The 57,671-nt window shown below is 39.2% G+C and carries 50 protein-coding genes (2 of these 50 running past the window's edge); 31 read left to right on the top strand and 19 right to left on the bottom strand.

Annotation, left to right across the window (positions count from 1 at the left end; translation table 11 throughout):
• Together GVK91_RS11960 and GVK91_RS11955 are read left to right on the top strand one after the other, a co-directional pair.
• Nucleotides 1-1,289: the 3' portion of a GH92 family glycosyl hydrolase gene (locus GVK91_RS11960; protein WP_200845603.1), read on the top strand. It extends 997 nt beyond the left edge of the window; the window shows 1,289 of its 2,286 coding nt (coding positions 998-2,286); its start codon lies off the left edge, out of view; it ends in the stop codon at nucleotides 1,287-1,289.
• Between the two features lie 34 nt (nucleotides 1,290-1,323).
• Nucleotides 1,324-3,570, top strand: a complete 2,247-nt coding sequence (locus GVK91_RS11955) for a GH92 family glycosyl hydrolase (protein WP_159728972.1) — start codon at nucleotides 1,324-1,326, stop codon at nucleotides 3,568-3,570.
• A 105-nt stretch (nucleotides 3,571-3,675) separates the two neighbouring features.
• On the opposite strand, the gene GVK91_RS11950 is transcribed toward GVK91_RS11955, so the two are convergent.
• The 3 genes from GVK91_RS11950 to GVK91_RS11940 all read right to left on the bottom strand — a co-directional run bounded on the left by GVK91_RS11950 (nucleotide 3,676) and on the right by GVK91_RS11940 (nucleotide 4,834).
• Nucleotides 3,676-4,233: a GNAT family N-acetyltransferase gene (locus tag GVK91_RS11950; RefSeq protein WP_159728970.1), complete on the bottom strand. Its 558-nt coding sequence runs from the start codon at nucleotides 4,231-4,233 to the stop codon at nucleotides 3,676-3,678.
• Between the two features lie 114 nt (nucleotides 4,234-4,347).
• Nucleotides 4,348-4,578, bottom strand: a complete 231-nt coding sequence (locus tag GVK91_RS11945; protein ID WP_182332872.1) for a hypothetical protein — start codon at nucleotides 4,576-4,578, stop codon at nucleotides 4,348-4,350.
• 7 nt (nucleotides 4,579-4,585) lie between these two features.
• Nucleotides 4,586-4,834 (bottom strand): redox-active disulfide protein 2, encoded by a 249-nt coding sequence (locus GVK91_RS11940; RefSeq protein WP_088160902.1) that lies wholly within the window; start codon nucleotides 4,832-4,834, stop codon nucleotides 4,586-4,588.
• Between the two features lie 385 nt (nucleotides 4,835-5,219).
• Here GVK91_RS11940 and GVK91_RS11935 point away from each other — a divergent pair, with 385 nt between their 5' ends.
• Nucleotides 5,220-5,720 (top strand): hypothetical protein, encoded by a 501-nt coding sequence (locus tag GVK91_RS11935; RefSeq protein WP_159728968.1) that lies wholly within the window; start codon nucleotides 5,220-5,222, stop codon nucleotides 5,718-5,720.
• A 26-nt stretch (nucleotides 5,721-5,746) separates the two neighbouring features.
• The gene (locus tag GVK91_RS11930; protein WP_159728966.1) at nucleotides 5,747-6,622 is read left to right on the top strand and encodes a hypothetical protein; all 876 of its coding nucleotides are present in this window, start codon (nucleotides 5,747-5,749) and stop codon (nucleotides 6,620-6,622) included.
• A gap of 64 nt (nucleotides 6,623-6,686) precedes the next feature.
• Here GVK91_RS11930 and GVK91_RS11925 read toward each other — a convergent pair whose 3' ends face one another.
• Nucleotides 6,687-7,790, bottom strand: coding sequence for a glutaminyl-peptide cyclotransferase (locus tag GVK91_RS11925; protein ID WP_153848348.1), 1,104 nt, complete (start codon nucleotides 7,788-7,790; stop codon nucleotides 6,687-6,689).
• A 200-nt stretch (nucleotides 7,791-7,990) separates the two neighbouring features.
• On the opposite strand from GVK91_RS11925, the gene GVK91_RS11920 reads away from it, so the two are divergent.
• A complete protein-coding gene (locus GVK91_RS11920; RefSeq protein ID WP_159728964.1) occupies nucleotides 7,991-8,761 on the top strand; it encodes a DUF72 domain-containing protein in 771 nt (256 codons plus the stop codon).
• 12 nt (nucleotides 8,762-8,773) lie between these two features.
• On the opposite strand, the gene GVK91_RS11915 is transcribed toward GVK91_RS11920, so the two are convergent.
• The 6 genes from GVK91_RS11915 to GVK91_RS11890 form a co-directional block, all read right to left on the bottom strand.
• On the bottom strand, nucleotides 8,774-9,106 hold the full coding sequence (locus GVK91_RS11915) for a hypothetical protein (protein WP_159728962.1): 333 nt from the start codon (nucleotides 9,104-9,106) through the stop codon (nucleotides 8,774-8,776).
• Between the two features lie 11 nt (nucleotides 9,107-9,117).
• Nucleotides 9,118-9,438: a hypothetical protein gene (locus tag GVK91_RS11910; protein ID WP_153848346.1), complete on the bottom strand. Its 321-nt coding sequence runs from the start codon at nucleotides 9,436-9,438 to the stop codon at nucleotides 9,118-9,120.
• Between the two features lie 32 nt (nucleotides 9,439-9,470).
• Nucleotides 9,471-9,785 carry a hypothetical protein gene (locus GVK91_RS11905; protein WP_159728960.1) on the bottom strand — a complete coding sequence of 105 codons (315 nt, stop codon included), beginning with the start codon at nucleotides 9,783-9,785 and terminating at the stop codon, nucleotides 9,471-9,473.
• Nucleotides 9,786-10,117: 332 nt separating this feature from the next.
• Nucleotides 10,118-11,176: an SMP-30/gluconolactonase/LRE family protein gene (locus tag GVK91_RS11900; RefSeq protein ID WP_235032904.1), complete on the bottom strand. Its 1,059-nt coding sequence runs from the start codon at nucleotides 11,174-11,176 to the stop codon at nucleotides 10,118-10,120.
• A gap of 318 nt (nucleotides 11,177-11,494) precedes the next feature.
• Nucleotides 11,495-12,148 carry an alpha/beta hydrolase gene (locus tag GVK91_RS11895; protein WP_159728956.1) on the bottom strand — a complete coding sequence of 218 codons (654 nt, stop codon included), beginning with the start codon at nucleotides 12,146-12,148 and terminating at the stop codon, nucleotides 11,495-11,497.
• Between the two features lie 150 nt (nucleotides 12,149-12,298).
• Nucleotides 12,299-13,363, bottom strand: a complete 1,065-nt coding sequence (locus GVK91_RS11890; protein ID WP_159728954.1) for an NADH:flavin oxidoreductase — start codon at nucleotides 13,361-13,363, stop codon at nucleotides 12,299-12,301.
• A gap of 112 nt (nucleotides 13,364-13,475) precedes the next feature.
• Between GVK91_RS11890 and GVK91_RS11885 the strand changes: the two genes are divergently transcribed.
• The 7 genes from GVK91_RS11885 (at nucleotide 13,476) to GVK91_RS11855 (ending at nucleotide 23,417) form a co-directional block, all read left to right on the top strand.
• Nucleotides 13,476-13,823, top strand: a complete 348-nt coding sequence (locus GVK91_RS11885; RefSeq protein ID WP_200845602.1) for a helix-turn-helix domain-containing protein — start codon at nucleotides 13,476-13,478, stop codon at nucleotides 13,821-13,823.
• 176 nt (nucleotides 13,824-13,999) lie between these two features.
• Nucleotides 14,000-14,593 (top strand): RNA polymerase sigma factor, encoded by a 594-nt coding sequence (locus GVK91_RS11880; RefSeq protein ID WP_262886201.1) that lies wholly within the window; start codon nucleotides 14,000-14,002, stop codon nucleotides 14,591-14,593.
• A 96-nt stretch (nucleotides 14,594-14,689) separates the two neighbouring features.
• Complete coding sequence (locus GVK91_RS11875) at nucleotides 14,690-15,829, top strand: FecR family protein (RefSeq protein WP_159728950.1); 1,140 nt, start codon at nucleotides 14,690-14,692, stop codon at nucleotides 15,827-15,829.
• Between the two features lie 94 nt (nucleotides 15,830-15,923).
• Entirely contained in the window at nucleotides 15,924-19,532 is a 3,609-nt protein-coding gene (locus tag GVK91_RS11870) for a SusC/RagA family TonB-linked outer membrane protein (RefSeq protein ID WP_153848339.1), read from the top strand.
• 12 nt (nucleotides 19,533-19,544) lie between these two features.
• On the top strand, nucleotides 19,545-20,993 hold the full coding sequence (locus GVK91_RS11865) for a RagB/SusD family nutrient uptake outer membrane protein (RefSeq protein ID WP_159728948.1): 1,449 nt from the start codon (nucleotides 19,545-19,547) through the stop codon (nucleotides 20,991-20,993).
• 76 nt (nucleotides 20,994-21,069) lie between these two features.
• Nucleotides 21,070-22,260, top strand: coding sequence for a DUF255 domain-containing protein (locus tag GVK91_RS11860; RefSeq protein WP_159728946.1), 1,191 nt, complete (start codon nucleotides 21,070-21,072; stop codon nucleotides 22,258-22,260).
• Between the two features lie 8 nt (nucleotides 22,261-22,268).
• Nucleotides 22,269-23,417 carry a peroxiredoxin gene (locus GVK91_RS11855; RefSeq protein WP_159728944.1) on the top strand — a complete coding sequence of 383 codons (1,149 nt, stop codon included), beginning with the start codon at nucleotides 22,269-22,271 and terminating at the stop codon, nucleotides 23,415-23,417.
• Nucleotides 23,418-23,818: 401 nt separating this feature from the next.
• On the opposite strand, the gene GVK91_RS11850 is transcribed toward GVK91_RS11855, so the two are convergent.
• The 5 genes from GVK91_RS11850 to GVK91_RS11830 form a co-directional block, all read right to left on the bottom strand.
• A complete protein-coding gene (locus GVK91_RS11850; protein ID WP_159728942.1) occupies nucleotides 23,819-24,352 on the bottom strand; it encodes an NADPH-dependent FMN reductase in 534 nt (177 codons plus the stop codon).
• Nucleotides 24,353-24,910: 558 nt separating this feature from the next.
• Nucleotides 24,911-25,444: a GNAT family N-acetyltransferase gene (locus GVK91_RS11845; protein WP_159728940.1), complete on the bottom strand. Its 534-nt coding sequence runs from the start codon at nucleotides 25,442-25,444 to the stop codon at nucleotides 24,911-24,913.
• A gap of 69 nt (nucleotides 25,445-25,513) precedes the next feature.
• The gene (locus GVK91_RS11840; RefSeq protein WP_159728938.1) at nucleotides 25,514-26,128 is read right to left on the bottom strand and encodes a hypothetical protein; all 615 of its coding nucleotides are present in this window, start codon (nucleotides 26,126-26,128) and stop codon (nucleotides 25,514-25,516) included.
• A complete protein-coding gene (locus tag GVK91_RS11835; RefSeq protein ID WP_159728936.1) occupies nucleotides 26,103-26,501 on the bottom strand; it encodes a hypothetical protein in 399 nt (132 codons plus the stop codon). Before GVK91_RS11835 ends, GVK91_RS11840 begins: the two co-directional genes overlap by 26 nt.
• 202 nt (nucleotides 26,502-26,703) lie before the next feature.
• Nucleotides 26,704-27,354, bottom strand: a complete 651-nt coding sequence (locus GVK91_RS11830; RefSeq protein ID WP_159728934.1) for a hypothetical protein — start codon at nucleotides 27,352-27,354, stop codon at nucleotides 26,704-26,706.
• Between the two features lie 337 nt (nucleotides 27,355-27,691).
• Here GVK91_RS11830 and GVK91_RS11825 point away from each other — a divergent pair, with 337 nt between their 5' ends.
• From GVK91_RS11825 to GVK91_RS11805, 5 genes are all read left to right on the top strand, one after another.
• Nucleotides 27,692-29,197: a sensor histidine kinase gene (locus GVK91_RS11825; RefSeq protein WP_159728932.1), complete on the top strand. Its 1,506-nt coding sequence runs from the start codon at nucleotides 27,692-27,694 to the stop codon at nucleotides 29,195-29,197.
• Between the two features lie 67 nt (nucleotides 29,198-29,264).
• The gene (locus GVK91_RS11820) at nucleotides 29,265-30,761 is read left to right on the top strand and encodes a TlpA disulfide reductase family protein (protein WP_159728930.1); all 1,497 of its coding nucleotides are present in this window, start codon (nucleotides 29,265-29,267) and stop codon (nucleotides 30,759-30,761) included.
• A gap of 5 nt (nucleotides 30,762-30,766) precedes the next feature.
• A complete protein-coding gene (locus tag GVK91_RS11815) occupies nucleotides 30,767-31,441 on the top strand; it encodes a LytTR family DNA-binding domain-containing protein (protein WP_159728928.1) in 675 nt (224 codons plus the stop codon).
• Nucleotides 31,442-31,710: 269 nt separating this feature from the next.
• On the top strand, nucleotides 31,711-32,409 hold the full coding sequence (locus GVK91_RS11810; protein ID WP_159728926.1) for an RNA ligase family protein: 699 nt from the start codon (nucleotides 31,711-31,713) through the stop codon (nucleotides 32,407-32,409).
• Nucleotides 32,367-33,518, top strand: coding sequence for an AAA family ATPase (locus tag GVK91_RS11805; protein ID WP_235032900.1), 1,152 nt, complete (start codon nucleotides 32,367-32,369; stop codon nucleotides 33,516-33,518). The genes GVK91_RS11810 and GVK91_RS11805 overlap by 43 nt, the downstream gene beginning before the upstream one ends.
• 137 nt (nucleotides 33,519-33,655) lie before the next feature.
• Here GVK91_RS11805 and GVK91_RS11800 read toward each other — a convergent pair whose 3' ends face one another.
• A complete protein-coding gene (locus tag GVK91_RS11800) occupies nucleotides 33,656-34,150 on the bottom strand; it encodes an STM3941 family protein (RefSeq protein ID WP_153848324.1) in 495 nt (164 codons plus the stop codon).
• Between the two features lie 289 nt (nucleotides 34,151-34,439).
• Here GVK91_RS11800 and GVK91_RS11795 point away from each other — a divergent pair, with 289 nt between their 5' ends.
• Nucleotides 34,440-35,012 (top strand): Crp/Fnr family transcriptional regulator, encoded by a 573-nt coding sequence (locus GVK91_RS11795; RefSeq protein ID WP_228280308.1) that lies wholly within the window; start codon nucleotides 34,440-34,442, stop codon nucleotides 35,010-35,012.
• 32 nt (nucleotides 35,013-35,044) lie between these two features.
• Here GVK91_RS11795 and GVK91_RS11790 read toward each other — a convergent pair whose 3' ends face one another.
• Together GVK91_RS11790 and GVK91_RS11785 are read right to left on the bottom strand one after the other, a co-directional pair.
• Nucleotides 35,045-35,530 (bottom strand): hypothetical protein, encoded by a 486-nt coding sequence (locus tag GVK91_RS11790; protein ID WP_159728924.1) that lies wholly within the window; start codon nucleotides 35,528-35,530, stop codon nucleotides 35,045-35,047.
• Nucleotides 35,531-35,873: 343 nt separating this feature from the next.
• Complete coding sequence (locus GVK91_RS11785; RefSeq protein WP_159728922.1) at nucleotides 35,874-36,011, bottom strand: hypothetical protein; 138 nt, start codon at nucleotides 36,009-36,011, stop codon at nucleotides 35,874-35,876.
• Nucleotides 36,012-36,528: 517 nt separating this feature from the next.
• Here GVK91_RS11785 and GVK91_RS11780 point away from each other — a divergent pair.
• The 6 genes from GVK91_RS11780 (at nucleotide 36,529) to GVK91_RS11755 (ending at nucleotide 47,458) form a co-directional block, all read left to right on the top strand.
• Complete coding sequence (locus GVK91_RS11780) at nucleotides 36,529-39,696, top strand: SusC/RagA family TonB-linked outer membrane protein (RefSeq protein WP_159728920.1); 3,168 nt, start codon at nucleotides 36,529-36,531, stop codon at nucleotides 39,694-39,696.
• A 10-nt stretch (nucleotides 39,697-39,706) separates the two neighbouring features.
• On the top strand, nucleotides 39,707-41,584 hold the full coding sequence (locus tag GVK91_RS11775; protein ID WP_159728918.1) for a RagB/SusD family nutrient uptake outer membrane protein: 1,878 nt from the start codon (nucleotides 39,707-39,709) through the stop codon (nucleotides 41,582-41,584).
• A gap of 248 nt (nucleotides 41,585-41,832) precedes the next feature.
• Nucleotides 41,833-43,224 carry a DUF1080 domain-containing protein gene (locus GVK91_RS11770; RefSeq protein WP_159728916.1) on the top strand — a complete coding sequence of 464 codons (1,392 nt, stop codon included), beginning with the start codon at nucleotides 41,833-41,835 and terminating at the stop codon, nucleotides 43,222-43,224.
• Nucleotides 43,225-43,235: 11 nt separating this feature from the next.
• Nucleotides 43,236-44,651, top strand: a complete 1,416-nt coding sequence (locus GVK91_RS11765; RefSeq protein WP_159728914.1) for a Gfo/Idh/MocA family protein — start codon at nucleotides 43,236-43,238, stop codon at nucleotides 44,649-44,651.
• Nucleotides 44,652-44,902: 251 nt separating this feature from the next.
• Entirely contained in the window at nucleotides 44,903-46,585 is a 1,683-nt protein-coding gene (locus GVK91_RS11760) for a glycoside hydrolase family 32 protein (RefSeq protein WP_159728912.1), read from the top strand.
• 375 nt (nucleotides 46,586-46,960) lie between these two features.
• A complete protein-coding gene (locus GVK91_RS11755; protein WP_159728910.1) occupies nucleotides 46,961-47,458 on the top strand; it encodes a DinB family protein in 498 nt (165 codons plus the stop codon).
• Nucleotides 47,459-47,490: 32 nt separating this feature from the next.
• Here the strand turns inward: GVK91_RS11755 and GVK91_RS11750 are convergent, their stop codons facing one another.
• Nucleotides 47,491-47,850 (bottom strand): helix-turn-helix domain-containing protein, encoded by a 360-nt coding sequence (locus GVK91_RS11750; protein WP_120334954.1) that lies wholly within the window; start codon nucleotides 47,848-47,850, stop codon nucleotides 47,491-47,493.
• Between the two features lie 154 nt (nucleotides 47,851-48,004).
• Between GVK91_RS11750 and GVK91_RS11745 the strand changes: the two genes are divergently transcribed.
• The 7 genes from GVK91_RS11745 to GVK91_RS11715 all read left to right on the top strand — a co-directional run.
• A complete protein-coding gene (locus tag GVK91_RS11745; RefSeq protein WP_159728908.1) occupies nucleotides 48,005-48,535 on the top strand; it encodes an NAD(P)H-dependent oxidoreductase in 531 nt (176 codons plus the stop codon).
• A 282-nt stretch (nucleotides 48,536-48,817) separates the two neighbouring features.
• Nucleotides 48,818-49,498: a response regulator transcription factor gene (locus tag GVK91_RS11740; RefSeq protein WP_159728906.1), complete on the top strand. Its 681-nt coding sequence runs from the start codon at nucleotides 48,818-48,820 to the stop codon at nucleotides 49,496-49,498.
• A gap of 2 nt (nucleotides 49,499-49,500) precedes the next feature.
• Nucleotides 49,501-50,847 (top strand): HAMP domain-containing sensor histidine kinase, encoded by a 1,347-nt coding sequence (locus GVK91_RS11735; RefSeq protein WP_159728904.1) that lies wholly within the window; start codon nucleotides 49,501-49,503, stop codon nucleotides 50,845-50,847.
• A gap of 90 nt (nucleotides 50,848-50,937) precedes the next feature.
• Entirely contained in the window at nucleotides 50,938-52,212 is a 1,275-nt protein-coding gene (locus GVK91_RS11730) for a TolC family protein (protein ID WP_159728902.1), read from the top strand.
• Nucleotides 52,209-53,315: an efflux RND transporter periplasmic adaptor subunit gene (locus tag GVK91_RS11725; RefSeq protein WP_159728900.1), complete on the top strand. Its 1,107-nt coding sequence runs from the start codon at nucleotides 52,209-52,211 to the stop codon at nucleotides 53,313-53,315. Before GVK91_RS11730 ends, GVK91_RS11725 begins: the two co-directional genes overlap by 4 nt.
• 1 nt (nucleotide 53,316) lies before the next feature.
• A complete protein-coding gene (locus GVK91_RS11720) occupies nucleotides 53,317-56,412 on the top strand; it encodes an efflux RND transporter permease subunit (RefSeq protein ID WP_159728898.1) in 3,096 nt (1,031 codons plus the stop codon).
• Nucleotides 56,413-56,817: 405 nt separating this feature from the next.
• Nucleotides 56,818-57,671 carry the 5' portion of a dihydrodipicolinate synthase family protein gene (locus GVK91_RS11715; protein ID WP_153848567.1) on the top strand. It continues 46 nt past the right edge of the window, so 854 of the gene's 900 nt are visible here — the first part of the coding sequence; its start codon is at nucleotides 56,818-56,820; the stop codon falls past the right edge of the window.

The raw sequence follows: 57,671 nt of genomic DNA, 5'->3' as shown, positions 1-57,671 counted from the left end.
AGGTAGAAGGCGGTACCGAGGACCAAAAAACAGTGTTCTATACAGCATTATATCATGCTATGATTCATCCAAATATCTTGCAGGATGTAAACGGAGAGTATCCTGCCATGGAAAGTCGGAAGACACTTGTTGCAGATCACAATCGTTACACCGTGTTTTCGCTATGGGATACGTACCGAAATGTTCAGCCTTTAATGTCGCTGGTTTATCCCGATAAGCAGGTGGGTATGATACGTTCCATGATCGATATTTATAAGGAAAGTGGTTGGATGCCCAAATGGGAGTTGTATAGCCGAGAAAGCTATACCATGGATGGCGATCCGGCAGTTCCAGTGATCGTTGACGCATGGATGAAAGGCATTCGGGATTTTGACGTTAATACAGCTTATGAAGCGTTTCTGAAATCGGCAACGACTACGGATTCCACGAATAAAATTAGACCAGACAATGCGGACTATGTGAAGTTTGGGTATGTTCCACTGCGCGATTCATTCGATAATTCGGTATCTCATGCCATTGAATATTATGTTGCAGATTGGAACATAGCCCAATTGGCCGGTTCATTGGGGAAAACCAAAGACGCTCAGATTTTTGCTAAGCGAGCACAGGGATATAAACATTATTATTCTTCGGAGTATGGGACTTTCAGACCTATTCTTCCTAACGGCGAGTTTTTAAGTCCATTTAGCCCATTGATGGGCGCCAATTTTGAACCTAATCATGGTTTCCATGAAGGTAACGCTTGGAACTATAGTTTTGCCATACCATTTGATATACCTGGTTTGGTGAAATTGATGGGCGGAAAGCAAAAATTTGTGGATAGACTGCAGGCAACGTTTGATAAAGGGTATTTTGATGTTACCAACGAACCAGATATGCTGTATCCACATGTGTTTTCAGAAATCAAAGGAGAAGAATGGCGTACCCAAAAGCTGGTCAAAGAAATTTTAGAAAAGCATTTTACGAACAGCCCAGGGGGTATACCGGGAAATGACGATACGGGAACAATGTCTACATGGGCTTTAATGAACATGATTGGAATCTATCCTTTTTGTCCAGGTAGACCTGATTATACAGTTGTAACACCGGTATTCGACAAAGTGACCATCCAACTCGATAAGAAATATTATCCAAACGGGGACAAAGTGACGATAAGACGTCAAAAAGAGGATGCTGGTGATTATATCAAAAAGATCGTTATCGATGGAAAACTATTCAATGGATTTAAAATCAACCATCAGACTTTGGTCAATAGTAAGGATATTCTAATCGTTACTGGAAATAGATAATTAGGCAAACTAAACTGAAAAACTGATCTACACGATGAAATATATTAATTATGCGGTCTGTGCAGGCCTTTTGTCCTTAATTGGTTGCGCTTTACTAAAAAATTCCGATGAGACTTCTTATGCAGGGTATGTAAATCCTTTTATCGGAACGGATTTTACGGGCAATACATATCCTGGAGCACAATCACCTTTTGGGATGGTACAGCTCAGCCCAGATAATGGGCTGCCTGGCTGGGACCGTATTTCCGGATACTTTTATCCTGACAGTACGATTTCCGGATTTAGCCATACACATTTAAGTGGAACCGGGGCTGGCGACTTGTACGACATATCTTTTATGCCGGTTACCTTACCTTATCATGAAGCCGCGGCTCCCTTAGGTATACATTCCAAATTTTCGCATAAAGACGAGAAGGCTCACGCTGGATACTATCAGGTAAAACTTACTGATTATGATATAAATGTAGAGCTGACAGCAACAGCACGCTGCGGTATTCAACGTTATACGTTTCCAAAAGCCGAGTCTGCTGTATTTTTAGACTTAAAGAAAGCAATGAATTGGGATGCTACCACGGATTCACACATCGAAGTGGTTGATTCTGTCACTATTCGTGGTTATCGTTTTTCGGAGGGTTGGGCAAGAGGCCAACGCGTTTATTTTGAAACTCGGTTTTCTAAGCCTTTTATGGCCGTTCATATCGATAGTTCAGCAATATTATCCAGCGCTGATACAACGGCAAAAAGTGCAAAACGAATTGGTACTGCATTCAAAGCACGTTTTGATTTCAAGACAGCAGCTGGAGAACAAGTGACTTTAAGTACGGCCCTTTCGGGTGTAAGTATGGAAGGCGCTTCCAAGAACTTAAAAGTAGAAGTTCCAAAAGATGATTTTGATTATTATTTAAAGGAGGCAGAGCAAAATTGGAATCACGAATTGGGTAGGCTAGCAATCGAGACCAAAGACAAAGAGGAGCAAGTTAAGTTCTATACAGCGTTATATCATTCTATGCTGGCACCGACAATTTTCGGTGATGTTGATGGTGCTTACATGGGGGCTGACCGGAAGGTACATCAGGCCGAAGGTTGGACCAATTATAGTACATTCTCACTTTGGGATACCTATAGGGCTTCGCATCCATTATTTACCTATATCGACCCTAGTCGGGTAAATGATATGATTAAGTCCTTCATTGCCTTTTATGAACAGCACGGTCGATTGCCCGTATGGAATATTTATGGAAGTGAAACGGATATGATGATTGGAAATCATGCCATTCCTGTCATTGTAGATGCATATTTAAAAGGAATCGGTGATTTTGACGCATCAAAAGCATTGGAAGCCTGTGTTGCCACAGTTAATATTGACAACTATCGGGGTATAGGTCTGTATAAAAAACTAGGCTATGTGCCTTATGATGTCAAAGATGAATACAATGCCGAAAACTGGTCCCTATCAAGAACACTTGAATACGCCTATGACGATCATTGCATCGCAATGATGGCCGATAAGATGGGAAAGAAAGAGATTGCGGGAACATTTTTTGCAAGAGCTCAAAATTATAAAAATGTGTATAATCCGGCTACTTCATTTATGCAACCTCGAGATAGCCATGGTAAATTTATTACTCCATTTGATGCGGAGGAATATAGTGCCCATATTTGTGAAAGTAATGCATGGCAATATTTTTGGTCTGTACAACATGATATCCTTGGATTGATTAAACTTGTTGGCGGACAAGAGCGCTTTGGACAGAAGTTAGATAGCATGTTTACATTTCATCCTTCTGACACCAGCAAACTGCCAATTTTTAGTACAGGAATGATTGGGCAATATGCACACGGTAACGAGCCGAGCCATCATGCACTCTATTTATTTAATGCGGTTGGACAGCCCTGGAAAACGCAGCAATATGCGGCAGAGGTAATGAACAAACTTTACTTGAATACACCTTCGGGATTAAGTGGAAATGATGACTGCGGGCAGATGTCGGCTTGGTATGTGTTCAGCTCATTGGGATTTTATCCTGTAGATCCCATCAGTGGAAAATACGAAATCGGTACACCTTTATTTGAAAAAGTTGAATTGAAGTTGTCCAATGGAAAGAAATTTACTGTGAAAGCTAATCATGTCAGTAAATCTAATATTTATATACAATCCATTACGATCGATGGTAAGCCTCTTGAAACAAGTTATATTACACATGAACAAATTATGTCTGGAGCGACATTGGTGCTAGAAATGGGCGAAAAACCGGGACCGGTATGGTACAAAAATAGATAGGTCTATAGGTAAATGGAGTTTCTTATGTGAAACTCCCAAATAATTAAGAGAAGCCTCCAAATGAATATTTAATCGTTTTGGAGGCTTTTTATTTTGTCGGCAGAATCAAGCTTTTATAGACAAGCTTTTGTAGAAGTAAGTCGTGCTACACAATGTTCCATTCGGGAAGAGGGCATAATTTGGGATATCTCCGACTATCGTCCAGCCACATTTTTGATACATGATATAAGCCGGGCTATCGGTTACTGTATCTAGTACCAATAGTGTCTTATTTAGATCAATGGCTATATTTTCAATGTGTTGAAGTAGATTTTGTGCGATGCCCATTCTTCGAAAGTCGGTATGGACTAACATTTTGGCTACATCTGCGCGATGTGTTTGATTTGATGGGAGGTCGATTTGCAGTTGAACAGTTCCAGCGATTCGATGCGTAAACGCATCTTTTGCAATAATCAATATTGTTTTCTGCTGCTTGACCTTGTTCAGTACTTCAGTCCAAAATCTTTTTGCCTGCTCAATTGTTAGATCTTCCATAAAACCTACGGAGGCACCTCCTTGGACAATATTAAAAGTCAGCTCTACTAGTTCAGAAATTAAGTTAATGCTAGATTCTTTGACTTCTTCAATGACAAAATCTGTATGGGAAATAGGTGAGGAACTCATGTGTTTGATTGAGGACGAGATATAGAAAAGGAATTGATCGCGATGTTATGTAAGAAAAGACATTCTGGTAACGATAGGCTTGGCTCTTCTGGTGAGAATCATATTTAAGAATCGTTACTCGTTGCGGGTGAAGGCATAATAGATGACGTATAACCAACCTAGTATTCCATGAATTAGAGCCCAAAGTATAGATTTGTTACGATCCCATGAGGTGACAACGGCAATTACGGAACCTAGTCCAATACCCGATTGTGTGATCGTCTGTGTCGTTGATTTACTTATCTCTTGACCAAATACGATATCCGCGAGTAAAATAAAGAATACGAATAATGAGAGGTGTTTCATGATGACTTTATTGAGCTCCTCTTATTTTGAGTTCTTCATTGATTTCTTTTATTCTTTTAAAATTCAGAATAACAATGGGAGATAAGGCGAAAGGAATGGCCATCAGTGCACTGAATCCTTTGCTAATTGAGGTATAAATTCCCATGCCTAATAGGATAAAAAGCATGGTTGTGAGCATCCAAGTAATTACCAGAGCAGTTTTTTTGTTGGTTTGAAGCTCTTCGTCAGTCATTCCGTTTAAAGGTCTATTATTCATATTTCGGTGGTTTATAGTCTCTAAGTTCCGTAATTCTTTTTAAGAAACAAAGTTTTCTGCGTTAAATGATGTGTGAATCTTGTTAAATATAGTCTTTTTCTTGTTTTTTTTAAAAAAGGATTAATTAAATGGCAAAAATAGTCGGTTTCGAAGGACCTTTTTTCTTAATAACACGGCATAAGGTGATTTTTATGGATTTCGTTTTTTAAAAGAGCAACCTTTTCATCTTTCAGGTAACGAACAGTTTGTGTAAGTAGGTATAAGCGTCTTGTTTTGAACAAGTAGATTGTGCGGAAAATAACGAATCTTAAAACAAAGACCACGAATATTAAACGAGATGGAAAGACTGTTTTAAAAAGCTGTTATTTGTAAAAAAAATCAAGAAATGAGAATGCTAGGTTTAATCTTTATGATATTTACCATGTGTTCCTGTAGGGGTAATTCGGAATCGGGGTACAACGAGAAAATGGCTAAGCTCTTTCATAGCTGTCGAGAAAAAATGGATGAGAGCTATGGAAAATTGCTGGAAGGCGAATATGATGTCGATAAATCAGACTATTCGTATCACATGAAATTGAATGAGGCACGCGCTTTGAGTAGCTACATAAAGGGAATAAAATGCGAAGCCTCTCAATTGAAATACAGTAAAACTGCCGAAAGTTTTCACATCGCTACAGTTGGTTATATGACCGAGATCGTTGATGGATATGGTGTTTTATTAATTAAATATATTGATGAACAGAAAAAGGGGGATCGAAAAAGTCTGTTGCGGGAGATTACTGATGAAAAAGAGAAAATTGCCGCCTTAGCTGAGTCATGTTTAGGATATCAAATAGCCTTCTTGAATCAAGCTGGAATAAAAGTCGATAGTCAAAGAGGAAAGTAGTTGAAATATATTTTAATTTTATAACAATGTTAACACTAAAAAATAAGTGGTACTTGCTTATCATTTTACCCATGATGGCATTGTCCTGTAAGAGCAAAATAGCTGCACATCAGTCAATACCCCCGTATTCATTAGCTGATACTGTGAAACCCGATTGGTATCGCGAATACTATGGTCAGGTTGTGATGATCGACAATGATTTTGTGACTCAGAAAAATGGCAGTTACTTAATAGATCTTCCTTTGCAGATCGTTCCAGATTCCACTTACGTTTTCTTTTTGAGTACTAGAATTCCAGTGGAGTTACTAAAAAGGTCAACTGAATTCTATCCCGATCTTCAACATTTTGTACTGATTGTCCCCGATTGGAGGTATTATGATGAGGTTGCCAAAGAAGCCTCGAAAAACGGAATGTGTATAGAACCTGCGACGACCAATTTTTATTATTCCATAAAAAGAGAGGATGGCGGGGTTAAAGTCGACAGCATCCGGCTTTCTGGTGAAGATAACGCGAGGTTCGATTTTGTTAAACCAATTTCCCCAAAAGACATGCTTACCGTTTATCGAAAAGAAAGTTACGGATCGGTTTGTTGCCCGCGTGACCCCAAATGGGATAACGTCGATAAAGATGAGCTCTTTCTACGTGATTTTGAACACCGCAGTCACCTGAATGTGACCAAAGGGAGGTATGTGCAGATGGAAGGGAAAGAAGGCGAAAAAAGTATCTATTATACCTTACCAGGATTATCTTCAGCACAGCGATTACAATTTTTAGTAGATAAATATGCGCAATGGATTGTCAATAAAGATATGGAGGCAAGGACGTATTTGCCACAGTTATTTACACCGCAAATTGTCCCTATGGTAACCGAAGGTTTTAACAAAATGAAAGAATTACCATAAAGTTAGCGATACCGCAATTTGGATGTTTCCGGAACAATACGTTGTTTTTTTGATGGAGATAAAGCTATTCTGTTAGCTTTATCTCGAACATTTTATCCCAGTTTTTACCGGTAACAAAGAAAGTGTTTGATCTTTTATTGTAGGCGATACCATTTAATACATCTAAATCCACATGTTGTGTTACATGTTCACGTAATTTAGATAGATCAACTAAAGCTTCCACTGTACCAGTTTTAGGGTCGATCCGTCCAATGACATCCTCCATAAAGAAATTTGCATAGATTTTTCCTTTTACCCATTCCATTTCATTGATTTGATCCACCATGGCTGTGTTCGTTGCTGCACGGATATAGTCCATTTTTGAGAAGTCATTTGGATTTAGCGTATAGATATAATCAGAACCATTGGACATGTATAAGTTTTTACCGTCAGAAGTTAAACCCCAGCCTTCCATTGGCTGAAAGTAAGGAAGTGTCTTAATAACAGAAAGGCTGTTTATATCGTATAGGTAAGCTAGATTATTTTTATAAGTCAACTGATATAATTTTCCATTTAGTACGGTGGCACCTTCGCCAAAAATTGAATCATCCAATTCAATTTTTTTGGTGGGCTGACCCGTTTTAGGATTAACAATGCGAACACTCGATTTACCCTTATTTCCGCTAGGACCAACCCCATTCCCGGTACTTTCGATCAAATTATCCCCGTAAAACTCCAATCCTTGTGTGAAAGCTTTAATATCATGGGGGTAAATATTCACAATGCTATAGCTTAGCAAAAGTGGAGGGGTGGAAGCGAATAGATCTATATTGACTGAATTTTCTTCTCGTTTTCCATTGCTAAATATGACAGCTTTAATAATTTGCTTGCCAAATTTCTCCTGTTTTAATGAGTAATTGAAAGGTTCATTTCCGATTACTTGACCAATCTTTTTATCGTTTATAGCGTAAATAACAGAGTCTATTTTGGACGTTTTTTCGCTACCCATCTTTAAGATCAGATCCTCGCCCTGCGTATAGCTCTGTTTAATGTTGTCAAAGGTAAATGTCGGATTTTTATCGGCATATTCGGGCTGGGAGCTTGAAGTTGTATTGTTACTTTTATTTCCGGTACAACTGCCCAAAATGGTGCCAATTACGAAACAAATGAGGTAAGATTTTTTGTGCATTGAGAGGGTGTGCTTGATTAATTATCCGCTAATAAACTAGAAAACGAGTTGCTTAAAAATAGCTATTACTGTAATACTCGTTTCTCAAACTTAGATAAATTGTTTTTTATATGCAATTCAATTGCTGATCAATACAAAAGATAATTCGTCTGTGAAAGAAAAAAATGAACAATTATATGCTAGCCGATTGTTATAAAGGTATGGAAAAATCATATTTTACTGGAACGAGCGGTATCCTTTTGCCTTACAAGAATAAAAGTTACTATCCTGAGGAGTTTCAGGATAAAAGTCGATTGGCTGTATATAGCTTATTATTTAATTCATTGGAAGTAAACAGTTCTTTTTATAAAATCCCCAGAGAAGAAACCGTCAGAAGATGGTCCGAAGAAACGACCGATAATTTTCGTTTTACGTTTAAACTATGGAAAGGAATTACACATCAAAAAGAACTCAAATTTGATCCACAGGATGTCGCCAGATTTCTATCCGTTATTGACGCTGTCGGCCAAAAGAAAGGGTGTTTGCTCATACAATTACCACCATCTTTTAAATTTGCTTCTATTGGATTGCTTGCTGAATTGCTAGATTGTATTGCTCAGGACAAGAGAAGTGAAGGATGGGCGATCTGTGTAGAATTTAGGCATCCCGTTTGGTATAGGGAAGAAACTTCTGAACTTTTAAAATCATATAATATGAATCTGGTTATTCATGATAAGAATATGCAAGGTATGCGTCTTCAATACGCAGATGCAAATGCAAACATAATCTATATGCGATTCCATGGCCCAAATGGTGAATATAAAGGAAGCTATACGGACGACATATTGTTTGAATACAGCACCTATATTAACGACTGGATTGCAGAGGGAAAAGAAGTCTATACTTATTTTAATAATACAATTGGAGCGGCACTTTCTAATCTGAATACATTAGCCAAGTATATCACAGCGAGCAAAATATTTCCTGCTTAAAAAGTGTCTTTTTTAAAGTGCACTGCCACGGATATATTCAGTTCCCATGTAACCGTCCCAGCCTTCATGTTCACGCATAATCCGCTGATAAGCTGCGGCCAATGCCCGAACCTTCGTAAATAAGGGAATACCTCTCCGGACGCAGTCGTGATCAGCGTAAGTCCCGGCGTTATCGTACCATTGTAGCCACGCAAGTAATTCTTGTCTCTTCATAAGCGTTAATCTATCGAATAGCGTCTTATCTTTTAAGCTCATAAGCTGATAACGCCAATCCTTGCGATGCGATTCCATGGCTAGAATTTTTGGAAGCTGATGCGCTATGATCTGTTTAATAAGAGATTCCATAATTTGAAATTTTAGTTGTTAAAGATGAGTTGTGCATGCGTATTCGAAAAGTCATTATAGCTTCTTTTCATGTGGATGCGCAGGATTTCTTTATGTATATACGCGACAGCCTTTAATTTGGAAAGCTGCTGCACGCCATTTTCAATACATTTGCGATCTGTATAGTTTCCTTTTGGATCATGCCATTGCAGCCAATCAAGGAGTATTTCTCTTTCTAGTTTCTCGAGTCTCTGATGTAAGCCGACTAATTCACTTTCCCGAAGTTGTTCGCGCCAGTCAGACCAGATCGGACCTGACACTATACCTCGCTTCTCTTTAAATTTGTTTTCCATGTTTTACGTCGAATTTGAAGATCTAAAATTTGTTAGATGACTAGCTTACTGATAATAGCATTACCAAGTTTACTTTTCATAAATAGCTCAATTTGTTTCAGCAATTTTGGACTTACTTCGGGAACTCTTTCTAAATCTCGTATAAACCACTTCTGAATAACAGGCGTTTGTTTGGAACTTTGGTCAAATTTAACTAGTTCAGCCCGTGAGGATTTTCCAGCAGGATCGTAATATGACCACAGTACAATGAAAATCGTATTCGGATCTTCATCGGGATAGGGGGTATGAAAGCGAACGATGTCACCTACATGTAAATCCTTATTGTCATATGCTGCGCTGTGTTCCATAAAAAGCGTTGTCTAAAACTGATATTCAAATATACTAAAAATATTAGTATTAAAAATTTTTTGCTAAAAATTTTATACTTTATCTAAGATGCCGTTGTTTTTTATAGTTGGGGGCATGTCTTAGTGATTTGTGCTTTTACTTCGATTTTATTGTTTTTATGGGGTTGAATTTCAATGTCTTATCTTGTGGGTAGAAAAGGTAGACAAATATAAAGGGGAACTATTCGAAGGGAATTTTGTTAAGGCTGCGCATGGGGATAATACCTAGGTAAAAAGTAGATGCGTTAGCGTGAGTTTTATGCTTCAGAACTTCACTTGTTGTAACATTCTTCTCAAAATTTCGGTAATTTGACCTTAAAGACATAATATGGCAACTTTACCTTATCAACTCCCTTATTCCATTGTTGGTCTTTAAAGAGCTGTGCACAAGAGAAATAAAGGTATCCATCTCCGCTGATGCCCATAGAATCGGGCCATAGTATTCGGGAGTCCCGTACCAGGGTATTCACATTTCCATCAGGATTTAAATATTTAATACTATAGTCTATTGACGATGTTAGGTAAATATTTCCATCAATGTCTGCTAGTAAGCCATGCGTGATTCCGACTTCTCCTTTGTCTTTCACTTTTGCCTCCAATTCTTGATCCGTCAGCCTTTTGTTTGCTAAAAATTCTGTTGCAATACAATACAGATGGGTTTGATTGATCGGTTTGAAATATAAATATTTAAAGTCGTGACTCAATGCTATGCTATTCACGTTGGAAGAAAAAGGCTTTCCATTTTCATTGCGCATTTCAATTCCATTATAGCTTAATATTACATCAGGATTAGCCAGCGTAAAACGGCTTCCAGTTAAAGCCTTTCTAGTCTGTCCAGTTTTAAGGTCTAAAATAATGATGGCCGCTTGGCCGGGATCGGAGAGATAGGCTAAATTTCGCTTGTGGTCAATGCGCATATCATTTAAACCTGATTTGGTTTTATCAAGGTCGTCGAAACGATAAATATGCTCAATTTTATTTTTTTTTGTATCGATTTTTAACAATTTAAATTGGCCTTGAGTTGATTTTTCATCTTTTCCAAAAATTGATCCGGCCGAAGATGGTTTAGAATCCAATACCCAGAGATTGTCCTCGGTATCGACAAATATATCCTGAACATTTACAAAGTGGGAATTCTCTTTTCCTTTTAAATTCCATTCTTCATTTGGATAAGGAACAGGTTTTCCATTGATGATTTCAGTAAGTGCATACTGATAATTTTTCGCTTGTTTTGGGAAGGAAACAAATAATCGATTGTTGGAGGTAACGCTCACACCGATCGGACGGTACGGACCTAAGGCTGCTGCGACTTCCAGTTTCGAGGCTGTAGTATTATTGACTTGTGCCAGCATAGTGAGAAAAAAGATGTGACAGAATAAAAAACTTAATATGAGCCGTGTTCGCATATTCTTGTTATAATTTAACCTAACTATATTGCTTTTGACTGTTCCCACTAAGTAATAAAGGGGGATTTTTAGCTTCATAGAGAGACCGCGCTCTCATAGAAGAACCTTCTATTCTCAATTATTGTTTGTCCTTTTCTCCAAATAATACTTTTTTACACTGCTCAGCATATCGTACGACTAATGCCGATACGAATCCACTTGGATTTAATTTTCTGAGCGACTAGAAAAGTTGGGATTGGTCTCGGTGATTAAAAAGGGGGGGATTTACGAACAAATTTCTTGCAAGAGCTTTTCAATCTCCTGTGCATGTGTAACTGTCATAAAATGTCCCGCACCCTTAATGATAAAGTTGGGCTTTACATTTTTGATGGGGATAATACGATCGCTACTACCGTGTATATGAATTAAATTGTCCGGAACCGAATTGTTTTTCCATTGTAGAATTTGATGTATTGCCCAGGCTATAAAGATTGGATCTGTATCCTTTAGGATTTGTTTCAGCAGTAAAGAATCTTCTTTGCAGCGTATACCGAAAAAATAATCCGACAGAAAGCTATGGGTCTTGAGCAATGAATTAGGGACAAATACGTTCAGCTTGAGTCTGCCCGCTAATCGATACAGTACGGGTAATTCATACCTTCCTTTGGCCGAAGCTAGCAGAATAACTCGTTGAACAGTTATAATTTTGGCAATTTCCATTGCAAGCATTCCTCCGAAAGAAAGCCCAATGAGGATGGGTTGCTCTGCGGTAATTTTAGTCGATATTCTTTTTGCATAAATAGATAGTGGTTCATTGGAGCTTGGTGTAATCCAATCCAGATAGGTTATATCAAGCGAGCCAAAGTCTATCTTGCTGAATACACGTTGATCTACACCCAAACCGCTGATGACATATATTTTGGTTGCGGTGATTTTCATTTAATCAAGTGTTTGTATCCATTTGTGGAGACAAGTTACTGAATTATCGCTATAAAACAGGGGCAAAAAATTGATTCGAAAATCAATTTTTTGCCCCTGTTTTATACTATTGAATAACGTAATTTTAATCCACCTAATCGCGCGAGCTTACTAAGATAAGCTCGCCAAGCTCTTAGCTTCAAAAGTCGATAATTCGTTGTATTTTTCGGCCTTTACTTTCTTCACCCAATTCGGGTCTTGCAAGATCGCCCTGCCTACAGCTACAAGGTCAAAATCGCCACGTTCATAACGACGGACAAGTTCGTCCAGTGAAGCGGGAGAGGACTTGAACTCAGAATTTGTAAATACTTCACCAAAGTCTTTGTCAAGACCTACAGATCCAACCGTGATTGTGGGCTGTCCTGAGATCTTTTTGAGCCATCCAGCAAAATTTAAGTCACTGCCTTCAAATTCCGGCTCCCAATAACGACGTTGGCTTCCATGAAAAATGTCGACACCGGCATCCGTCAATGGTAGGATCCAATCTTCCATCGCTGCAGGGGTAGGGGCAAGCTTGGCTGTATAGTCCTGCTGTTTCCATTGTGATAAACGTAGAATAATCACAAAATCAGGTCCGACCGCTTTTCGCATTGCTTTTACGACCTCAACGGCGAATTTAGAACGCTCCTTAATTGTTTTTCCACCAAATTCGTCTGTTCTGTGGTTCATCCCTTCCCAGAAAAATTGGTCGATCAGATAACCATGGGCCCCATGGATTTCAAAAGCATCAAAACCGAGGTCTTTTGCAGATTTAGCAGCGTCAGCGTAAGCCTGTATTGTGGCCTCTATATCCGCTAATGTCATTGTATCTGGGCTTTCAAACGCAGCAGGCGGAGTCCATTGCATAGGGGTATAGCCAACATGCCATAGTTGAGGGGCTATTTTTCCTCCTTTTTCGTGCACAGCATCGACGATATTTTTCCAGCCGCCCAATGCTTGGTCACCGTAAAAGTTTGGAATATCCTTTAAATTCTTTGATGAAGGTCTTTCAATAACTGTACCTTCCGTCAAAATTAAACCAACATCTCCCGCGGCACGACGCTCGTAATAACCCGCTACTGCGCTGTCGGGAATCCCATCCTTAGAAAATGCTCTCGTCATGGGCGCCATTACAAAGCGGTTTTTGAGTGTTAAATTTTTATACTCAAATGGATTAAAAAGTGTTTGTATGCTCATTTTTCTTGTTTTAAATCGTGAATCTTCACAAAGATATTTTAAATAGTGTATATTTGTAACTATTATTGGTATAAACTAGTTACCTTTGCGTAACTATTTTGAATATATTCAAATGAAAAGGACTGAATTTAAAAGTTGTTCCTGCGCTATGCAGCGTTCTATGGCAATTTTAGGTACCCGATGGAAGCCCGTGATTATCTATACTTTGCGCGATCGAAAAGCCCGATTTGGCCAATTGGATGCGCTTATCGAAAACATTTCTCGGAAAGTCCTTACCAGTTCATTAAAAGAATTGGAAGAGGATGGTGTAATTTTGAGAGAAGGGTACAGGGAGCTTCCGCCACGTGTAGAGTATTCTTTGACAGAAAAAGGCAAGGCATTAATACCTATTATGTGCCAATTGGCAAAATGGAATGAAGCCTACTATCAAGAGCCTGTGTCAACTGAATTGATCGCGTAGAAATTACAATCTAAATACATAGATCTTACTTCGTATTTACGCCAATCGCTATCGAATGGAATAGTATCGCGTCAACCGGTTTGGCCTGTACGTTTTCTATCGCTTGCCAGCGTAGGATTGTTGATCACAATAAATGAAATTTTCATATTTATTTAAAATTTAAGTAATATTGAATTGTGAAAAACAAGGTAAACCAAGAATTTAGCAAGCAAGATTTTTTAAAATCTTTTCGAGAAGGCAGAAGGGATGGTTTACAATTTCTGTACAAAACTTTCTATAGTCCAATGTGCTATTTTTTAGAAAAGATGAATCTTGATAAAGGTACCATCGAAGAAATAGTGCAGGACGTATTTTTAAAGCTTTGGGAGCGCCGGATTGATTTTGATCATGTTGAATCAATCCGTGGTTTTCTCTACACAAGCTGTAGAAACGCTGCTTTAAACAGGATTCAACAAGAGAATAGAATTCAACAAAAAAACAGTTTTTATACGTCACAAGTTGATCTGGTCGATTTACCGATCAGCCATCAAATGATCTATATGGAAACGCTTCGAACGATCCATGATGCCATTGATACGCTGCCTGAGCAGTGTAAGCAAGTGATGCGTAAGTTGATTGTTGAAGATCTAAGTCCACAGGAGGCAGCGATCTCCTTAGGACTAACCACCAGTACGATTTACAATCAAAAGAAAAGGGGAATTGAACTTTTGAAATTAAGACTCAAACCCGACCAGTTTTTTTGCCTACTTTTGCTCTTACTATATTTTTAAAAAATTTATACTTCTGATATATAGGTTTTTGTGAAAATATCTACCATCTCTTTAGAGAAACGAAATCAAAATATTGTTTTAAGTATATAGAGCAATATGGAGCAAATACCCCAACATATCATTTATTTACTGAGCAAATCCAAACTGGAAGGATTGCGTGATGATGAAAAATTACAGTTGGACGCATGGAGATCCGAAACGGATGCAAATAAGGGGCTATGTGATCTGATTGACAACAAAGATCAAATGCAAGCGGATTTAGAAGGGATAGCCCGTTATGATTGGGAGGAATCATTTGCCCTCTTTGAACAAGATTACCTTAATACCTCATACACTAAACCTTTTTATAAACGCATGTTATCCTACGGTATCGCCGCGGCGCTGATTGGATTACTCGTGTTGTTTTTTATACATAATCTTTCGGATACGGTATATCAGGAGATTCCGGATAAAGATATTCAACCCGCGCAAATGACGGGGGTCGTTCGTCTGGAAAATGGAAATTCAATTTCGATGCTTCCAGGAGATACTTTATTATCGTTTGCATCACCCGTTAAAGATAAAGTGGCACGAGCGGGTAATTTATTCGCTGCAACACCCAAGGGAGGGAAAATGACCATGCTATTACCCGATGGAACCAAAGTGTGGATGAACGCCAAAACGCAGTTAGATTACTATGAAGTTGATAGTATGCGAGAAGTTCGTTTAGTGGGAGAGGCTTACTTCGAAGTTGCCAAGAAACATTTACCAGAGGTAGGTGAGGTTCCAAAACTGAAACCTTTCGTGGTAAAAGCAGGGAAGATCAATATCTCCGTATTAGGGACACATTTTTATGTGAAATCAACCAGGAATCTAGAAGACTTTAAAACGACCTTATACGAAGGTAAAGTTCGGGTTCGACAGGGCGACAGGCAAATTATACTGTTGCCAGGGGAAGAATCTTATATAAAACTCGGGCAGATCGAACGACGAATAATTGATCTCGACGTGCGTAACGCATTGAAAGACGGATATTTTGTGTTCAATTCGGAGACTTTAGGGGTTATTATGGATGAGTTGGCGTCCTGGTATAACGTAGATGTCGTCTATCTCGATAACCAAATAAAATCTGAAAAATTTGAAGCGATGTTGTCTCGTAACAGCAGCCTGAAAGATATCATCAACGTACTGGAGAGTACAAGGAAAATTAAATTTAAATTTAAAGGAAAGACCATTTATGTAGAAAAAACAACCTAAATGAAAAGAAGAAACCCTAAACGCTTGCAACATTTAGGGCTTCAGATCAAGTAATTCTAACTGTAACAGAATTTTAATTCTTAACCTAAAACAAATGTATAAAAATTATGCACAACTTGGTCGTGCCCTAAACGATCAAACGCAACAAATGAAAAACAGCGATCGCCCAGATATTTGGGGTAGGCCGCAATGGAGGGGAAACATTATGCGCATATCGCTTACAACCATACTGATGTCTTGTTGTCTGCTTCATGTTGGAGCTAAAACGTATGGACAGGACATATCGATACATGAGAAATCAGTGTCGTTGAGAAAGGTTTTTTCAGAGATCAATAAGCAGACTGGCTATTCTTATGTGTGGGCGGCCACAACTATTGATCCAGATACAAAGGTTAACTTAACTGTTAAAAAGGAATCGTTGGGAAATGCACTTGGGAAGTTATTGGACGATTTGGATCTCGATTTTGAGATCAAGGGGAAAATTATTGTCGTACACGAGAAATCTCAACAAACACAACGATCGATCGCTAATCAATTAATGACGGTAAAAGGTTTTATTGTCGATTATAACAACAGACCACTTCAAGGTGCAACGATTCGTGTTAAAGGTGTTCCAAAAGGGGCCGTTACAGATCAAAATGGTCATTTTGAAATTAACGGTGTTAGTTCAAATAGCTTTTTGGACATTACAATGGTCGGATTTGCTCCGTTTACGATTGCAGCTAAGTCCGATTTGGGTACAATCACCTTAAGGGCCCTGGATGAGCAATTGCAGGAAGTGAACATTACGGTCAATACAGGATACCAAAAAATAAGCAAAGAAAGAGCAGCAGGTTCAATTGCGCAGGTCACTGCCAAAGACATGGAAGGACGGCTCCAGCCTAATTTGCTGGACCGGATCGATGGATTGTTGCCGGGACTAAATTTGGTGCGAAATACCTCAAGTCCGCAGAATACGAAAAATAATCTGGGTATCGAGGTTCGCGGACGATCTACAATCAATGCGCAGGCTGCGCCTCTGATCGTCGTTGATGGTATGCCTTTTGAAGGCGACTTAACAGCCATTAATCCCAATGATATCGCTGCTATAACCGTTTTAAAAGATGCGTCGGCAGCCTCTATCTACGGCGTACGTTCCTCCAATGGTGTCATTGTGATCACAACAAAAATAGGCTCCGCAGGTAAAACAAAGATCGACTATAGCAATACACTTTCTTTTAGGGGACTTCCAAGCCGTAGCTATCTTAATCAGATGAGCAGTGCTGAACTGGTCAACTTTCAAAAAGAAATGTTTAATTATCGTTCGGGCGATTATGCTGTTATTGATCCAAGAAAAGCAATGAATGATGTGTATCGGATTTTGTACGATCGTAAAGGTGGCGTTATTTCAGAAGAAGAGATGGAAAAACGACTGGATGTATACCGAAATCGTGACCGCTTCAGTCAGATGGATAAGTTTCTGAACACTACTCGATTCGATCAGCAACATAACCTCGCTGTTTCGGGAGGCTCCGATCGTTATACATACCATTATTCCCTCAATTATACCCAACCAGGAGATTATAATAAAGGCCGTGCAACAAATAAGGAACTGGGATTCAGTCTGAAAAATAATTTTAAGTTTACCGATTGGTTTAGTTTACGCGCAAATGTATTAGGGAAAAATCAAAATAGAGAAGGCGATATTGGCTTCAATTTCTACGATAACTATATGGGGGGCAAGGCATCCTATTATCTTCTTGAAAATGAAGACGGTTCTCCGGCGCAATGGTATAATTCAAAATCGCAATTTGAGATTGATCGTTTGAATGCCTTGGGACTGGAAGATGAAACTTATATTCCTTTAAAGCACGTAGCGGCGATTCATGAAAAGTTTTATAATAAATACCTCAATTTGAATTTTGCTGCCAACTTTAAGTTACTTAAAGGATTGGACTTGGACCTATCCTATCAAAGTGAAAGAACAGAAGGGTACAATGGAACTTTAAATCGGAAAAATTCCCAGTCCGTTGTAGGTATGGTCAATGACGCGACCCAAATTGGAAAGGACGGGTCAATCAAGCGCAATATTCCGCAGGGGGGACAATTTGCCGAACAACGTAACGATGTCAACAGCTATACCTTACGTGGTCAATTCAATTATCAATATAACAGTCGGGATAAACATGAAATTATAGCTATTGCAGGTGCTGAGCGCAGGCAAATTAACAATCGTTATACAAATATTTATAAATACGGGTACGATGAAAGCAGTTTAGTCTATAAGGGGATTAATGAAGAGCTTTTTGGTATTCAGATCCAAAATACACAGGCACTTTTTAATAGCTATACTATTTCGAAAAAAGAGACGGGATTTAAGGATCTAGTCGATAGATTTGTTTCCTTCTATGCCAATGGATCTTATACCTATGATCGTAAGTTGACTTTGAGTGGAAGCATCCGGATGGATCAATCTAATTTGTTTGGCACAAATATCAAAAATCAATACAAACCCCTTTGGTCCATAGGCGCTTTATATCATCTGCCAAAAATTGATTGGGAACCATTAGATCGTTGGTCGGTGCGTGCGACTTATGGCGTAAATGGAAATGTGCCAAAGGATAATGGACCATATTTGATTTCAAGGGTGAATAACAATCTGAACTACTTTAACGGTGAAATGCAAGCCTACATTGATTCTCCGCCTAATCCATTGTTGCGATGGGAGCGAACAAAAGTATTCAATGTTGGCTTTGATTTCTCACTATTTAAAGATAGACTTACAGCTACCCTTGATATCTACAATAAAAAAACTTCTGATTTATTGGGGAATACGCCGTTGGATCCAACCTTGGGATGGGATATGGTGTTGCTTAATTATGCTGATATGCAGAATCGAGGGATCGAGTTGGGGCTGAATGGTAAGGTGATTCAACGTGAAAACTTCAGTTGGAACAGTACAATAAATTTTAGCTACAACAAAAACAAGATCACAGACCTCTACGTTGAGCAGAATACACCGTATTACTACTATTATGCTCCTCAAAATCGTGTTGGAATCCCAATGGGTAGTTTATATAGCATAGATTATGCGGGATTAAATGATAAGGGACGACCTTTGGCGCGAAAGGCTGATGGTAGTCTGGTCGAGACCACGCAAAAATTGACAGTCGATGATTTAATTTATGAAGGTACGACAGTACCTCCCTACACTGTTTCTTTCAGAAATGGATTTCGATATAAAGATCTGACGCTTTCCTTTATGTTCATTTTCAATGGTGGTCATGTGATGCGGGGAGTTCATCCAGAGTTCCTGAGTAAATACGCGGAGCTTAACTACAATAGTAACTTCGACAAATTATGGTTGAATTATTGGAAGAACCCTGGTGATGAAAGTAACCCTGATATTGCTCCTGCATTTGTTTCTGCTGCTTCAGGCAATATTTCGGATATTTTCAATGCTGCACATAAATTTGTTCAGAAGGCTGACTATATTAAATTGCGCGATATTTCATTATCCTACAACCTTCCTGCACAATGGATTGCACCGACAAAACTTTCTTATGTGCGTCTAACAGGACAGGTATTGAATGCATGGCGTTGGGTCGCTAACAAGGATAATCTCGATCCTGAGGTTTGGGCTGGGTATAGTACGGTAACGAGTCCAAGTAGAGGTATACAAGCACCAATAATTTACAATTTAGGTGTATCTGTAGGATTTTAATAAGAAAATATCATGAGAAAAATATATATAGGATTGCTATTCGGTTTATTGACATTGAATAGCTGTAGTAAATATCTGGATATCAAACCAAAAGGGTTTACAATTCCAGAGAATCTGAATGATTACAAATTGCTTCTAAACGATCAATCTTTAGTAAGAGCTTCCGCTGTTTATCCGAACTATTTAGTAGATAATTTACAGTCCGGAGACCCTCAGGATGTACAATCAGCAGCAAGCTATGACTATTATGACTATGTGAAAAAACAACTCTATAGCTTTGCCCACGGTGCTATATTTGAAGATGGCCAGTATGATCCATACTGGGAATCGGCTTATAGCCATATATTCACTTACAATGTTGTTATTAATAATGTATTGGCAGCAACAGAGGGCTCCGAGGCAGAAAAGAAAAGGGTTTGGGCTGAGGCTAAGGTCGGTCGTGCATTTGAATACCTTAGTCTAGTGAATATCTATGCCGCGCATTATAATCCTGTAAGTGCAACAAAAGATCTAGGGGTACCTTTGGTGCTGAAAGAGGATATTAATCAAAAATATGAGCGCGTGTCTGTTCAGGCGATCTATGATCAGGTAATTAGCGATCTTAATGATGCTTTGCCAAATTTGAGTACAGTGCAGTCAAATAGATTTCAAGCAGTGCGTTCAGTCGGCTTCTCTTTTCTAAGCCGTGTTTACCTCTATCAGGGAAAATACAAAGAGGCCCTTGAGAATGCAAAACAAGCACTTGCTGTCAATAAAACGCTCATCGATTATAGTTTATATACCAATAAGGATAAGACAACTTGGGGACGGGTTTGCCTAAAAACAGATAATTCGGTCCAATTTCCCGACTCCAGAACGAATATGGAGGCCGTATGGTCTCGATTGGGAACAAGTTCCTTAGGTAGCCCCAATGCCGAGTTTTATGCCTCTAAAGAGCTGATTGACACTTATGCCAAAGATTTGCCTGCAGGTGCAAAGGACAAACGTTATGAATTATTTTTCTGTCGCGATCAGGCTTCTTTAGGCGCTACTATTGTAAAATTTCCAGGGCGGGTTCTTTTTGCTCCATACGTCGAATTTAGCACTGGATTTAATACGCCTGAATTGTTTTTGATTGCTGCGGAAGCAGCTGTTCGGACGGGTAACACAACAGAGGCACTAGGTTTCTTGAATACATTACGAAATAGTCGAATAGAGAATAATAAAGCGTTAACCTCAACGGATCCAAAAGTTATTTTACAGACGGTACTTGACGAAAGACGTCGCGAGATGCCATTTATGGCTTCCGATAGGCTGATTGACTTGAAACGACTCGCTATAGCAGACAATTTTAAAAAGACAATTCAGCATCCATTGGCAGGGAAAGTTTTCGAAATGGAATCAACGGATGCCCGGATGATACTTCCAGTTCCGCCGAAGGTACTTTCGTTGAATCCCGGAATTCCACAATACGAACGATAACAAAATTAGATGTAGACCGCTCATCCTAATCAATTTCTATCATCATAGAAATTGATTAGGATCTTAATAAAAAAAAATGAAAAAGATACTATTGACAGCACTGGCTTTTTCGCAGTCGATGCTATTGCTTGCACAAGAACATATACAGTTTCAGAAGATCACTTTTGGTCAGGCAAAGGAATTGGCTAAGCAGGAAAATAAGCTGATTTTCCTGGATGGATTTACCTCCTGGTGTGCTCCTTGTAAATGGATGGAAGGGAATGTGTTTTCACAGCCTGAAGTGGCTCGTTATTTTAACAGCAGGTTTATCAATACTAAATTTGACTGTGAGATAGGAGAAGGTGTAGATATTGCTAAATTATACCAAATCAGAAGTTTTCCTACTTATTTATTTTTAGATGGACAGGGGACATTGATCTATAGAACCCAGTCTCGCATGGAAGCTGATCTTTTCCTGAAACAGGCACAGCAAGCTAATGACCCTAATTTTCAGATCCCCAATTTGCGTAAATCGTATGATTTGGGTATGCGGGAGTCGAATTTCCTGATCCGCTATATTAAAGTGATGGAACAAACCGATAATCAAGCAGCAAATGCAGCAAAAAAGGCATTGGACAGTGTAGCTACCGATGAATTCTTGAAGAGCCCAAATGGATGGGAGACCATAAAAATGATGGCACAAAGCCTGGATGATCGCTACGGTAAATTTTTTGAGTCGAACAAAGCTTATTTTAAAAGTATAGCGACGCCTGCAGATTTTGCAAAAAAGGAGGCCCAGCTGCTGCGTTATGCCATGTATGGCTATATTAGAGAGCATAAAGTAGATGAATTTAATGCTGGCGTAGCCTACTTTGAAGGGTTAAAAGATCCAGAACAAAAAATTGAAGCTGCATTGTATAAAGTAGAGTGGACCGCGGCACATGGAACCGATAAGGAGTTTGTTGTCCTTACGAATACATTGAGAAAAGGCCTGCTCAAGAATGAAGATGAACGGTTGAGTTTTATTGCGCGCCGGAATGCCAATGCGAAGGGAACTGTTGCAAATCCAGTTATCCTAAAACAATGCTATGTGCTGGCTAAACAGGCCGTTGTATTGAATCCATCAAGCTATTCTAATCAAGGAACATTGGCCGATATTTGCATCGCATTAAAGAAAAAGAAAGAAGCCGTTCAAGCGGCGGAAGCTGCACGTGGCTTGGCTGAACTGGAAACTTCAAAAATTATTAAACTGGCCGATGCTCTTGTGGCGCGTGCTAAAGCACTGTAATTATCAACATGAAAAAAATAGCTACATCGTTATTCTTGGTTTTAAGTTGTCTCGGGACAGTATTGGCTCAAGGACAGCGTTTTCAATTAACAATAAAGGGGAAACAATTTCCCGCAAAATCTAAAGCATTCGTTCGCTACATCGTGGACAGAAAATTGACAATTGACTCTATTAATTTTGGTCCCAATGAAGTTATCTATAAAGGGGAAATCATGGAACCAACGCAAGTCATGTTATTTTATTCCAAAGATGGGGCTTCCTTCTTTAATCGCAAAGGTGGACCGATGGAGCGTCTCACATTTTATGTAGACCCTAAGGAACCCAATACGCAAATCACTGTTCAAAGTCCTTTCGAGTCTTCACAGGTACAAGGCGGGAAACTACAGGTAGCCTATAAGCAGTATCAAGATTATCTAAGCTCCTACGAGAAGAAGCTCATGGTTCAGCAATCTAAAAGAGCTGATCTGTATCAAGCAAAAAATCGTGATGAAAGTGCACTCAACCAAATTGGGCTAGAAATAGACAAGATCGAAACAGAGCGTAAGAAGGCGCAACGAAATTTTATAGTCAATAATCCAGACAATTACTTCAGTTTATTGGCCTTGCAGGAAGTTGCCGGCTACGATGATAATGTGGTTACCACTGAACCTTTGTTTTTCAATTTGTCATCAAGGTTAAAACAGACAGCAATCGGGAAAAAATTAGAAGCAGATATTCAACTAGCAAAAAAGCTAGGAATTGGACAGCCAGCTTTAGATTTTGCACAAGTAACTCCTGAAGGTAAAGAGTTAAAACTCTCAGATTTTAAAGGTAAATACCTGCTATTGGATTTTTGGGCGTCATGGTGTGGTCCTTGCCGTGCTGAGAACCCTAATTTGGTTAAAGCCTATCAAAAGTTTAAGGGATCAAAATTTGAGATACTGGGTGTTTCACTAGACAAACCCGGGAAGAAAGATAACTGGATGAAAGCGATTGAACAAGATGGATTAACCTGGCCCCAGGTGTCGGATCTGAATGGCTGGCAAAATCAAGCCGCTCAATTATACGGTATTCAGGCTATCCCGCAAAATTACCTCATCTCTCCCGAAGGTAAGATTGTTGGAATCAACTTAAAAGGAGTAAAGTTGATAGAGAAACTCGAAGAGCTACTTAAATAAATTTTAAGGAGGGGCAAATCGCCCCTCCTTAATTATGAACCTTTGATAGATGCTATCGCTATGGGGGCAGTTTTCTGTTATAGCGCTGCTCTTTGGGGGACTAAGGTGAGGGCTTGCAGCTTAGTCGCCATTTCTCTGCTATTTCTCTGCTATTTCTCTGCTATTTCTTTGGTGTTTCTCTGCTGTTTCTTCGCTATTCCTTTGGGATTGCTAGGGGGCTGATTCGCTTCTTCTTTGCTATTTCTTTGTCGTTTTATTGGTGTTTTATTGGTGTTTCGTTGCTTTCAAAGCAAAGAAAGGGTAAGCAAAAAGTCAATAATATGCAAAGTAAAATGTACCTAGTACATAACATTAGTTGTGCAAAACCCACAAAAGGGAAATAGATTTTTAGCGGAATGCCACTAGGAGGAAATTTGTTGCTTAAAGTCTGTTATTTTTTCCTTCAGACTATTGAGGTGTTCAGGACTGATTACGCCATTATCCTGATCAAAATTTTCGTAAAATTTGGGAAGCGAAAATGTTTCTTTAATGATTGCTCCAAACTGCGGGAAAAATTTCTGCGCTTCGGCCATCACATTTCCACCACCATAACCTCCTGGTGAAGTTGTCATAAGCAACATGGGTTTATCCTGGAAAACTTTAACATTTATTCTAGATGCCCAGTCGAATACATTTTTAAATGCTACGCTATAGGAGCGATTATTCTCTGCGAGGGAGCAAATGATCATGTCACTGGAGGCTATATGATCTAGGAAAATCTGTGCTTCCTGTGGGAATCCATTCTTTTCTAGGTCTACAGAAAAGACAGGCATGTTATAGTCATTCAGGTCGATCAAATTAATCTCGTGCCCCTCGAAGCTTTTAAGTACAAATTTGACCAATTGTTTGTTAATCGATGTGGAAGAATTACTCCCAGCGAATGCAAATATTTTCATGTTTTATCCTTTATGATTATCGGTTGCTTAAATTTAGTCAATTTCTCGAAACAATTGGAGATTTAGACTTGACTTGTCGTTTCTGATAGGTTTTGATTATATGGTATAATTTTTTGAAATCCTCACTATGCATATTTCGTTCATTTATTATCATGATTAAATTATCTGTTGCCTGAAGTTTTATGGTTCTGAATTTAAAATATTTTTCCTCCTTACTGAATAACTTTATGATATTAAACGGATTCAGAAAGTGATTCATATCAATCACTTTTTTTGTGTATCTGGTTATATGACAAATATTTAAATCCTTTCGATATAATCCACCTAAGTTTACTTTGGTAAGTGTATCTCCAGATATTTCGAAGTGCTCAAATCTCCAAACGCCCGTAAATATGATGAGCCCACAGCAAGTCTCCCATATTATCCCTAACAGAGAAATGGAATACTTAGAAATTATTATTGGGAATATAGCAATACAACCAAAAAGAAGAATAAGTATAGGAAATGTATGATCACAGCGCAACTTGATATTCTTTTTATCCATTAGAAATTGCTGTTTTATTTTTCCGTTTTAAAAATAGCGTATAATGGAATATCGTAATACCGGCCGTCTTTCTTTAGATGTTGTTTTAACAGGGCCTCTTTTTTCATTCCTATTTTTTCCATGACTTTTCCCGATGCTGGATTATGGGGGAAGTAGGTCGCAAAAATTTTGTTAAAGTTTAATTCTTTAAATCCAAAATCAATGATCGCTTTTGCAGCTTCGGTGACATAACCTTTATTCCAGTAAGGAATAGCAATCCAGTATCCCAACTCAGCCTTATCCGAGCCTTCATCATGCAGACCAATAGCTCCGATCAGTTTTTTATCTTTATTTCGAATAGCAAAAGTGAATCCTTTACGATTGGCAAATGCTTCTTCCGCTAATTTAAGCCAGTATTCAGCATCCTCCTTTCGGTAGGGATAGGGGATATTTGATGTAAAGTCCGAATAGACCTTGTCTTGCAGATAGTCTACAATCTGTGGAATATCAGTCGGGTCTATTGCGTTAAGAATGAGTCGTTCTGTCTCTAATTGTGGGAAATCTTTCATCTGATTAAGTCTTCAGTATGGCAAAAATGAAATTAGGGGTTACTTAGTTTTTATAAATGTAGGGAAGTTTTATGAGATTCTTTTTCTTATATTTTTTCGGGTGTAATAACTATAAATTCCAGTAATAGTGATTAAGATCAAAGTTATCAATAAGCCTATATATACATTGAAGAACATATGGGCCAGTGTAAAACCAATGAGTCCAATTAGGATTTCTAAAAAAGCTTCCTTTATACGGGACGGAGGATTTGAATTCTCAAGGTATCTGGTATACTCTTCTACAATTGGTCGATCGGTATCGGTCCAATCAAAATGCGATAGTTCTGCCGATGGGACCCATATTGCTTGGACATATTCTAGCATGGCAACTTCGCCAGAAGAAAAGGTGCAGAGAACAGGATAGCGACAAGGTGCCGGACTTTTATGGGCTTGTTGCGTCATCTCTAAGGGCCTTCCGACAAGAACATCTATACTTAGCTCTTCCCTGATTTTGAGCGACAGATTTGCTTTCGTTGGCAGGTGGGACTCGGTTATGCGACCAGGAAATTCCCACTTTAAGGCATGTGTCACCGATGGCGGGCGCTGACAAATGAGTACCTTATCGTCCTTCCTTATAATCGCACAAGTCAAATAATGCATAACGGTTAAAAGATAGACATCAGGAACTAGATTCTTTACTTTCAATCTGATGACTTTCAAACAGCTCAATGCGGCCTTCAATAATCAACAAATAAAAGTTTTCAAAACAATCCTGATAGATCTTTTGTTCCAATGATTTTATTTCTTCAAAGAGATGTTCCTTCGCTACTTCAGCGTAACATAGCTCATTTTTTGATGTTGTTATCTTTTCTTGGCAGGGTGTATCGTGAAGCTGTTTGTACAGGTCGCCTAAATCTGAAATGTCTTCACTACGGTGGTAGGAGGGATGAAACCATACCCAAAAGTCTTCTTGATTTTTATAGGGATGAGGTAATAATTGAACGCACGTATTTCTGAATAGATCTCCCGGATGCTTTTTATAACGGAAATGAGTGGCTGTAGTCTTTAAACTATTCATAAAGTTAATTTGTTTGTAGGTTTACAAAAAATAATTCAAGAATAAAGATGTCATCTTAAATATAGGTATTTTTTTTAGTATTAAAAATTTACAGTTGACGTTAGTGCTAATTAGATCGCGATAGGATACAGAATGACCACAGTTACAAAACTACACTTGAGCTGTTCCGCTAAAAAATGTAAATCGTATTCATTTTATGCTATTATCCCCAAAGCATTTTGATGAGAACGGAAATTGTGAATACGAATAATCCGATATAGAATATGTTTGTCCCATGTTTTCTGTCATGATCTGAATAGGAAAATATCCTTTCGCCATTTGGTAGGCTCTTTTTGGAACTAAACAACATATACCCGATTGCAATTCCTAAAAGTCCACCTAGAAATGCTGAAATATAGCCGAAAATAACCCAATACTTCTGCTGCGGTTCCGGTTTCCGTAGTTGCATGAGCCGCTTCTGTTTCAAAAGATCAAGCTTTTCCTGATCAATCTCTTTCCCTCTTTTTAATAAAATTTCTCTAGACAGTGCGTAGTCTAATTTGTTCCATTCATCGGGTTTTTGAAGAATTTCTAAGAGCTCTTCGTCGGAAAACTGATACAGGTAATGGTCGTCTTCAACCAAAGTGAGAGACTGCATTTCCTGCTCTTCTAAAATAGATTCTGCATTTGCGAAATTGGCAGGGTCTATTTGAATCTCATATTGATATCCAACCGTGTTTCCGGAAAATGTAATATCCACAGGGGGGACATTATCTGCCAACCGCGTTGTTACACCTTTTTCCGAAAGTAGTTTATGACATTCTTGAGCTTCTTCTAAACTAGAGAACCTTTTTAACACGATATATGTATCCATGTGATCAATTATTTTTTAATACCTGTATTTATGATCATTTGACAGTCCAATGCTGTGTGCAATCTTGGCTATTTGCCGTAACACCGCAAAATCGGACGTGAATGTGTAAATAGTGGATTAATTATGTAGTGTCTTTTTTGAATAAAGTTAATAAAGCCGGTTTGATACTTTTCAGCTTAAAGATAGTAAAATCAAATTCTATTTTATAGAAACAACAATAGAATCCCAGCTATGAGATGAAGAAAAATTTGATTCATCACATTTTTGGTGGTATTCGTCACATTTTTCTGTTTTATGTTTTCATTTCAATTAATATTGCCTCATCAAAACCAATAACATGAAACTGAAAGACGTAAGAAAAATAGAATTTTGGATGGCAACTATCGTATTTGTCGCTGTTGTTTATGCTTTGCTTGTTGATACAAACAATCGGGATGATAGCGGTATGCATAACTATTTCCTTCACCAAAAAATAAGCTACTCCTATTTCTTTAACTTTTTTGTACCGAATTTTATCATTGATTTGCTGCTATATGTGTTGTTTCTCCTTTTAAATTTTGTCCTTATTCCTTCCCTCATCAACAGAAAACGGGAGCTGTTGAATTATTCATTACTAGCTGCTCTGATCTTGATATCCGGACTGATATTAGGTGTATGCCGCACCTATAGCCACGCCTACGAATTGAAGGATTATGACAGTATTCAAAGAAGCTATAATAGTATGTTTTTTAAGGCTTTTGCGCAAGCTATTTTATTAACAATTATAATTTCTTTATACACCTGTGCGCAATATCTGATCAGCTATTTGCTTAAAAGCAAGGCAGAAAATCCGACCCTGCAAAAGCAGCTAAAAATGGATTTATCCTTTGGAATTGGTTTCTGGTTTATTGGATTGTTTTTTTTGATTACATCGCGATCCCATTTACAACTTTCGGTATTATGGACTTTGGTCGTGTTGTCTGCGGTTGGTATTGTAATCTATTCCTTATACTATTTGTTGCCAAAATTACAGGAAAAACAAAAGAAATTCCGTGATTTCTTCTGGACTATCTTTGCTATTAGCTTGGTTTCAGTCCTGCCATTAAGTGTGCCCGCGTTATTTTTCTTTAATCAGACAAACGAAGTGATCTTTATCGTTGCGATGTTTCATTTACCCACGCAATTATTGGTTAGCATTCCGCTATCCTGGTTTCTCTTTAAAAAACGTCTAATGCGTCAAAACGAAATAGCCTCCCTACGTACAGAGCTCGGGCAGTCGGATGCGAATCTGACCTTTCTAAAATCTCAAATAAATCCACATTTTTTATTTAATGCCTTAAATACATTGTATGGCACGGCATTGCAGGAAAAAGCGGAACGGACGGGGGAGGGAATTCAACGCTTGGGTGATATGATGCGGTTTATGCTACATGAAAATACACAAGATAAAATTTCGTTGATGCGTGAAGTTGAATATTTGAATAATTACATCGCCTTACAAACGCTCCGGACTTCAATGTCAGACAAGATTACCCTTATAACCGAAATAGAGGAACAGTTTGAAAATTATCACATTACACCTATGTTGCTTATACCTTTCGTTGAGAATGCATTTAAGCATGGTATAAGCCTTCAGAAATCGTCTTATATTAAAATCTCTTTGCAAGTGCGGGACCAAGTCCTGTTTTTCGATGTGAGCAATAGCATTAATCCAAAAAGTGATAACGATCCCGAAAAACTAAAAAGCGGCGTAGGCTTGGAAAATGTAAGACAACGCCTGTCATTACTGTATCGAGATCGGCATGAATTGATGATACATGAAAATGCCAATGAGTTTTTTGTCCATTTAACATTACATCTTTAGATCAAGATAGTTCTACTATTTTTCAATCCATTATTCATCTGATTTATTGGTTCCTTAATTAACAGCAATGAAAAAAATACTTGTTTTTTTGCTTATGACCTTGTTTTGTCTAAGCAGTCATGCTCAGTTTAAATTGAGCGGTAAGATTTGGAATTATGATCCAAGCAAGACCTTGGAAATCAATATTCCTCTTGTTTTCGGTTTTTATAAAGAAAATTCGCAACGGATAACCGTTGCCGGCGATGGTACATTTGAGGTCGCGCTGCCAGTAACAGCTCGAAAATCCGCGACACTAATTTACAGCGGTGTATTTCAAACCTTGTTATTAAGCCCCGGTAAGGATCTTATCGCGAATTTAACTGATAGTACGATCGTATTTACATACGGTAGTGCTTTAACAGAAAATAGAACTATTCAGCAAATAAAACTGGATGAAGTGCCGTTTTTTATGAAAGCCCCAGCCTTAAACAATCTTGCCAAACGCTCTTTGGCTGAATTGAGACAGCAGCTGTTAATTCCCTTTTTAGCAGATTGCAATCAAACGAATGAAGTGATCCAAACTACTTCATTGCCCAGCCAACTAAAAGGCTATATCTGTGCTGAGCTTTACGCGCAAAGAATTAACCATCTGAACGATTTTGCCCGTGTAGCTGAATTGCCAAAGCCGACCTCAGATAGTTTAGTGCTAGAACTGTTTGGAAAAGCATCGATTAATTTACAGGATAACTTTGGAGGCCCCTCTTTCTATTCTTTCCTTGACAATTACCTGCGTTATTTGGAAACGAAAGCATTTGTTAAGATTCGGTCGGAGAAGATCCCTTCAAGCGAGCCGATCCCTTATTTCGGGATAAGCCTAGACAGTGCAAATAGATTAATGAACATCTATAGTAAAGATTATTGGCGGTTTATTGGTGCTTTAAATAATTTTCCCAAGCCTATCGTAGAAAAATACAATTTTCAGCAACTGGTCAATCTATATCATGACAGGGACTTACCACATTTAAAAGCATTGGCAGGAGCGCATTGGAAGATATTTCCAACGGATAAGCATAGGCCGCTCGTTGAACGCTATATTGCCGATCTTGACTCTCTTTTGATAGCGAATAAACAGAACAAACAGATCCGGTTGATTGAGGATGATCAACCTATTTCATCGATCTACGACCTGATTGCTGAATTGAAGGGAAAAGTGGTCTATTTGGATGTTTGGTGTACCTGGTGTGGTCCTTGTAAATTTGAATTGAAATATACACCTGAACTGAAAAAAAGATACATGGATAAAGATATTGCCTTCGTTTATTTGGATATGGATGAAGACCATCGCGATCAGGACTGGAAAGACTTTATACGCGTCAACAATTTAACCGGAATCCATTTACGTAAAAATAGGAAACAGATTGAGCCCTTTTGGAAGGAATTACTGCTAAATGCAAAAGACAAAGCGGAATATTATCCGCAATATTTTATATTTGATAAAACAGGAAAATTAGTTGTAGAAAAGGCTCTTCGACCAAGTAATGGAAAACAACTGTATGATCAAATAGATCAGATTTTAAATCAATAATTGTTATGATAGCCATCGCGATAGATGATGAACCTGTGGCATTGCAGGTTATTGAACACCATATAGCTAAAGTCTCTTTTATTGAATTAAAAAGTACATTTACGGATGCGTTTATGGCGATTGATTATCTCCAGAAGGAGCAGGTGGACCTTATTTTTTTAGATATAAAAATGCCCGATATTTCAAGCATAGAGTTTCTGCGGAGTTTGAATACTTCGCCAATGGTGATTTTTACGACGGCTTATTCTGAGCATGCGCTATTGAGTTTCGAGCTCGATGCCATCGATTACTTGCTTAAACCATTTTCTATGAGCAGGTTTTTGAAAGCCTGCAACAAGGTGAGCGAATTGTATAGCCTTCGGGCAAAAAAGCTACAGCATAACAAAGACTATCTGTTCGTCAAAGATGGCTATGAACATGTTAAAGTTGAAATTGATCGTATCCAGTATATTGAAGCATCAGGTAATTACACCCAGATACATTTGGGCGATAAATGTGTTAGCTCCAGAATTACCATTAGCGAGCTGCTGGAACTGCTCCCGAAGAACGAATTTGTTCGTTGCCATAGAGCATTTATCGTCGCACGAAGTAAAATGATTAAGTTCGACAAAACCCAAATTTGGGTAGCAGACCGGGTTATTCCCATTGGAACAACGTATACTGAATTGAAATTATATTAATGCTAAATACGCATTTTTTGATAAGTCAGGGCTGATTAGAAAGTAGGGAAAGGGGCTGCGCTGTCAAAAGGTTAAGGGAACGTGTTTATGTTTTTAAGATAAATTTAATACTTTTGTAGCAATAGATCATTAGTGTTGTCAATTTTTAAAATTTAAAGTCATGTAATGCATTGTCGATATTTAGGAAGAAAGTAAACAACGGGATTTACCCGATTTGTTTACCCTATACCTATGTCTTCAATTTTTTAGTATGGATTTAAATTTTAAAAATGGAATCAACGAAATATGGTCGTACCTATCATTTCCCATTTTCGCCAGGGACAAGCAGCGACGATCGTTTTAATCAACATTATTGGAAGGATATACAATCTTTCCATAAACTGTTATTTACAGAAAAATTAGATGGTGAAAATAATTGCCTTTCACGGCGTGGAGTATTTGCACGATCCCATGCGGCTCCAACCACGTCGCCATGGACGGCTCAGCTTCGGGAGCATTGGTCTAGATTAAAAAACGATCTGGATGATTTAGAGTTTTTTGGTGAAAATCTTTATGCTGTGCATTCTATCGAATATGTGCAACTTGAGCACTATTATTATGTTTTTGCTGCTCGAATTAAAGATCAGTGGCTTTCATGGGAAGAAGTTACTTTTTATGCCAGTTTATTTGATTTGCCTACTGTACCTGTTTTAAAACTCGACATGCTAAAGGATTTGACTGAGTCAGAACTTCGGCGTTCAGTCGAAAATTTGGCCATGCAGTCTTCTATATTTGGATCGGTTGACCCTAAAACTGGAGAAGCATGTACGATGGAGGGCTTGGTCTGCAGGAATGTTGATGCATATGCCGTCAGCGAATTTCAGCACAATGTTTTTAAATATGTTAGAAAAGGACATGTGCAGACCGACGAACATTGGACAAAATCATGGCGAAGAACAAAAATGATTTGGGAAAGGAGGGATTTCTAATGGAATGGACAATAGCAGTAAATAAGAATTGGTCGGCTTTAGAGAAGCAATTTTCTTGGGTCAGGGATATGGAACAGGTACAACAAGATCCTTTACATCATGCCGAAGGGAATGTCGCGATTCATACCCAAATGGTATTACAGCAGCTGGAAGCATTGCCTGACTACCGGAATCTGGATTACCAAAAGCAGGAGCTCCTCTGGGCTTCCGCTTTATTGCATGATGTCGAGAAGAGATCGACGACAATTGTCGCTACAGATGGTCGCATCAGCTCTCCAAATCATGCCAAAAGAGGAGCACAGACCGCACGGGAGATTTTATTTCGTGATGTGGAGACCCCTTTTGCATTACGGGAGGAAATTGTCGCATTGGTACGCTATCATGGATTGCCATTGTGGTTGATGGAAAAAGTCGATCCAATGAAGAGCGCCTTGGAGGCGTCACTGAGTGTCAATATGGGCCAACTTAAGTTGTTGTCCGAAGCAGATGCTAAAGGAAGGTACTGTGCCGATTTGGATGCTTTGCTCTACGCATTGGATATGTTCGAACTGTATAGTAAAGAGATTGGCTGCTGGGATGCCTCGCGTTCTTTTTTGTCCGAAAATGCACGATTTACATATTTTAATGGAAACAATAGCTATGTTGATTATGTGCCTTTTGATACATTCAAATCCACGGTGACTGTACTTTCAGGTTTGCCGGGGATGGGCAAAGATTATCATATTTTAGCGATGAATACCGACCTTCCTGTTATTAGTTTGGATGACATCAGACGCAAATATCGCATTGATCCTACTGATAAAAAGAGAAACGGATGGGTTGTACAGGAAGCAAAAGAGCAGGCAAAAAAATACTTACGCTGTGGGCAGGATTTTATCTGGAATGCCACCAACATAACTTCCCAGATGCGAAAACAATTGATCGATCTCTTCGTAAGCTATCAAGCCTATGTGAAATTGTTGTACGTTGAAAAACCCTATAAGATTTGGCGCGCGCAGAATGGCGATAGGGAGTACCCACTGCCGGAAGTTGTCCTGGATAAAATGCTTCATAATTTGGAAGTTCCGCAGTTGACCGAGGCGCATGAGGTTCACTACATTACGGCATAGCGGATGCTTTTAAGTAGGGGATATTTAAGCAGGACTGCGCTGCATCTTCGATTGATTTTGCGAATCAGCCCACTTATATGGATAGGGGGCTGATTTTTTATATAATACCTTTTTTCGGAGAGAGATACAATTTTTAGCTACTTTTTCAATCGCTCTAGCAACTTAGATAAAAGCTCCTTTTCCTTGATATCGATGACATCCATGTCGATCCAAAAAGATGCAGGTTTTGTTGATAGATTGCGGTCAATAAAGCTTAATAAATGAATTAGACGACTTGTTTTTTCTTTTTTTAGCGATGAAAAGTCATTTAATTTTATAAAAATAGAATTTGTCCGATATAAATCAGTAACAAAATAATCGATATCCGTCCAAGGGATTTGCTGCGGCTTCAATACGCTGTTGTTTAGTAATGTATGCTCATCTATCGTGAGTGCGGCCTCTCCTTTTCGATAGCGGTTCAACTGTTGTAGTCGAAGATAAAAAACCGTTGCGGCCACGAGTACCCATATCGTGGAGGCTAGTTTAAAAATAAGATCATAGTATAACCAAGCATACAACCCAATGACTGCTGGAAGAAAACATAGCAGCATGCTGATGATAATTTTTCCTTTGCTAAAATTAATTTTGATCATTGCTTTCTCTTTTTTCAAAAAGTACAAACTCTGCAAAAAATGGAGCCTGCCATTTTCATCATAGCTCCAATCTGTTAATCATATTATTGGAGCACCTGTTATAAAGATAAGGGGTAAAAGCCATTGAAACTATTCCGATTTATGATTCGTGCTTGTTGAATGATTATTCGTATTACTTGAATTTATCTTGCCATCCCTTCCGTATTGAGCTTATTTGAAATGGGACCGCGTGTCTTTTTTTTGATAAAAGGAATGAGTAGCTTTGTTTGTATAATAAAGTGATGGACTGTTGGAAAAACTTAAAGAACATTTAAAGAAATTTATCGATGTCGATCCGGTCGAATTAGAAGAAATATTGCTTTACTTTAAGACGAAAACGGTCGCGAAAAAAGAAAATATACTGGAGGAGGGCCAAGTGTGCAGATACCATTTTTTTGTATTGAAAGGTATTCTCCGTAAATTCTTTGTTAATGAAAAGGGAGTCGAACAAACGACTGAATTCGCAATAGAAAATTGGTGGATTACAGACAATATGGCTTTCGAACATAAGCTTGTTACGTCATTTTACATTCAGGCAGTAGAGACGTCAGATTTAGTTTATATCAGTCAAGAAAATCAAGAAAAATTGGTTGCTGCATTTCCGATCATGGAGCGTTATTTTCGCTTTGTTTATCAAAGGGCTTATGCAGCTGCGCAAATGCGGGTTAAATATCTATTCTCTAAATCTAAAGAGGAATTCTACCATGATATGCTCCGTAAATATCCTCAGTTTGTACAACGTGTTCCGCAATACTTAATTGCTTCATATCTGGGATTTACTCCAGAATATTTAAGTGAAATCCGTAAAAAAATACTTCCCTGAATCTGTTGCTATAATCTCGTTGCAATTGAAGGCTAGTAGCATTGGTCCGAATCTGCAATGCGAAAGGGGCTAATTTGAAATTGAAGCTTGTGTTCTTTTGCATAGTCTTGTACTAATTTTTCGAATTTTTCCATTGCCTTTTCCTCAGAAGCAGCAAAACAGTGCAGGTTTAATTCCAAAGGTTTCTCTGAGGTGGCAGGATCGATACGCAATTGTTCAACTTCGGAGAGGACAACGGCAAAAGAAGTTTTGCAGATCTCAACTTCTAAATGTGGCCCCATTAATTGAGATGAAATGCTATAATAAGAATCGTTATTTTGGATTTCTTCCTGAAAGGGGTCTAAATAGGTCGTAACAATAGATCGATAACCATATTTAGCATTACCAAAAAAGTGATCAATATATTCCTGTGCTTTTTCATATGTTGAGAAGACACCTTCCAGATTGGTGAATAAATCTGGATCTTCTTTTACTTCTTTTGAAACTACTGTATATACCTTAATGGGGTTGGTTGTCATATTTTGTATGCTACTGTTTGTACATTAAGTAAAAGTAAGTTTTTCTGCAAAAAAACTAATTTAGACTTTTATCTATGAGCGATTCTAAGATAAAATCCTCGTTTTAAAATAAAAAATTTCCTTTGTTAACTTGTAGCCTGTTTAGAGCAGGTGTTTGTGCTTTAAAGTTGTATATAATTTTCGTATTCTCCAAATTTTTTACTGATTGTTTTTATTTGCTTTTCTAAAATAATACGGATTGAACATATAATCCTATTGTCGAGCTCGCTTTATTACCAACGTGTTACCAAGCTCCTCCTGCAAGTAGTCTGGGCCCAGGTTGAGTCTACTTTTTTAGCTGATTTCAATGTGGAGCCACCTTGTTTACACGGTAGGGCAGGGCGATGTAGGACAAGGGCAATAAACCAATTGCTTCTGACGCCGAATGATAGAAACCTGTTTTGGCTAACTCATCAGAAATATGCTGTTGTTCCCAAGTCATATTCTTTCATTTAACCGGGCATAGAAAATGCATGCGACCTTTGCTTCTCTTGCTGAGGAAAACTTCTTGGTCATTCCAGTCTTGTGTCTAGTTAAGTGTATGGTGTTTATTTCGTTAAATTTAATGTATTTCAAATTTATTTTAATTTAAAAGATAGTGAAAGTATGGTTAGAAAAGGTGTCATTTTGTGTCAAAACTATGCTCTTTTGTCTCAATTTGTGTTTAAATTTTATTTGTTTTAAAAGGGTGTGAAGGACTTTTTCTGTTCGCTGAATGTTGTTTTTTAGCCTTAAGTAGGGCCTATTCTTTTTCTCTTGTTGGAATCCGGTGATTTGTTTTTTATAGTCATTCAAACGTTTTCGTAAATAAATGGATTAAAAAGGTTTGATTGTGTTTTCTTAATTAATACTATTGTTTTGTGTTGATTAAATAATAACCAATTGATATTAATGACTAAAAGGTCTTGTTTTTAGGCTTTTTATAGTTCTATTTATTAATGACCAATAAATCTTAATCTATGAGAAAATTTAATCGTTTGATTTTCGTTAGTTTTTCTTTTTTGTGTATGCTATTGCTGTCTACAGGAATTGTTTATTCACAAGGAACTGGAAAAGAACTAAAGGGTATCGTCAAAACAAATGATGGGCGTTTTTTGGAGAAAGTTACCGTTTTGGTGAAGGGAACTTCCACGGGTACAGTAACAGATAGCTACGGTCGCTTTAGTTTAAAATTGCAGCAAAGTACTGCTAAGGTTACTTTAAGTTTTACCCATACGGGATACTCGTCCAAGGAACTTGAAGTAGAAGTGGGTAAGGAAATAGAGATCACCCTTTCTGAATCTACTGAGAATCTAGATGAAGTCGTCGTTATTGGGTACGGAACTGCCAAACGTAAGGATGTGACAGGCGCAATTGTTTCAGTGCAGACCGAAAAGCTTGAAAAGGAGGCGCCCAGGTCTGTTCAGGATCTATTAAGGGGGAATGCCGCCGGCTTAATCATTGGCCAGGGTAATTCTGCTAAAGGGGATGCTAGCCTACAGGTAAGGGGAAAAGGAACATTAAAGGCGGGAAGTAGCCCATTAAATGTCGTGGATGGCGTTATATTCGACGGAACATTTGCAGATCTTAATCCCAATGATATTCAGTCAATTGATGTTTTGAAAGATGCGAGTGCTACTGCTGTGTACGGTGCAAAGGCCGCCAACGGCGTTATCTTAATAACGACAAAAAAAGGGAAAAAAGGGAAGCCAAGCATTACTTTCAATGGAAATTTTGGTATGGTTGAAAGCGCAGGGATGCCACGCGTAATGACCGCTGATGAGTTTTTGAAATATCGCTATGACTTTGAAGTAGGCCGAAGAACCGCCGACTATCTTAAAGCGTACCCCGAAATGTTTGTGGACCCAAGACTGCTCAGTGGAACCAATCAGTTGGACTGGTATAATTACGATCAAAAGACCCCCGTTACAAATGTAACAGAGGATCAGTTGATCAGGTCTTGGCTTTCTCGATTGGAGCTAAAGACTCCGGAAATTGAAAATTACATGAACAATAAGATTACGGATTGGCAGGATTTGGTTTTTCAAAAGGGGATCCAGCAAGATTATGCTTTGGCTGTATCGAATAGTAATGAGAACGCTAACTACTATTTTTCCTTAAACCATGTTGATAGGGAGGGAGTAGTGGTCGGAAGTCGGTTTAAAAATTTCAGAACACGACTAAATATCGAAACTAAAATTACATCCTATCTAAAAGTCGGGGCGAATACCAACTTTGCGGTTCGAAATGAGGGTTTTCTAAAATCTGATTGGAAACAATCAGCGGTGATTTCTCCCTTTGGATCAAATAATCTTGATGATCCTTCTAGTATTTATCAAAGACTGCCGACAGGCGATGTTACTCCGGTAAATCCATTCTTTGATAATCAGTTTAGAGATCGAAAAAATGACTATAATACATTGAATTCTAGTTTGTACGGTGTGATTACTTTGCCCTTTGGGATAGAATTACAATCCAATTTTACCCCTTCATTTACATGGCACGAGTATTATAACCACGATTCTTCAAAAAATCCCGAGTGGAAGGCAAAAGGTGGAAGTAGCGAACGTTCATTTGAAAAAACATATAATTGGCAGTTAGATAATGTATTGCGTTGGAAGCGGCGTTTTGATGTACATAATTTTGAAGTCACATTGCTTCAAAATGCAGAGAAAGGGCAGTATTGGCGAACCAAGGCCACGGCTTCTCAGTTTGTACCTTCTGATGTTCTGGGCTGGCATCGTCTGCAGGCTGGGACTATTCCGTTGAATGAAAGTAATGACACCTACCGGACAGGGGATGCCTTGATGGCTCGCTTATTTTATTCCTTTAAAGATCGTTATATGTTGACAGCTTCTGTGCGACGTGATGGGTATTCAGCCTTTGGCGCTCAAAATCCAAGAGCAACCTTTCCAGCCCTGGCTTTTGCCTGGGATTTTACAGCGGAAGATTTTATGAAAAATACCAAATCCTGGTTGGATTATGGTAAGCTACGGCTTTCTTGGGGAAGAAATGGTAATCGTGATATTGAGCTTTATGAAGCTCTTTCCGACATGACCTCTGGGTTACATCCCTATATTGACGCGAGTGGAAACCTCTATCTTTCATCTCAGTTATACGTGAATAGAATGGCCAATTTGGGCTTAAAATGGGAGAGTAAAAGTTCGTATAATGCCGGTTTGGACTTTTCAATCTTCCATGGCCGTCTGAGTGGTGCACTGGATTTTTATACGGCAACAACCCAGGATTTATTGGTAGATCGTGCATTGCCAGAGATTATCGGATTTAGCAGTGTTGCTGCCAATCTTGGTGAGCTCTCAAATAAAGGTTTTGATATTTCCTTGAATAGTAACATCATGAATAAGGGCGATTTTAGTTGGAATGCTACGGCGATCTTTATGTTGAATCGGAGGAAAATCGTGAAGTTGTATGGCGATATGGTGGACGTAAAAGATAGTGAGGGAAATATCGTCGGCCAAAAGGAAGCGGACGATGTTAAAAATAGATGGTTTATTGGACAGGATCCCGACCGGATATGGGCTTACAAACGAAATGGAATCTGGCAATTAGGGGAAGAGGAAATGGCTGCAAAATACGGCAACCAACCTGGCGATTTTAAATATATAGATCAAAATGGCGATGGGGTCTTAACGGATGCCGATCGTGTATTTCAGGGGTATACAACACCGCGTTTTCGCTGGTCGTTTCGAAATGAATTGCGTTATAAAGAGCTGAGTTTTTCATTTTTAATTTATTCCAATTGGGGGCATTATGGGGACTTTAATCAGGCAGCAAACAATAGTAATTTTGCAGATCGCAGTACGGACTATGCGCTAGCTCGCTGGACGCCAGATAATCCGATCAACGATTATGCGCGTATTGGATCAAAAAATAATGGTACAAACTATGTCAACATGTCCTTTATGCGTTTGGACAATATGGTGCTTTCCTATAATCTGCCGAAATCATTGTTGCAATCGTTAAGAATCCAGCAGCTTCGTATTTCAGCTTCGGTTAGAAATGTAGCCTATTTGACAAAAGATTTTAAATTTGGCGACCCCGAAAGAAGCTGGAAAAGTGACGCATTGGCAGATGTAGGTGACCCAGCTCCCCGTATCTATAATCTTAGTTTAAACCTTACCCTTTAATTTTTAGATCATGAAATTGAAAAAAAATATAATATTTAGTTTATGTATTGGTTCAATGGCTGTTTTTACATTTTCTTGTAGTAAGGATTGGCTTAAACCGAAACCCTTGTCTTTCTATGAACCTGATGTTGCACTAGCCGATGCGCAAGGTATGTACTCCGCTTTAACGGCTTGTGAAAGAAATATGCGGCATGAATTTTTTGACGATGCTGCACCAATTTTGACCGAGATTATTCAATCTGAAGTAGCCGTAGAAGGTACGACAGATAAAGCTGGTCCACAAATGGATATGGATATTGCACTGCTTCCCGATGCAGACCTCAATCACAACGATAAAACTAAAGTCGGTTGGTATTGGTACGAAGGATTTAAGGGGATAAAATACGCCAATCTTATTATTTCAAGAATAGATGCAGGAACTTTTAAAGACGAAAATGAAAAAAACGCGATTTTAGGAGCAGCTTATTTTCAACGTGCCTATCGTTATTTTAAATTGGTGCACCAGTTCGGTGATGTGCCCTTCATTGACAAAGAGATAAATGAACCAAAATATGATTTCTATAGTTACGATCGTTGGAGCATTCTCGAAAAATTACGGAAAGATCTGGAATTTGCCTACCAATGGGTACCCGAAAAAGTAGATCGTGGACGTACCTCCAAATCTGCTTGTGGTATATTGTTGATGAAGGTATGCATGGCTTTGACAGATTTTGATCGGGCAATAGCTATTGGAAAAGAAATTGTCGCTATTCATCCACTTATGAAAAGCAGATTTACGGTGAATAAAAGTAAACCAAATACCAATCTGATGTTTGATCTTCATAGTGTTGAAGCAAAATTAGATGGGGCCAATACCGAAGGTTTAATGTATGTAGTTTCTTATCCTGGAGTTGATGGCTCTGCACGCATAAGAACAATGCGTAATGGCGTTCCTTTCTGGAACAACGGCGGTATAAAAACACCGGACGGAAAAACGGGGACAGGCCTATCATTAGCAGCGGATGAAACTGATCTTTCATTGGATTTAAATAAGAACTATGGTCGTGGTATAGGACGATTGCGTCCAACTTGGTATTTTACAAATCAGATTTGGAGATCTGGGAAAGAAGATAATGATTTGCGGGGGATCTTTAATCGGGATAGTTGGAGAAAGATGGAAGATTTGAAATATAATGAGCCCAACTTAAAAAAGACCGGCAATCCCTGGTATGGAAAAAATCTGGTTAAACCGGCGGGGATGAGTGTTGAGGATTCAATTCGTCTATGGTTCTCTTGGCCGCATTATAAATTATTTGTACCGGATCCATTGCAAACACAATGGGAGGGCGGGGAAACCCCATGGTATATTTATCGTTCTGCGGAAGTCTATTTATTGTTGGCAGAAAGTTACTATTGGAAAAATGATCTTGGTCAGGCTGCCATTGCCATTAACGAAGTCCGTCAACGCGCCGGTGCATCCCAGCTGACGGCAGACGAAATCAATATCGGTGAGCTATTGGATGAGCGTGCACGTGAGTTGTATTATGAAGAAAATAGACATATTGAGCTCGTAAGGATTGCCTATATCTACGCAAAAACCCGAAAACCATGTGAAATATTTGGTGGTCGTGTCTATGATTTAAAACAGATTAGTGGTCCAGGAGGAACGAATGCGAATATTAAACAAGCTGGAGTTAATTTCTGGTACGATAGAGTGGTTGCTAAAAGTAATTTCTATAACAAAGGGGTCAAACATAAATGGGCCGAATATAAAATTAGTGTGCACCATATCTTATGGCCTGTGCCTGCCAATGCAATTAATACAAATATCAAAGGTGTTATCAATCAAAATATAGGTTATCCGGGAGCCGAGAAAAATAAAACGCCGTTATTGGTTGAAGATAAGTAACAAGTGTTTTCAAACGTTTTCGTAAATAAATCACATCATTTGATTCATTTCACTTATATTAATTAATATCTTGTTTTATTAAGTCAATTGAATCAATAGCCAATAAGTAAATGGGGGCCTATTTGGCTTGAAAGTGAAGTGTAGTATCGTCTCCTGGCTTTCGCTAGTATGGTCTCTAACTTGTTATGATTGACAAACCAATGATGAATAAATAAACCGGGTCGATAGACTCAAGATCAAATTTTACAATGAAAAGAAATACACTATTTAAATCTGTTGTGATGGCGGCGATCGTTAGCAATGCTGTATTATCGTATGCCCAGACAGATAAAAGTAATGAGAAAGGTTGGACAAACCTTTTTGATGGAAAAACGCTGAATGGCTGGAAATCCGTCGGAGGAAAAGCTCCCTATTCTATTGAAGGTGATGCTATTGTCGGCAGAATGACAAAAGGTACGCCCAATTCTTTTTTGATCACTGAAAAAGAATATGGTGATTTCATATTGGAACTGGATGTTAAACTTGAAGGTAACGAAACAAACTCAGGTATTCAGACACGGAGCCATCTTGATCCAAAGGCTAATGATGGGCGCGGACGTGTATATGGAAGGCAAGTTGAAATAGACCCCTCTGCCCGTGCATGGACGGGTGGGATATATGACGAGGCGCGTCGTGGATGGATTTATCCACTCGATTTAAATGAAAATGCAAAAAAAGCCTATAAAGCAGAGGAATTCAATCATATCCGAATAGAAGCAGTCGGCGACGAACTGCGTACTTGGATCAATGATATTCCTGTAGCTTATGTCGTTGACACGATCGATAGAACAGGTTTTATCGGATTACAGGTACATGGTATTCCACCGCAATTGGATGGAAAGAAAGTTTATTTTAAGAATATTAAAATAAAAACAACTGACCTCAAATCAAAAGGTTTTCCAAAAGACCTTTATATCGTTAATCTGAAGCCCAACGATTTGGCAGATGCCGAAAAGAAAAAAGGAGTTAAGCTCTTATTTGACGGTAAGACCAATAAGGGCTGGCGGAGCATACACGGCGATAAATTTCCAGAACGTGGTTGGGAAGTTAAAGATGGGCAAATGACTGTCCTAAAATCCGACGGAGGGGAGTCAACCAATGGCGGTGACATCGTCACAAAAGATAAATACGCCGTGTTTGATCTTTCATTTGAATTTAAGCTTAGTCCGGGAGCGAATAGCGGCGTTAAGTATTTTGTCACTTTAAAAGAAAAATCAAAAGGATCAGCTATTGGTTTGGAATATCAAGTACTGGATGATGCTTTACACCCTGATGCGAAGTTGGGACGAGACGGAAATCGTACATTGGCATCGCTTTACGATCTCATCACATCCAATCGTGACGAGCGTGCACGCAGACCCATCGGTGAGTGGAATAGAGGTAGAGTTGTGGTCACAGCAGATAACAAAGTGGAACATTATTTAAATGGAATTAAGATGTTGTCTTATGAGCGGGGCTCCAAAGCGTTTAAAGATTTGGTTCAGATCAGCAAATATAAAGATTGGGAAAATTTTGGTGAAGCGAAGGAAGGTTTTATTCTTCTCCAAGACCATGGCGATCGGGTTTCATTTCGCAGCATAAAAATCAATACACCCAATTAAGCTTATCTCTTATGAATCATTATTTATCGCGCAGAAGCTTTGTTAAACAGTCTGTTATCGCTGCAGGAGCGGTTATGCTGTCCAATAGTGTATTGGGAAATGTCAATTTGGCCAAACCAAATGAGCGTGTCAACTTAGCTTGTGTAGGCTTAGGAAATAGGGCTGCCGATATCATTAAAGAGCTGTATAAAACAGGACTCTGTAATATTGTCGCGCTATGTGATGTAGATCTTGGCGCGAAACATACACAGGAAATTTTGGGCTTGTTTCCCGATGCACCTAAGTTTAAGGATTTTAGAGTGATGTTTGACAAAATGGGAAATCAGATCGATGCTGTAAGTGTCGGAACTCCCGATTTCTCGCACTTTGCCATAACAATGCTTGCACTGGACTTGGGTAAACATGTTTACGTGGAAAAACCAATGGCGAGAACATTCCTTGAAGTTGAACTGATGGCAAATAAAGCCCGGAAAAACCCTAAACTTGCTACCCAAATGGGAAATCAGGGGCACTCCGAAGCAAATTACTTTCAGTTTAAAGCCTGGAAAGATGCCGGTATTATTAAGGATGTGACGCGCATCGATGCGCACATGAATATGCCGCGTAGATGGCATGGCTGGGATGTGAATATGAAGGGTTTTCCTGCCGCTGAAATGGTGCCCGAAACATTAGATTGGGATCTTTGGCAAATGCAGACCATAGGCCATAATTATAATAAGGATTTTGTGAATGGTCAATGGCGTTGTTGGTATGATTTTGGAATGGGGGCATTGGGTGATTGGGGTGCACATATATTGGATACAGCGCATGAATTTTTAGATTTGGGGCTGCCTACAGAAGTGTCCGCTGTGAAGCTCGATGGGTATAATTCCTATTTTTTCCCCATGTCTTCGACCTTGAAATTTCATTTCCCAAAAAGGAAAAAGATGCCAGCACTAGATATCAATTGGTATGATGGACTGGATAATTTGCCACCTATACCGGAAGGCTACGGTGTATCCGGACTGGATCCTAATATTCCTGCACCAAGTACAGGGAAATTGGAACCCGCCAAATTAAATCCTGGGAAAATTATCTATAGCAAGGATTTGATATTTAAAGGTGGCTCTCATGCTAGTACCTTGCAGATTATTCCAGCAGCGAAAGCTAAGGAAATGGAGTCTCGGTTACCGGAAGTGCCAAAATCACCGTCAAATCACTTTGCTAATTTCTTAAAAGGTTGTAAAGGCGAAGAAAAGACCCGCTCGGCTTTTGAAATTGCAGGTCCTCTGAGCCAAGTATTTTGTTTGGGTGTAATTGCACAACGCTTAAACAGCAAGTTGATCTTGAATACACAGACAAAAGAAGTGACTAATGATAAGTTTGCCAATGCACTCTTAGCTGGACCTCCACCTGCGAGAGGCTGGGAGCAGTATTATAAGATGTAATGGACCAGTAACTGGGCATAGAAAGTAAAGGGCAATGTGAACATTGCCCTTTTTTTTGAAATGAAAAGTCTTTCCTGAAATGTACGATTTGCCTGCTCTTTATATAAAAGAGCTGGAAAGTCGAAAAAAGCATGATAATCCCAAGCAAATTGAGACAAATCAGCGCTATTTTGATCAGTCCTAGTAGAAAGTAATTCTCCTCCCTTAGGTATATTTGTGATGCAGCAATTCAATTTTTAAACCTTAACGTCATGTATAAAGTATCCCTGCTCTTTATAGGCATTGTAGCATTGGTCCTTAATGCCAATGGTCAAAATTTATCAACCCAATCTTTTCAGGCAACCCATCGGTATCTTAAAATTCCAATTAAAAATGGTGCTCCCAAACGTCATGTGGAGGTATGGCTGGGAAACGATAAAGTAAGGTGGTTTGATGTCGAACTGGCAGATAGTACCTATGATTGGATAGCCTATCTTGATATAGGGAAGTGGAAGGGACAGCAGCTTAAGGTGGTGGCAAATACATCAGACAAAGAAATTCCTTTGTTTAATCCTATTGCACAGAGTGATACCGATGATAACGATAAGGTCTATGCTGAAGATCGAAGGGGACAATTTCATTTTTCGGCCAAGAGAGGTTGGTTGAACGATCCGAATGGTCTGGTCTTTTTTAATGGACAATATCACCTGTTTTTTCAGCATAATCCCTATGGAACCAATTGGGGCAATATGCATTGGGGGCATGCCGTGTCCTCCGATCTGTTGCATTGGAAGGAATTGGGAGAGGCTTTATATCCAGACGAATCTGGCGTCATGTTTAGCGGTGGAGCTGTCGTGGGTAGTAACAATACGGCTGGTTTTGGGAGAAATGGGGTAACAAACCCCATGATCCTGTTTTATACGGCTGCGGAGAAATCATGGGGACAGGGATTGGCATACAGCTTGGATGGTCAGAAATTTGAGAAAATGCCAAACCATATTTTGGATAAAATAACAACAGGAAACCGAGATCCAAAAGTAATTTGGCATGCTCCCTCAAAGCAATGGGTTCTTGTACTTTATGTTGAAGAGGAACAGGAACAACACACGATGCAGATTTTTACCTCTAAGGATTTAAAAATATGGACATTTGCGAGCAAAATAAAAGGCGGGCGGGGTAATGACCGTTATTTATTTGAGTGTCCCGAATTCTTTGAATTGGCGGTAGACGGTAACCCGAACAATAAAAAATGGATTTTGACGGGGGCTAATAGCCAATATGCGATCGGAGAGTTTGATGGAAAATCTTTTCATCCTGAGATCGAGCGCCTGTTTAGTCAATATGGTCGTGATTATTATGCCGCGCAAACTTTTAGCAATGAACCGAAGAAGCGACGCATTGAAATCGGCTGGTGGCGCACACATACAAATCAAGGGAACTCCGCTTTTAATCAATCCATGAGTATTCCAATGGAACTCAAATTGAAAAGTACGGAAAAGGGTATTCGCCTTTTTCGGGAGCCGGTGACAGAATTGCAAAAATTAAGAAAAGAAAAACTCAGCATCAGCCGAAAGAAAATTAGTTCGAACGATTCAAGTTTGTTTCAGCAGTTCAACGCTGAAATTGCTGAATTGGATTTGGTCATCGATCCACAGCATGCCAAAAATATTCAGATCAATGTGAGGGGCTTGGCAATTAATTATAACGTTTCGACCGAAGAGCTCCTTATTGACAATGTAAGGGCCCAGGTACCGCTGCGAAATAAAAAACTCGCATTGAAGTTGCTTGTCGATCGGACAGGACTCGAGCTTTTTGCGCAAAATGGAGAATTTTACATGCCCATAAATTATAATTTTGATCGGAATAATTTAACTTATCAGCTCGTAGCTTTTAATGGTGAAGCCGTATTGGAATCTGCTGACCTCTATGCGCTTGACGGTATATGGATTAAATAACACTTTTATGATATAGCAATAATGGAGAGACTGTTTTTGTTAATTCGTTAGGATGATAAAAATAGTGCTGGAAGACTATATTTTTTTGTTCATTTATAAAAAAAAGGTTTTCAAACGGGGAGAATGAAAACCTTAAATAACCAATTATAAACCTAAATTATGATGATACAAAGGTAAGTGTATTTCCTACACTATGCAAATTTATTTTAAAAAATAATTTAATCTTCTTTGAACAAGCTATTGGAAGTACCTATTTTTATAGGAGTAAACTGTCTTTTTTATCGAAAACGGACTGCCCGCTGTATTCTTTTTGCACGCTTTGGCTTGGTGGACTTTAAAAAGCATCAGTTGTAGACAATTAGCTATTTTAGAAACATGGAAAATTTAGAAGTATGGATGCGTGGACCTATTGAAGGGATTCCCGCTCTTCTCCAACCTGTTGCTCATGCACTCTTGCAAGTTGATGAGGATGTTTTAAAGTATACTAAGCAGCTGTCCTCAGCGCATCTCTGGACAAAACCGGGGGGGAATGCCAGTATAGGTTTTCATCTTCAGCATATTCGTGGGGTAATCGATCGCATGTTTACTTATGCCGAAAACAAATCCTTGTCGGATGAGCAATTTGACGACCTCCATAAGGAAGGTATAGAAAATAGCGATGTGAGTGTAACAGCGCTTGTAGAAAACTTACACCGACAGATTCAGCAATCTGTGCAAAAACTAGCGTTAATTGATCCGGAAACCTTGACGGAAGTGCGTTTTTTGGGTAGAAAACGGATCCCTACGACCTTGATTGGTTTGTTGTTCCACGCTGCCGAGCATGCACAGCGCCATGTTGGCCAATTACTGGTAACGGCACGATGTATCAATTAAAAACAAATTATATTTTTGTCCGCTAGAGGCTATTATTTTTGAACTTGTTGTAACTTTTCTCCCCATTTCCCAAGTTCTTGAATAATTGGTTTGACTTCATAACCCAGCGCAGTTAGCTCATAGAGTACGCGTGCCGGTACCTCTGCATATACAGTACGTTTTATAATGTTATCCTCTTCCAGCTTTCGCAATTGTAGGGTGAGCATACGTTCAGTGATACCTGGTAAACATCTTTTGATTTCAGAATAACGTAGCGCACCATTGATGAGATAACAACAAATGGCTAGCGCCCATTGACCGCCAATCACATTAGCGGCAAAGACTTCGGGGCAATTATGCTCAAGTTGCTTTTTATTTGAAAAGTTAGTGGAACTCGTCTTGATTTTAGTCATACGCACATTTTTTATAGTACCTAACATTAGGTTACAGATAGGCCAAAATAGGAATTATGTCGCTATTTTTAAATCACAGTCATGTCGTTTATTAAAATTGCCGCAATGAATTGGCTAGACCTGGTGACTTGTGCATAGATACATAAATAAAAATATGAAAACATTAATAGTCGTTATTCACCCTAATTTTGGGACCTCTCTCGTAAGTAAAAGTTGGGTCAGGGCCTTGGAAAACCACCCCGATTTGTATGAGATCCATCAGTTGCATCAAGTCTATGCTGACGGTAAAATTGATGTCGTGGCAGAACAGCAGATGATGGAGAAATATGATAAAATTGTATTTCAATTCCCCTTTTATTGGTTTAACTGCCCGCCTTTTTTTAAGCAGTGGTTGGATGAGGTGCTTACCTACGGGTGGGCTTACGGTAAAAAAAGCGGCTACAAACTGGAAGGAAAGAAAATCGCATTAGCGATTTCGGCAGGGATAGACGAGCAGGAGTATGGGGTTACGGGTAAGTATAAATATAGCATGGAGCAATTAACAAGTCCTTTTGAAATTACTTTTGACTATGTTAAAGCGAATTATCAAAAGCCTTTCGTCTTTTACGGAATAGAAAAAGAGTCATCCAAAGAATGGATAGCGCAAAGTGTTTCGCAGTATCTGAGTTTTCTGGAGCAGTTATAGTCAGTGAATTCATATGTCAACAAGGCTGCTCTCATGACTTCTTTTCCTGTTGGAGCGCAATACTGTGTTCATATTGATTCCTTGCCGAATTGTTAAGCTAAATATAAACAAATTATAGGATGTGCAATATTTTACACCTGAATTGGGTTGGCATTGGTCGTGATGTCGTAACCAAGCCGCTATGGGACACTGAGTGATTAAATTGTAAATTCGTATACTTGTAGAATTCCGGAAGGAATTCGCAATTTTTATAATCCCGCATAAAAATAAACAGCGTATAATATGCAGATACTTTTAGTAGAGGACGATCGCCGGATTAGCAGCTTTGTGGTGAAAGGTCTGGAAGAAATGGGGCACCAGGTCATTTTAGTTGAATCTGCGGAAGCTGCACGTGAATGGATCAATGCAGATTCTTTGGATATTATTGTACTTGATATCATGCTGCCCGGAATAGATGGTATCCAGTTTACGAAGATGGTCAGGTATCGAAAAAATCATATTCCGATATTGATTTTGAGTGCCTTAGGGGAGATTGAAGATAAGGTCGAGGCCTTGGAAAGTGGGGCCGATGACTATCTCGTCAAGCCCTTTTCCTTTAAGGAATTGGTGAGCCGTATCAAAGCCCTGGTACGTCGGGACAATTATAAAAACGCGCCAAAGGACAGTAGCGTAGAAATCCGTGATTTAAAAGTGGATCTTGAACGTTATGAAGTTCATAAGAATGGTAAAAATGTCGATCTCTCTCCCAAAGAATTTAAACTATTTAAGTATCTGATCGAAAATCGGAATAAAACGCTTTCACGGACTGCAATCTTGCAGGCCGTTTGGGGAATCGATTTTGATAACAGCACCAATGTCGTCGATGTGTACGTTTCTTATCTAAGAGGCAAGGTTGATGAGGGGAGCGATACCTCCATTATCAAAACGGTGAAAGGAGTCGGTTATATGCTTACAACGGACTGACAATGAATTTAAAAATTCGGCTTACACTCTTTTCTACGCTGGTATTCACCATTATTTTTGGGCTTGCAACGCTAGTCATCTACTGGATATTTTATAATTCCTCGGAACGACATCTGATCAGTTCCCTCGAAAAAAATGCAAAAATAGCTGGTATTTATTACCTCGAGGCGGATGAGCAGAGCCCACTAAAGCATTTGGAATCTAAAAATCAATATGAAAGCCTGGTCAAACGTGCCATGGTAGCAGTTTATAACGCCGAAGGAAAAGTAAGTTATGGCGGTATGCGCTTTGATAGTCAAATTAATAAGGATTTGCTGAGCCAGCTGAAAACAGACAAAACGATTTATTTTAAAACAGAAGATAGCTTTTATTTTGGTTTGTATTATCCAGATAATCAGGGTGACTTCTTTGTGTTTGTCAAAGAGTCGAGCGCAGATTTTGATCATCAATTGAATCGTTTGCTCATTACGCTTGTCTTTGTTTTTCTCGTTGCATTGATCAGTATTGCCTTGTTGTCGGTTTGGCTGAGTAAATATGCTTATCTCCCCATTCGTAAAGTGATCCAAGAAATTCAGCATAAGGATTTAAGCACGATTCAGGAGCCCCTGACGACTATAAAAACGAAGGATGAACTACAAGATCTTATTGAGAGTTATAATGCGCTCCTACGTCGGATCAGCGAAAATATGATTATTAGAAAGAATTTTGTCAGTTATGTTTCACACGAGTTTCGAACGCCTTTGGCGGGAATCCTGGGCTCAATGGAGGTCTTCGGTACAAAGGTCAGAAGTGAAGAAGAATATCATGAATTGGCCGAAACCATTACTGAGCATGTGAATTTTCTGAATCAGCTTATTGGTAATTTTCTATTGCTGACCGACGATCAGGCGCTGAAACGTTCACTGGAAACCTTTCGCATAGACGAGATCGTATGGGATCTTGTTCCTAAGTTTTCGAGATCATTTGCCGTGCCCTTGAAAGTCGATATACAGGTCGATGAACCGCGATACTTTAATTTTCGGGGCAATAAGATGCTCGTCAGTCTGTCTATTTCCAATTTAATCGAAAATGCACTGAAATATGCAAATGGGCAGGAAGTTCTTGTCCGAATGACAGGTGTAAATGGCAGGCTGTCTTTGCAAATCATAGACCATGGTATTGGTATCCCACAAGCCGAACTGGAGTCTGTGAAACAGACTTTTTATCGAGGATCAAATGTTGGTAAAGTTAAGGGCAGCGGCATCGGTCTCTCTTTTGCGCAGATTGTATTTAAGGATCAAGGGGTAGACTTTGATATTCGTTCAAATGATCTAGGTACAACGGTATCCCTATTATTCCCTCAATTCTAATCATTTTCTAATCCCTTCTAATCAAACTTTAATTTAACCTAAAGTTGCCTGTAATCCCTGTCAGTTAGTTTTGTGGAAATTCAAAATTAAGTGAGAAAACTACGTATTACATTATTTTTACTTCTTGGCCTGAATAGCAAGCTATTTTCGCAGGAGGCGGTTGAAAACCGTTTGCGAAAGGCGGAGATCGAGCAGGTATTCCTTGCCCATAACCTGACTTTAATGGCGCAGCGTTTTCATATGCAGCAAGCCGAAGCTGCCGTGCTTCAGGCAAAGTTGTGGCCCAATCCAACGATTTCCATCTCTGAAGTCAATCTTTGGAAAAACCCTTCCAGCGAATCCTTTCCGGCTCTGATCGGAAATTACGGTAAGTACCAGCAGGTAGCGGTCGAACTGGAACAGACCATCGAAATGGCTGGCAAACGAAAAAAAAGGGTGCAATTGCAGCTTCTCGAAAAAGAAAATGCCCAGCTCCAATTTGAGGAATTGCTGCGGAACCTAAAATATGATCTCCGGAGCCAATGTCTCGAATTGCAGATCCTGCAGGAAAAGGAGAAGTTATATAATAGTCAGGTGGATATCTTTCAGACGTTGGCAAAATCATACCAAAATCAGTGGAAAGAAGGCAATGTAAGTGAGATGGACTATCTCAGGATTCAAAGCGAGTCTATCGCATTTGGTAATAAACTGAATGAAATCCAACAGGAAAAAATCACAAAAATGAATGAAGTTGCGCGCTATCTCGGAGAGAAAGGGACCGCACTCACTATATCAGATACGATCGGCATGCCGCATTTTCTCCAGGGAAAAAAACAAGAATGGAAAACGATGGCCCTCGACAATCGCAGCGACTATAAGATCATCCATAACGAATTGAAAAAAAGCGATGCTCAGCTGAAAATAGAAAAGGCCGAACGTATACCAGATTTGCAGGTCTCCATGAATTACGACCGTGGCGGAAATATCATGCGCGATTTTATAGGGCTGGGGGTTGCTATGGATCTTCCTCTATTTAACCGGAACCAGGGGAATATCAAAATCGCTAAACTGGAGCTTGAGAAAAATAAAGTGGAAATCGAGCAATTTCGTATCGACATCGAACGGGAGATCGACTTCCTTTCGGAGCGGCTCAGCAACCTTGAAACGAGTTTGAAGACAACGGATATCGGCTTTGATGGTAAATTGGACGTAGCGCTAGAACGCTATGTGCGCAATTTCCAACAACGGAGACTGACCATCGTTGAATTTATAGATTTTATCAATAATTATATGGAAAACAAAGAATCAATATTGGAACGCAGGGCGAAATATCTTCAGTATAGGGAGGAACTGATTTACTTGATCGGAAAGGATATTGTCTCATGAAAAGTAATTTTTTAACGTCATTGACACTGCTATCTATTTGTTTATTGTGGAGCTGTCAGCCGGCGAAAAATGATGAGCAGCCTATTCCTGCTGCTAAAGGCTTTTGTCTTAGCGCCGACTTTAAAAACCAAATTAAAATTGATTCGATACAGAAGCGAACGGTATTTGAACAGATCGCTTTAAATGGGGTTATCCAATACGATCAGGATGAACTTGCTGCGCTAAAGAGCCCTATACCTGGTATCGTGCAGTCTGTTTCGGTCAAGATGGGCGATTATGTAGAAAAAGGACAGATTCTGGTATCGCTTAAAGGGACCTCGGTCAATGACTTAGGAAAGGAGCTGCGGGAGCTGGAAAATAGCAAGCGGCTGACGGAGAGTAAATTGCTTAGCCTGCGTAGCCTGCTGAAAGATGGTATGGCTTCCCAGCGGGAGCTGGAAGAGATGGAAAGTGAATTGAAAGCCGTGCAGATTGGAATCCGCCATGTGAAAGCGAACATGAGTTTGCTGAATGGTTCCTCGGAAAATGGTGTGTTTTACATCCGTGCACCCAAAGCTGGCTATATCGTAGATAAAAAGGTGAGTCCTGGTATGACTGTTGGCGATGACGCCGATTTGCTGTCGGTCAGTAAACTGAATGAGGTGTGGGTTTCGGTCAATATCTATGCAAATAATTTACCTTTTGTCAAAAACGGGGCTCCTGTCAAGATCACTACACTGGCTTATAAAGGTGAAACTTTTGACGGTTATATTGATCAGGTAGCCAACTTCTTTGATCCGGAGGAACGTGTGGTCAAAGCGCGCGTAAAGTTGTTGAACAAAGACCTGAGATTGAAGCCGGGCATGAGCGTGGATGTGCTGGTCGAAAAGGCTGTTTCAGGACAGGGAGAGCGTATGCTGGCAATTCCGAAAGATGCCATTATCCTCCATAACAATCAGAATTTCGTTGTACGCTACAAAAATGACTGCGACCTGTCGGTTAAAGCTATTGATATTGTCGCTGAGAATGAAACATACGCTTTTGTCAAATCTGGTGTAGCCGAGGGAGATCAGGTGCTGACCGAAAATGAGCTGATCGTATTTGATGAACTGATAAATAGATAGGATGAAGAAAGTTGTACAAAATATTGTTTCATTCTCATTGAAACATTCCTTGGTCGTCCTGTTTTTTACGCTGGCATTATTGTTCGGCGGAATATATGCCTACCTCCATACACCGATCGAGGCTTTCCCCGACGTGACCAACACACGGGTTAGGATTATCACACAGTGGCCCGGGCGCAGTGCTGAAGAAATAGAAAAGTTCGTTACACTGCCTGTTACCAAAGAAATGAATACCATTCCAAAGAAAACGGATGTTCGTTCCATCTCCTTGTTTGGGTTATCTGTTGTAACGATTCAATTTGAGGATGGGGTAGCGGATTTTTATGCCCAACAGTATGCGGGTAATAAGATGCGTTCCATTGATTTACCAGAAGGGGCCGAGAGTTCCATCGAACCACCATCTGGTGCTACCGGAGAAATTTTTCGCTATGTAGTGAAAAGTAATCTTCCGATCAAGGAAGTCTCCGCCATTCAGGATTGGGTGATTGAAAGGGAGCTTGTCGATGTGCCCGGTGTGGCGGATGTCGTCAGCTTTGGGGGGGAGGAAAAGATCTACGAAATAAAGATCAATCCAACAGAATTGGCCAATTATAACCTGTCGCCACTGGATGTTTATGAAGCCGTATCGCGTTCGAATATCAATGTTGGCGGCGATGTGATCCAAAAAGGAAATCAGGCTTATGTTGTGCGTGGTGTAGGCCTATTGGATAAAATCGATGATATTGGTAATATTTTGATCAAGGTGGTCGGCAATACACCGATTTTAGTCAAGCATGTAGCCGAAATCGAACTGGGGGCAAAACCGCGACTCGGGCAGGTGGGACTCAACCAGGAAGATGATCTTGTCCAGGGAATCGTCATTATGCTCAGGGGAGAAAATCCTTCGGCTGTAGTCACCAAGCTAAAAGCAAAAATTGAAGAGCTGAACCAACGTATTTTACCTGCAAATGTCAAGATTGAACCCGTTATAGATCGCACAAAACTGGTAAATAATACCGTGCATACGGTTTCCAAAAACCTGATAGAAGGTGTTCTTCTGGTTTCGATTATTGTCTTTATCTTTTTAAACAATTGGAAGACAACCTTTATCGTTGCATCGGTGATCCCATTGGCCTTCCTATTTGCGATTATTTGTTTGAAAATACAGGGGCTCCCTGCAAATTTGATTTCCATGGGGGCATTGGACTTTGGATTGTTGCTCGAAGGAACGCTGGTCATCGTGGAGACTGTTTTTGTCTCTTTGGAAAAAGAGGCTCATCGGCTCGGGACGGAACGCTTTAATAAAATCTCCAAGCTAGGAATCATTAAGAAAAGTGCCGGCTCTGTAGCAGGCTATATCTTTTTTGCCCTATTGATCTTAATTGTCGCATTGACTCCGATTTTCTCTTTTCAAAAGGTGGAAGGAAAGATGTTCTCACCGTTGGCTTTTACGCTCGGTTATGCCTTGTTGGGTTCCTTGATCCTGAGTTTGACCTATGTGCCCGCGATGTGTAAATACTTATTGAAAAAGAATATCAAAGAAGATGAGAATAAGATCACCAAGGTCAGCCGCAATGCCATTTTTAAAGGTTTTAGGAAAGCTTTCGACCATCCAAAATGGACATTGTCGATTTTTATTGCTGCTTTGCTCGTCTGTATTTTTCGGTTTAGCCATTATGGTTCAGAGTTTCTTCCGAAACTGAATGAAGGTGCAATTTATGTCCGCGCAACCTTACCCAATAGTGTCAACCTAGAAGAATCTGTGAAGCTGACCAAAACCATGAAAGCAAAATTGATGAAGCAGTTTGACGAGATTGATTTTATCATGACGCAAACAGGCCGCCCCAATGATGGTACAGATCCAACCGGTTTTTTCAATATTGAATTCAATATTGAATTGAAACCCGAAGGCGAGTGGAAAAGAAAGCTGTCAAAAGAGAAATTGATTGGTCAGATGCGGGATAGTCTTCAGACTTTTCCGGGAATAAATTTTGGTTTTAGCCAGCCTATCCAAGATAATGTAGAGGAGTATGTAGCCGGAGTAAAAAGTCCGCTGGTCATCAAAATTTTTGGTGAGAATTTACAAGATTTAGAAAATAAAGCCAATAAGTTTGCCGAATCACTTAAAAAGGTGAACGGTATTACGGACATCAATGTTTTCAAAAATATCGGTTTGCCTGAACTAAGGATTCAGCTGCATGATTCGAAAATGGCCAAATATGGTGTTTCGACCAAGGATGTGCAATCTGTGATTGAAATGACTATTGGCGGGCAATCTGTGACACATTTCTATGAAAACGAGCGCATCTTTGATGTACGTCTCCGCTTCCAAAAATCGTATCGTGACAATCCTGAGAAGATCGGAAATATCATCATTCCCACGATGAATGATCAGAAAGTACCGCTTCGGGAGATCGCAACAATAGATTACCATACCGGTCCGGCATTTATTTACAGAGAGGGCAATTCCCGTTATATCGGTGTTGGCTTCAACATTGAAGGGCGGGATTTGGGAAGTACAATTACAGATGCAAAAAAACAAATAGAAAAAGATGTTAAATTGCCCAAATCTTATAAGGTCGTGTGGGCCGGAGAATTCGAAAGCAAAGAACGGGCTACAAAACAGCTGATGAATGTTGTGCCAATTTCTCTTATTTTGATTTTACTCTTGTTGTATGCCAATTTTGGCAACGTCAAAGATACGTTGATCTCTTCGCTGACACTGGCATTTGCTTTTATAGGCGGTTTTGTATCGCTGTGGGTTACTGGGACGACATTTGGAATTTCGGCGGGTATCGGATTTATTATTCTCTTTGGTGTAGCCACGATTGACGGCATTGTTTTAATAGGGATAATGAAAGAAAATCTGTTGAATAAAATGAGCTTGAAACCCGCTATTTATGAAGCTGTAAAAAGCCGGATCAGACCCATCCTAATGATTGCGTTAATGGGGGCAATGGGGTTATTGCCGGCTGCACTTTCAAACGGAATGGGATCTGAAATCCAAAAACCCTTGGCTATTATGATTGTCGGCGGATTGATTATTTGTATGATTCTATCGTTTTCCGTACTGCCAATCGTTTTTTACTTCTCTTATAAAAAGGAGAGCCGCGATTAGTTACCCATTTTTAATTATTATATACGATACAAAGGTTGCCTGTCAGACAGTGCAACCTTTGTTATTTCTAATCTGCAGCTATACATTCCATAATAGCTGTCAAAATTTTACGCCGATAAACATGTATATATCTTTTACATGCTATTTTTTGTAAATCTTGTTATAAATGTTGAACTTACATTTAAGTTGTTGAAATCAAATTTCAAATTACAAAGCACTAATCTGAAGTTTTGCTGAAATAAGTTATAAATCTGTATTTAAAATTAGAAAGCCATTCTTCCGCTTTTTCATGAGTTGTATTTACTAGAAAAGGTCAATATTAGGTCAGTGTTGATTAATTCATAAGAAGATTGACCTCGCTATTCCAAATAGATTTGTGATAAAGAAATATTAAAATAATACGCTATGGCACAATTTAAATGGGAAGGAATTTATCCTGCAATGTTATCACCATTTGATGAAAATGGAAATTTGGATTTTGATATGTTTGGTAAAAACATTGAAGCACAATTGGATGGAGGTGTTCACGGTTTGATTATCGCTGGTTCATTGGGTGAAGCAAGTGTTTTGAGTACGGAAGAAAAGTATGATTTATTGACATATGCGTTGAAGGTTGTTGCTGGGCGTGTACCGGTGTTGTTGAATATTGCAGAAAATACAACTGCTGCAGCGATCAAAGTAGCTCAGACCAGTGAAGAATTAGGCGCAGATGGTTTGATGTTATTGCCACCGATGCGCTATAGAGCTGATGATAGAGAAGCGGTCGCTTATTTTCGTGCTGTTGCACAAAGCACCAAATTGCCAATCTTAATCTATAACAACCCTGTTGACTATAGTACTTATGTATCGCTTGATATGTTTGAGGAACTCTTATTGGAACCAAATATTCAGGCAGTGAAAGAGTCTACACGAGATTTAACAAATATCACGCGTTTGAAAAATCGTTTTGGTGATCGATTAAAGATTATGGCTGGCGTAGATACGTTGGGACTTGAGTCTTTGATGTTAGGGGCTGATGGTTTAGTTGCTGGACTGGTCGACGCATTTCCAAGAGAAACTGTGGCCATGTACGATCTTGTAAAGGCTGGCGATTACAGCAAGGCTGTAGAAATATACCGTTGGTTTATGCCTTTATTGGAATTGGATATTCATCCTAAATTGGTCCAATATATTAAATTGGCGGCGACAGCAGAAGGAATTTCAACACCTTATACACGCGCTCCCAGATTGCCATTGATCGGCGAGGAAGAACAACGTGT

The organism is Sphingobacterium sp. 18053 (assembly GCF_902706145.1).
GTDB lineage: Bacteria > Bacteroidota > Bacteroidia > Sphingobacteriales > Sphingobacteriaceae > Sphingobacterium > Sphingobacterium paramultivorum.
This window is presented reverse-complemented; position numbering and strand designations above follow the sequence as displayed.

What these genes read in the sequence shown, in the direction of transcription:
- GVK91_RS11955 (WP_159728972.1), top strand. Translation starts at nt 1,324, where the DNA reads ATGAAATATATTAATTATGCGGTCTGTGCAGGCCTTTTGTCCTTAATT.
- GVK91_RS11950 (WP_159728970.1), bottom strand. Translation starts at nt 4,233, where the DNA reads ATGAGTTCCTCACCTATTTCCCATACAGATTTTGTCATTGAAGAAGTC.
- GVK91_RS11945 (WP_182332872.1), bottom strand. Translation starts at nt 4,578, where the DNA reads ATGAAACACCTCTCATTATTCGTATTCTTTATTTTACTCGCGGATATC.
- GVK91_RS11940 (WP_088160902.1), bottom strand. Translation starts at nt 4,834, where the DNA reads ATGAATAATAGACCTTTAAACGGAATGACTGACGAAGAGCTTCAAACC.
- GVK91_RS11935 (WP_159728968.1), top strand. Translation starts at nt 5,220, where the DNA reads ATGAGAATGCTAGGTTTAATCTTTATGATATTTACCATGTGTTCCTGT.
- GVK91_RS11930 (WP_159728966.1), top strand. Translation starts at nt 5,747, where the DNA reads ATGTTAACACTAAAAAATAAGTGGTACTTGCTTATCATTTTACCCATG.
- GVK91_RS11925 (WP_153848348.1), bottom strand. Translation starts at nt 7,790, where the DNA reads ATGCACAAAAAATCTTACCTCATTTGTTTCGTAATTGGCACCATTTTG.
- GVK91_RS11920 (WP_159728964.1), top strand. Translation starts at nt 7,991, where the DNA reads ATGGAAAAATCATATTTTACTGGAACGAGCGGTATCCTTTTGCCTTAC.
- GVK91_RS11915 (WP_159728962.1), bottom strand. Translation starts at nt 9,106, where the DNA reads ATGGAATCTCTTATTAAACAGATCATAGCGCATCAGCTTCCAAAAATT.
- GVK91_RS11910 (WP_153848346.1), bottom strand. Translation starts at nt 9,438, where the DNA reads ATGGAAAACAAATTTAAAGAGAAGCGAGGTATAGTGTCAGGTCCGATC.
- GVK91_RS11905 (WP_159728960.1), bottom strand. Translation starts at nt 9,785, where the DNA reads ATGGAACACAGCGCAGCATATGACAATAAGGATTTACATGTAGGTGAC.
- GVK91_RS11900 (WP_235032904.1), bottom strand. Translation starts at nt 11,176, where the DNA reads ATGCTGGCACAAGTCAATAATACTACAGCCTCGAAACTGGAAGTCGCA.
- GVK91_RS11895 (WP_159728956.1), bottom strand. Translation starts at nt 12,148, where the DNA reads ATGAAAATCACCGCAACCAAAATATATGTCATCAGCGGTTTGGGTGTA.
- GVK91_RS11890 (WP_159728954.1), bottom strand. Translation starts at nt 13,363, where the DNA reads ATGAGCATACAAACACTTTTTAATCCATTTGAGTATAAAAATTTAACA.
- GVK91_RS11885 (WP_200845602.1), top strand. Translation starts at nt 13,476, where the DNA reads ATGAAAAGGACTGAATTTAAAAGTTGTTCCTGCGCTATGCAGCGTTCT.
- GVK91_RS11875 (WP_159728950.1), top strand. Translation starts at nt 14,690, where the DNA reads ATGGAGCAAATACCCCAACATATCATTTATTTACTGAGCAAATCCAAA.
- GVK91_RS11870 (WP_153848339.1), top strand. Translation starts at nt 15,924, where the DNA reads ATGTATAAAAATTATGCACAACTTGGTCGTGCCCTAAACGATCAAACG.
- GVK91_RS11865 (WP_159728948.1), top strand. Translation starts at nt 19,545, where the DNA reads ATGAGAAAAATATATATAGGATTGCTATTCGGTTTATTGACATTGAAT.
- GVK91_RS11860 (WP_159728946.1), top strand. Translation starts at nt 21,070, where the DNA reads ATGAAAAAGATACTATTGACAGCACTGGCTTTTTCGCAGTCGATGCTA.
- GVK91_RS11855 (WP_159728944.1), top strand. Translation starts at nt 22,269, where the DNA reads ATGAAAAAAATAGCTACATCGTTATTCTTGGTTTTAAGTTGTCTCGGG.
- GVK91_RS11850 (WP_159728942.1), bottom strand. Translation starts at nt 24,352, where the DNA reads ATGAAAATATTTGCATTCGCTGGGAGTAATTCTTCCACATCGATTAAC.
- GVK91_RS11845 (WP_159728940.1), bottom strand. Translation starts at nt 25,444, where the DNA reads ATGAAAGATTTCCCACAATTAGAGACAGAACGACTCATTCTTAACGCA.
- GVK91_RS11835 (WP_159728936.1), bottom strand. Translation starts at nt 26,501, where the DNA reads ATGAATAGTTTAAAGACTACAGCCACTCATTTCCGTTATAAAAAGCAT.
- GVK91_RS11830 (WP_159728934.1), bottom strand. Translation starts at nt 27,354, where the DNA reads ATGGATACATATATCGTGTTAAAAAGGTTCTCTAGTTTAGAAGAAGCT.
- GVK91_RS11825 (WP_159728932.1), top strand. Translation starts at nt 27,692, where the DNA reads ATGAAACTGAAAGACGTAAGAAAAATAGAATTTTGGATGGCAACTATC.
- GVK91_RS11820 (WP_159728930.1), top strand. Translation starts at nt 29,265, where the DNA reads ATGAAAAAAATACTTGTTTTTTTGCTTATGACCTTGTTTTGTCTAAGC.
- GVK91_RS11815 (WP_159728928.1), top strand. Translation starts at nt 30,767, where the DNA reads ATGATAGCCATCGCGATAGATGATGAACCTGTGGCATTGCAGGTTATT.
- GVK91_RS11810 (WP_159728926.1), top strand. Translation starts at nt 31,711, where the DNA reads ATGGAATCAACGAAATATGGTCGTACCTATCATTTCCCATTTTCGCCA.
- GVK91_RS11805 (WP_235032900.1), top strand. Translation starts at nt 32,367, where the DNA reads ATGGCGAAGAACAAAAATGATTTGGGAAAGGAGGGATTTCTAATGGAA.
- GVK91_RS11800 (WP_153848324.1), bottom strand. Translation starts at nt 34,150, where the DNA reads ATGATCAAAATTAATTTTAGCAAAGGAAAAATTATCATCAGCATGCTG.
- GVK91_RS11790 (WP_159728924.1), bottom strand. Translation starts at nt 35,530, where the DNA reads ATGACAACCAACCCCATTAAGGTATATACAGTAGTTTCAAAAGAAGTA.
- GVK91_RS11785 (WP_159728922.1), bottom strand. Translation starts at nt 36,011, where the DNA reads ATGACTTGGGAACAACAGCATATTTCTGATGAGTTAGCCAAAACAGGT.
- GVK91_RS11780 (WP_159728920.1), top strand. Translation starts at nt 36,529, where the DNA reads ATGAGAAAATTTAATCGTTTGATTTTCGTTAGTTTTTCTTTTTTGTGT.
- GVK91_RS11775 (WP_159728918.1), top strand. Translation starts at nt 39,707, where the DNA reads ATGAAATTGAAAAAAAATATAATATTTAGTTTATGTATTGGTTCAATG.
- GVK91_RS11770 (WP_159728916.1), top strand. Translation starts at nt 41,833, where the DNA reads ATGAAAAGAAATACACTATTTAAATCTGTTGTGATGGCGGCGATCGTT.
- GVK91_RS11765 (WP_159728914.1), top strand. Translation starts at nt 43,236, where the DNA reads ATGAATCATTATTTATCGCGCAGAAGCTTTGTTAAACAGTCTGTTATC.
- GVK91_RS11760 (WP_159728912.1), top strand. Translation starts at nt 44,903, where the DNA reads ATGTATAAAGTATCCCTGCTCTTTATAGGCATTGTAGCATTGGTCCTT.
- GVK91_RS11755 (WP_159728910.1), top strand. Translation starts at nt 46,961, where the DNA reads ATGGAAAATTTAGAAGTATGGATGCGTGGACCTATTGAAGGGATTCCC.
- GVK91_RS11750 (WP_120334954.1), bottom strand. Translation starts at nt 47,850, where the DNA reads ATGACTAAAATCAAGACGAGTTCCACTAACTTTTCAAATAAAAAGCAA.
- GVK91_RS11745 (WP_159728908.1), top strand. Translation starts at nt 48,005, where the DNA reads ATGAAAACATTAATAGTCGTTATTCACCCTAATTTTGGGACCTCTCTC.
- GVK91_RS11740 (WP_159728906.1), top strand. Translation starts at nt 48,818, where the DNA reads ATGCAGATACTTTTAGTAGAGGACGATCGCCGGATTAGCAGCTTTGTG.
- GVK91_RS11735 (WP_159728904.1), top strand. Translation starts at nt 49,501, where the DNA reads ATGAATTTAAAAATTCGGCTTACACTCTTTTCTACGCTGGTATTCACC.
- GVK91_RS11725 (WP_159728900.1), top strand. Translation starts at nt 52,209, where the DNA reads ATGAAAAGTAATTTTTTAACGTCATTGACACTGCTATCTATTTGTTTA.
- GVK91_RS11720 (WP_159728898.1), top strand. Translation starts at nt 53,317, where the DNA reads ATGAAGAAAGTTGTACAAAATATTGTTTCATTCTCATTGAAACATTCC.